At 71.0% G+C, this 55,169-nt stretch carries 55 protein-coding genes, 1 tRNA gene and 1 pseudogene (1 of these 57 running past the window's edge); 41 read left to right on the top strand and 16 right to left on the bottom strand.

Features of this window, described 5'->3' with window-relative positions:
- Both ABZS71_RS26200 and ABZS71_RS26195 read left to right on the top strand, forming a co-directional pair.
- On the top strand, positions 1 to 305 hold the 3' end of the coding sequence (locus ABZS71_RS26200) for an NAD-dependent malic enzyme (RefSeq protein ID WP_355848029.1). 1,117 nt of this gene lie to the left of the window's left edge; 305 of the gene's 1,422 nt are visible here — the last part of the coding sequence; the start codon falls outside the window, past its left edge; the stop codon is at positions 303 to 305.
- A 255-nt stretch (positions 306 to 560) separates the two neighbouring features.
- Complete coding sequence (locus ABZS71_RS26195) at positions 561 to 842, top strand: HU family DNA-binding protein (RefSeq protein ID WP_030835861.1); 282 nt, start codon at positions 561 to 563, stop codon at positions 840 to 842.
- Positions 843 to 938: 96 nt separating this feature from the next.
- Here the strand turns inward: ABZS71_RS26195 and murA are convergent, their stop codons facing one another.
- Positions 939 to 2,282, bottom strand: a complete 1,344-nt coding sequence (murA, locus tag ABZS71_RS26190; protein WP_355848034.1) for a UDP-N-acetylglucosamine 1-carboxyvinyltransferase — start codon at positions 2,280 to 2,282, stop codon at positions 939 to 941.
- A 241-nt stretch (positions 2,283 to 2,523) separates the two neighbouring features.
- Here murA and ABZS71_RS26185 point away from each other — a divergent pair, with 241 nt between their 5' ends.
- The 10 genes from ABZS71_RS26185 (at position 2,524) to ABZS71_RS26140 (ending at position 14,496) form a co-directional block, all read left to right on the top strand.
- Positions 2,524 to 3,111, top strand: coding sequence for a YqgE/AlgH family protein (locus ABZS71_RS26185; RefSeq protein ID WP_355848037.1), 588 nt, complete (start codon positions 2,524 to 2,526; stop codon positions 3,109 to 3,111).
- A 21-nt stretch (positions 3,112 to 3,132) separates the two neighbouring features.
- Positions 3,133 to 3,429, top strand: coding sequence for a DUF3039 domain-containing protein (locus tag ABZS71_RS26180; RefSeq protein WP_355848040.1), 297 nt, complete (start codon positions 3,133 to 3,135; stop codon positions 3,427 to 3,429).
- Between the two features lie 136 nt (positions 3,430 to 3,565).
- Positions 3,566 to 3,976, top strand: coding sequence for a hypothetical protein (locus tag ABZS71_RS26175; protein ID WP_356214034.1), 411 nt, complete (start codon positions 3,566 to 3,568; stop codon positions 3,974 to 3,976).
- 133 nt (positions 3,977 to 4,109) lie between these two features.
- Positions 4,110 to 5,438 (top strand): extracellular solute-binding protein, encoded by a 1,329-nt coding sequence (locus ABZS71_RS26170; RefSeq protein ID WP_356214032.1) that lies wholly within the window; start codon positions 4,110 to 4,112, stop codon positions 5,436 to 5,438.
- The gene (locus ABZS71_RS26165) at positions 5,435 to 6,394 is read left to right on the top strand and encodes a sugar ABC transporter permease (protein WP_356214030.1); all 960 of its coding nucleotides are present in this window, start codon (positions 5,435 to 5,437) and stop codon (positions 6,392 to 6,394) included. Before ABZS71_RS26170 ends, ABZS71_RS26165 begins: the two co-directional genes overlap by 4 nt.
- Complete coding sequence (locus tag ABZS71_RS26160; RefSeq protein WP_356214028.1) at positions 6,391 to 7,260, top strand: carbohydrate ABC transporter permease; 870 nt, start codon at positions 6,391 to 6,393, stop codon at positions 7,258 to 7,260. Before ABZS71_RS26165 ends, ABZS71_RS26160 begins: the two co-directional genes overlap by 4 nt.
- Position 7,261: 1 nt before the next feature.
- Positions 7,262 to 8,926, top strand: coding sequence for a beta-N-acetylhexosaminidase (locus ABZS71_RS26155; protein WP_356214026.1), 1,665 nt, complete (start codon positions 7,262 to 7,264; stop codon positions 8,924 to 8,926).
- A 277-nt stretch (positions 8,927 to 9,203) separates the two neighbouring features.
- On the top strand, positions 9,204 to 10,103 hold the full coding sequence (locus tag ABZS71_RS26150) for an FAD binding domain-containing protein (RefSeq protein ID WP_356214024.1): 900 nt from the start codon (positions 9,204 to 9,206) through the stop codon (positions 10,101 to 10,103).
- Entirely contained in the window at positions 10,100 to 12,178 is a 2,079-nt protein-coding gene (locus ABZS71_RS26145; RefSeq protein ID WP_356214022.1) for a 2Fe-2S iron-sulfur cluster-binding protein, read from the top strand. Before ABZS71_RS26150 ends, ABZS71_RS26145 begins: the two co-directional genes overlap by 4 nt.
- Complete coding sequence (locus ABZS71_RS26140) at positions 12,175 to 14,496, top strand: molybdopterin cofactor-binding domain-containing protein (RefSeq protein WP_356214020.1); 2,322 nt, start codon at positions 12,175 to 12,177, stop codon at positions 14,494 to 14,496. The genes ABZS71_RS26145 and ABZS71_RS26140 overlap by 4 nt, the downstream gene beginning before the upstream one ends.
- Before the next feature lie 230 nt (positions 14,497 to 14,726).
- Here ABZS71_RS26140 and gntA read toward each other — a convergent pair whose 3' ends face one another.
- From gntA to ABZS71_RS26115, 5 genes are all read right to left on the bottom strand, one after another.
- Positions 14,727 to 15,419: a guanitoxin biosynthesis heme-dependent pre-guanitoxin N-hydroxylase GntA gene (gene gntA, locus ABZS71_RS26135; RefSeq protein ID WP_355848067.1), complete on the bottom strand. Its 693-nt coding sequence runs from the start codon at positions 15,417 to 15,419 to the stop codon at positions 14,727 to 14,729.
- A gap of 167 nt (positions 15,420 to 15,586) precedes the next feature.
- A complete protein-coding gene (locus tag ABZS71_RS26130; protein WP_356214018.1) occupies positions 15,587 to 15,955 on the bottom strand; it encodes an ATP-binding protein in 369 nt (122 codons plus the stop codon).
- A 39-nt stretch (positions 15,956 to 15,994) separates the two neighbouring features.
- Positions 15,995 to 16,762, bottom strand: coding sequence for a sulfite exporter TauE/SafE family protein (locus ABZS71_RS26125; protein WP_356214058.1), 768 nt, complete (start codon positions 16,760 to 16,762; stop codon positions 15,995 to 15,997).
- 426 nt (positions 16,763 to 17,188) lie between these two features.
- A tRNA-Cys gene (locus ABZS71_RS26120) sits at positions 17,189 to 17,260 on the bottom strand.
- A 118-nt stretch (positions 17,261 to 17,378) separates the two neighbouring features.
- Entirely contained in the window at positions 17,379 to 18,257 is an 879-nt protein-coding gene (locus ABZS71_RS26115) for an alpha/beta hydrolase (protein WP_355848073.1), read from the bottom strand.
- Positions 18,258 to 18,564: 307 nt separating this feature from the next.
- Between ABZS71_RS26115 and ABZS71_RS26110 the strand changes: the two genes are divergently transcribed.
- The 7 genes from ABZS71_RS26110 (at position 18,565) to ABZS71_RS26080 (ending at position 26,969) form a co-directional block, all read left to right on the top strand.
- The gene (locus ABZS71_RS26110) at positions 18,565 to 19,470 is read left to right on the top strand and encodes a LysR family transcriptional regulator (RefSeq protein WP_355848076.1); all 906 of its coding nucleotides are present in this window, start codon (positions 18,565 to 18,567) and stop codon (positions 19,468 to 19,470) included.
- An 86-nt stretch (positions 19,471 to 19,556) separates the two neighbouring features.
- Entirely contained in the window at positions 19,557 to 20,123 is a 567-nt protein-coding gene (locus tag ABZS71_RS26105; RefSeq protein ID WP_355848079.1) for a cysteine dioxygenase family protein, read from the top strand.
- A 52-nt stretch (positions 20,124 to 20,175) separates the two neighbouring features.
- Positions 20,176 to 21,282, top strand: coding sequence for a putative sulfate exporter family transporter (locus ABZS71_RS26100; protein ID WP_356214016.1), 1,107 nt, complete (start codon positions 20,176 to 20,178; stop codon positions 21,280 to 21,282).
- 103 nt (positions 21,283 to 21,385) lie between these two features.
- Positions 21,386 to 22,852, top strand: coding sequence for an MFS transporter (locus tag ABZS71_RS26095; RefSeq protein WP_355848085.1), 1,467 nt, complete (start codon positions 21,386 to 21,388; stop codon positions 22,850 to 22,852).
- Between the two features lie 213 nt (positions 22,853 to 23,065).
- Positions 23,066 to 24,862, top strand: coding sequence for a DEAD/DEAH box helicase (locus ABZS71_RS26090; protein ID WP_355848088.1), 1,797 nt, complete (start codon positions 23,066 to 23,068; stop codon positions 24,860 to 24,862).
- Between the two features lie 333 nt (positions 24,863 to 25,195).
- Complete coding sequence (locus ABZS71_RS26085) at positions 25,196 to 25,837, top strand: helix-turn-helix domain-containing protein (protein ID WP_356214014.1); 642 nt, start codon at positions 25,196 to 25,198, stop codon at positions 25,835 to 25,837.
- A 346-nt stretch (positions 25,838 to 26,183) separates the two neighbouring features.
- Positions 26,184 to 26,969, top strand: coding sequence for a S16 family serine protease (locus ABZS71_RS26080; RefSeq protein ID WP_356214012.1), 786 nt, complete (start codon positions 26,184 to 26,186; stop codon positions 26,967 to 26,969).
- Here the strand turns inward: ABZS71_RS26080 and ABZS71_RS26075 are convergent.
- From ABZS71_RS26075 to ABZS71_RS26060, 4 genes are all read right to left on the bottom strand, one after another.
- The gene (locus ABZS71_RS26075; protein WP_356214010.1) at positions 26,908 to 28,236 is read right to left on the bottom strand and encodes an MFS transporter; all 1,329 of its coding nucleotides are present in this window, start codon (positions 28,234 to 28,236) and stop codon (positions 26,908 to 26,910) included. The two genes, ABZS71_RS26080 and ABZS71_RS26075, sit on opposite strands and share 62 nt — an antisense overlap.
- Positions 28,237 to 28,250: 14 nt before the next feature.
- Positions 28,251 to 28,466 (bottom strand): hypothetical protein, encoded by a 216-nt coding sequence (locus ABZS71_RS26070; protein WP_356214008.1) that lies wholly within the window; start codon positions 28,464 to 28,466, stop codon positions 28,251 to 28,253.
- Positions 28,467 to 28,489: 23 nt separating this feature from the next.
- Positions 28,490 to 29,086 (bottom strand): helix-turn-helix domain-containing protein, encoded by a 597-nt coding sequence (locus ABZS71_RS26065; protein ID WP_356214006.1) that lies wholly within the window; start codon positions 29,084 to 29,086, stop codon positions 28,490 to 28,492.
- 79 nt (positions 29,087 to 29,165) lie between these two features.
- On the bottom strand, positions 29,166 to 29,633 hold the full coding sequence (locus ABZS71_RS26060; RefSeq protein WP_355848106.1) for an Lrp/AsnC family transcriptional regulator: 468 nt from the start codon (positions 29,631 to 29,633) through the stop codon (positions 29,166 to 29,168).
- Between the two features lie 171 nt (positions 29,634 to 29,804).
- Between ABZS71_RS26060 and hppD the strand changes: the two genes are divergently transcribed.
- On the top strand, positions 29,805 to 30,944 hold the full coding sequence (gene hppD / locus ABZS71_RS26055) for a 4-hydroxyphenylpyruvate dioxygenase (RefSeq protein WP_356214004.1): 1,140 nt from the start codon (positions 29,805 to 29,807) through the stop codon (positions 30,942 to 30,944).
- A 54-nt stretch (positions 30,945 to 30,998) separates the two neighbouring features.
- Here the strand turns inward: hppD and ABZS71_RS26050 are convergent, their stop codons facing one another.
- Positions 30,999 to 31,478 (bottom strand): hypothetical protein, encoded by a 480-nt coding sequence (locus ABZS71_RS26050; RefSeq protein WP_356214002.1) that lies wholly within the window; start codon positions 31,476 to 31,478, stop codon positions 30,999 to 31,001.
- Between the two features lie 147 nt (positions 31,479 to 31,625).
- Between ABZS71_RS26050 and ABZS71_RS26045 the strand changes: the two genes are divergently transcribed.
- The 4 genes from ABZS71_RS26045 to ABZS71_RS26030 all read left to right on the top strand — a co-directional run bounded on the left by ABZS71_RS26045 (position 31,626) and on the right by ABZS71_RS26030 (position 35,870).
- A complete protein-coding gene (locus ABZS71_RS26045) occupies positions 31,626 to 32,621 on the top strand; it encodes a teichoic acid biosynthesis protein C (RefSeq protein ID WP_355848114.1) in 996 nt (331 codons plus the stop codon).
- A gap of 66 nt (positions 32,622 to 32,687) precedes the next feature.
- On the top strand, positions 32,688 to 34,058 hold the full coding sequence (locus tag ABZS71_RS26040) for an FAD-linked oxidase C-terminal domain-containing protein (RefSeq protein ID WP_356214000.1): 1,371 nt from the start codon (positions 32,688 to 32,690) through the stop codon (positions 34,056 to 34,058).
- A 640-nt stretch (positions 34,059 to 34,698) separates the two neighbouring features.
- The gene (locus ABZS71_RS26035) at positions 34,699 to 35,322 is read left to right on the top strand and encodes a hypothetical protein (protein WP_356213999.1); all 624 of its coding nucleotides are present in this window, start codon (positions 34,699 to 34,701) and stop codon (positions 35,320 to 35,322) included.
- On the top strand, positions 35,319 to 35,870 hold the full coding sequence (locus tag ABZS71_RS26030; protein WP_355848144.1) for a flavoprotein: 552 nt from the start codon (positions 35,319 to 35,321) through the stop codon (positions 35,868 to 35,870). The genes ABZS71_RS26035 and ABZS71_RS26030 overlap by 4 nt, the downstream gene beginning before the upstream one ends.
- 106 nt (positions 35,871 to 35,976) lie before the next feature.
- Here ABZS71_RS26030 and ABZS71_RS26025 read toward each other — a convergent pair whose 3' ends face one another.
- Together ABZS71_RS26025 and ABZS71_RS26020 are read right to left on the bottom strand one after the other, a co-directional pair.
- The gene (locus tag ABZS71_RS26025) at positions 35,977 to 37,026 is read right to left on the bottom strand and encodes an NAD(P)-dependent alcohol dehydrogenase (RefSeq protein WP_355857381.1); all 1,050 of its coding nucleotides are present in this window, start codon (positions 37,024 to 37,026) and stop codon (positions 35,977 to 35,979) included.
- 1 nt (position 37,027) lies between these two features.
- A complete protein-coding gene (locus ABZS71_RS26020) occupies positions 37,028 to 37,975 on the bottom strand; it encodes a helix-turn-helix transcriptional regulator (protein WP_355857384.1) in 948 nt (315 codons plus the stop codon).
- A 725-nt stretch (positions 37,976 to 38,700) separates the two neighbouring features.
- On the opposite strand from ABZS71_RS26020, the gene ABZS71_RS26015 reads away from it, so the two are divergent.
- The 7 genes and pseudogenes from ABZS71_RS26015 (at position 38,701) to ABZS71_RS25985 (ending at position 43,799) form a co-directional block, all read left to right on the top strand.
- Positions 38,701 to 39,342, top strand: a complete 642-nt coding sequence (locus tag ABZS71_RS26015; RefSeq protein WP_356213997.1) for a hypothetical protein — start codon at positions 38,701 to 38,703, stop codon at positions 39,340 to 39,342.
- Positions 39,343 to 39,645: 303 nt separating this feature from the next.
- Positions 39,646 to 39,792, top strand: a complete 147-nt coding sequence (locus tag ABZS71_RS26010) for a transposase (RefSeq protein ID WP_356214056.1) — start codon at positions 39,646 to 39,648, stop codon at positions 39,790 to 39,792.
- A 44-nt stretch (positions 39,793 to 39,836) separates the two neighbouring features.
- Positions 39,837 to 40,023 (top strand): annotated as a pseudogene (locus tag ABZS71_RS26005) (IS5/IS1182 family transposase); the annotation flags it as partial.
- A gap of 176 nt (positions 40,024 to 40,199) precedes the next feature.
- Positions 40,200 to 40,604, top strand: a complete 405-nt coding sequence (locus tag ABZS71_RS26000; RefSeq protein ID WP_356214054.1) for an FtsK/SpoIIIE domain-containing protein — start codon at positions 40,200 to 40,202, stop codon at positions 40,602 to 40,604.
- A 119-nt stretch (positions 40,605 to 40,723) separates the two neighbouring features.
- A complete protein-coding gene (locus tag ABZS71_RS25995) occupies positions 40,724 to 42,487 on the top strand; it encodes an RDD family protein (protein WP_356213995.1) in 1,764 nt (587 codons plus the stop codon).
- A 91-nt stretch (positions 42,488 to 42,578) separates the two neighbouring features.
- Positions 42,579 to 43,163: an RDD family protein gene (locus ABZS71_RS25990; protein ID WP_355857393.1), complete on the top strand. Its 585-nt coding sequence runs from the start codon at positions 42,579 to 42,581 to the stop codon at positions 43,161 to 43,163.
- Positions 43,164 to 43,292: 129 nt separating this feature from the next.
- Positions 43,293 to 43,799 carry an RDD family protein gene (locus ABZS71_RS25985; protein WP_355857396.1) on the top strand — a complete coding sequence of 169 codons (507 nt, stop codon included), beginning with the start codon at positions 43,293 to 43,295 and terminating at the stop codon, positions 43,797 to 43,799.
- A 48-nt stretch (positions 43,800 to 43,847) separates the two neighbouring features.
- On the opposite strand, the gene ABZS71_RS25980 is transcribed toward ABZS71_RS25985, so the two are convergent.
- Positions 43,848 to 44,147: a hypothetical protein gene (locus ABZS71_RS25980; protein WP_356213993.1), complete on the bottom strand. Its 300-nt coding sequence runs from the start codon at positions 44,145 to 44,147 to the stop codon at positions 43,848 to 43,850.
- A gap of 318 nt (positions 44,148 to 44,465) precedes the next feature.
- On the opposite strand from ABZS71_RS25980, the gene ABZS71_RS25975 reads away from it, so the two are divergent.
- Together ABZS71_RS25975 and ABZS71_RS25970 are read left to right on the top strand one after the other, a co-directional pair.
- Positions 44,466 to 46,853, top strand: a complete 2,388-nt coding sequence (locus ABZS71_RS25975; protein WP_356213991.1) for an immune inhibitor A domain-containing protein — start codon at positions 44,466 to 44,468, stop codon at positions 46,851 to 46,853.
- Between the two features lie 131 nt (positions 46,854 to 46,984).
- Positions 46,985 to 47,299: a hypothetical protein gene (locus ABZS71_RS25970; protein ID WP_355857405.1), complete on the top strand. Its 315-nt coding sequence runs from the start codon at positions 46,985 to 46,987 to the stop codon at positions 47,297 to 47,299.
- 34 nt (positions 47,300 to 47,333) lie between these two features.
- Here ABZS71_RS25970 and ABZS71_RS25965 read toward each other — a convergent pair whose 3' ends face one another.
- Positions 47,334 to 47,918, bottom strand: coding sequence for an isochorismatase family protein (locus tag ABZS71_RS25965; protein ID WP_355857408.1), 585 nt, complete (start codon positions 47,916 to 47,918; stop codon positions 47,334 to 47,336).
- Positions 47,919 to 48,059: 141 nt separating this feature from the next.
- Entirely contained in the window at positions 48,060 to 49,394 is a 1,335-nt protein-coding gene (locus ABZS71_RS25960) for a nicotinate phosphoribosyltransferase (protein WP_355857414.1), read from the bottom strand.
- Positions 49,395 to 49,450: 56 nt separating this feature from the next.
- Here ABZS71_RS25960 and clpS point away from each other — a divergent pair, with 56 nt between their 5' ends.
- The 8 genes from clpS to ABZS71_RS25920 all read left to right on the top strand — a co-directional run bounded on the left by clpS (position 49,451) and on the right by ABZS71_RS25920 (position 55,071).
- Positions 49,451 to 49,789 (top strand): ATP-dependent Clp protease adapter ClpS, encoded by a 339-nt coding sequence (gene clpS, locus ABZS71_RS25955; protein ID WP_355857417.1) that lies wholly within the window; start codon positions 49,451 to 49,453, stop codon positions 49,787 to 49,789.
- Complete coding sequence (locus ABZS71_RS25950; protein WP_355857420.1) at positions 49,789 to 50,397, top strand: DUF2017 domain-containing protein; 609 nt, start codon at positions 49,789 to 49,791, stop codon at positions 50,395 to 50,397. Before clpS ends, ABZS71_RS25950 begins: the two co-directional genes overlap by 1 nt.
- A gap of 231 nt (positions 50,398 to 50,628) precedes the next feature.
- Complete coding sequence (locus ABZS71_RS25945) at positions 50,629 to 52,053, top strand: amino acid permease (protein WP_356213990.1); 1,425 nt, start codon at positions 50,629 to 50,631, stop codon at positions 52,051 to 52,053.
- Between the two features lie 95 nt (positions 52,054 to 52,148).
- Positions 52,149 to 52,574, top strand: coding sequence for a M67 family metallopeptidase (locus ABZS71_RS25940; RefSeq protein WP_355857426.1), 426 nt, complete (start codon positions 52,149 to 52,151; stop codon positions 52,572 to 52,574).
- Between the two features lie 90 nt (positions 52,575 to 52,664).
- Entirely contained in the window at positions 52,665 to 52,781 is a 117-nt protein-coding gene (locus ABZS71_RS25935; protein WP_355857429.1) for a putative leader peptide, read from the top strand.
- 105 nt (positions 52,782 to 52,886) lie between these two features.
- Positions 52,887 to 53,165, top strand: coding sequence for a MoaD/ThiS family protein (locus ABZS71_RS25930; RefSeq protein WP_355857432.1), 279 nt, complete (start codon positions 52,887 to 52,889; stop codon positions 53,163 to 53,165).
- Positions 53,165 to 54,115: a cysteine synthase gene (locus ABZS71_RS25925; protein ID WP_356213988.1), complete on the top strand. Its 951-nt coding sequence runs from the start codon at positions 53,165 to 53,167 to the stop codon at positions 54,113 to 54,115. Before ABZS71_RS25930 ends, ABZS71_RS25925 begins: the two co-directional genes overlap by 1 nt.
- A gap of 203 nt (positions 54,116 to 54,318) precedes the next feature.
- Complete coding sequence (locus ABZS71_RS25920) at positions 54,319 to 55,071, top strand: MBL fold metallo-hydrolase (protein WP_355857438.1); 753 nt, start codon at positions 54,319 to 54,321, stop codon at positions 55,069 to 55,071.
- Positions 55,072 to 55,169 lie beyond the last annotated feature (98 nt).

Here is a 55,169-nt window from a genome sequence, read left to right as displayed (position 1 = left end):
TGGACCCGGCGATCGCCCGCCAGACCGCCGGGGTGGTCGCCACCGGCCGTTCCGACTTCCCGAACCAGATCAACAACGTACTGGTCTTCCCGGGTGTCTTCCGTGGGCTGCTGGACGCCCAGTCGCGTACGGTGAACACCGAGATGATGCTGGCCGCTGCCGGCGCCCTCGCGGACGTCGTTCATGACGACGAACTGAATGCCAACTACATCATTCCGAGCGTCTTCAACGACAAGGTCGCGGGCGCGGTCGCGGGAGCCGTCCGCGAGGCCGCGAAGCCTGTGACCGGGACCACTGCGGTCTGATCCGGGCACGGCGCGTCGCGGCCCGTGGGGTCCACGGGGCAGCCATAGGGTGGCGGGCAGAAAAACGACCGCCACGGCGCTTTTCGTGTGACTCTCCAGGGTTCCGGATTGGCTTTCCCGCCACAGGTGGGGGCAGGATGCGTTCCGGGCGCGAGGGTCTGAACAGCAGACCCGGGTCCGGGGACTGTCCGAGGGCCCTGGCAGCATCGGCTTCGATCTCACGCCTCATTGGCAAGATGAACACGGGAGTACAACATGAACCGCAGTGAGCTGGTGGCCGCTCTGTCGGAGCGCGCCGAGGTGACCCGCAAGGACGCCGACGCCGTTCTGGCCGCCCTCGCAGAGGTGGTCGGCGAGGTCGTCGCAAAGGGCGACGAGAAGGTCACCATCCCCGGCTTCCTGACCTTCGAGCGCACCCACCGTGCCGCTCGCACCGCGCGCAACCCGCAGACCGGTGAGCCGATCGAGATCCCGGCCGGCTACAGCGTGAAGGTCTCCGCGGGCTCCAAGCTCAAGGAAGCCGCGAAGGGCAAGTAAGACCCCAAACGCGAGGGGTGGCCACCCGGACCGGGTGGCCACCCCTTTTGGCGTTCCTACGCCCCCTGGAGCCGCTCGGCGGCGCCGCGGGGGGCTTCAGACGGCGAGGTCGCCGTTCGGGAGCTCTACCTTGGCGCCCAGCTCCACGAGCTTCGCCATGAAGTTCTCGTAGCCGCGGTTGATCAGGTCGATGCCGTGGACCCGGGAGGTGCCCTGGGCCGCGAGGGCGGCGATCAGGTAGGAGAAGCCGCCGCGGAGGTCGGGGATGACCAGATCGGCGCCCTGGAGCCGGGTGGGGCCTGAGACGACGGCCGAGTGGAGGAAGTTGCGCTGGCCGAAGCGGCAGGCGGAGCCGCCCAGGCATTCGCGGTAGAGCTGGATGTGCGCGCCCATCTGGTTCAGCGCGGAGGTGAAGCCCAGCCGGGACTCGTAGACCGTCTCGTGGACGATGGACAGCCCCGACGCCTGGGTCAGCGCCACGACCAGCGGCTGCTGCCAGTCGGTCTGGAAACCGGGGTGGACGTCGGTCTCCAGGGCGATCGCGTCGAGCTTGCCGCCCGGGTGCCAGAACCGTATGCCCTCGTCGCCGATGTCGAAGGCGCCGCCGACCCTGCGGAAGGTGTTGAGGAAGGTCATCATCTCGCGCTGGCGGGCGCCGCGTACATAGATGCTGCCCTCGGTGGCGAGCGCCGCGCTCGCCCAGGAGGCGGCCTCCAGGCGGTCGGGGAGGGCGCGGTGGTTGTAGCCGCCGAGCTTGTCGACACCGGTGATCCGGATCGTGCGGTCGGTGTCCATCGTGATGATGGCGCCCATCTTCTGCAGGACGCAGATGAGGTCTTCGATCTCCGGCTCGACCGCCGCGTTGGAGAGTTCCGTCACACCCTCGGCGAGCACCGCCGTCAGCAGCACCTGCTCGGTGGAGCCCACCGACGGGTACGGCAGCCGGATCTTCGTGCCCCGCAGCCGGTGGGGAGCCTCCAGGTACTGCCCGTCCGCCCGCTTCTCGATCGTCGCGCCGAACTGGCGCAGCACATCGAAGTGGAAGTCGATCGGCCGGCCGCCGATGTCACAGCCGCCGAGGCCCGGGATGAAGGCGTGGCCGAGGCGGTGCAGCAGCGGACCGCAGAAGAGGATCGGGATCCGCGAGGACCCGGCGTGCGCGTCGATGTCGGCGACGTTGGCGCTCTCCACGTGTGTGGGGTCCAGTACCAGCTCACCGGGCTCCTCGCCGGGGCGCACCGTCACGCCGTGCAGCTGCAGCAGCCCGCGCACCACCCGCACGTCGCGGATGTCGGGGACATTGCGCAGCCGGCTTGGACCACTGCCGAGCAGGGCGGCGACCATGGCCTTCGGCACGAGGTTCTTCGCGCCGCGGACACGGATCTCGCCCTCGAGCGGGGTGCCGCCATGGACGAGCAGGACATCGTTCGAGCGGGTCATCTGGTCTCGCGTTCCTGAGACGGGCAGGGGGCCAAAAGGTAAGAGTAATAGCCTTCGAGACCGCCGCCATAAAGCTCCTGCACCCGCCGTAAGGTCAGAAATCCCTCACAACACGTTCCGTTTCCGGCAGAAAGCCGACAGTCACGTGCGCCGCTCCTGCTGTCGTACGCCCCCGACCTGCTCTCATCCAGGACTCGTCTTCCACTCCCCGTCCGGACCGGATATGCGGGATCATGTGCCCATGACCGAGGTGTCCTCGCTCACAGGACGGCTGCTTGTCGCGACACCGGCGCTTGCTGACCCGAACTTTGACCGCGCGGTGGTGCTGCTCCTCGACCATGACGAGGAGGGCTCGCTCGGCGTGGTGCTCAACCGCCCGACCCCGGTGGGGGTCGGCGACATCCTGGAGTCCTGGGCCGCGCTGGCCGGGGAGCCGGGGGTGGTCTTCCAGGGCGGTCCGGTGTCGCTGGACTCGGCGCTGGGCGTGGCCGTGGTTCCGGGTGAGTCGGGCCGGGCCCCGACCCGGACCGAGGACGGACCACTCGGGTGGCGCAGAGTGCACGGAGCGATCGGGCTGGTCGATCTGGAGGCGCCGCCGGAGCTGCTGGCGGCGGCCGTGGGCAGCTTGCGGATCTTCGCCGGGTACGCGGGGTGGGGGCCCGGCCAGCTGGAGGACGAGCTGTCCGAGGGCGCGTGGTACGTGGTGGAGTCCGAGCCGGGGGATGTCTCCTCGCCCGCCCCGGAGCGGCTGTGGCGCGCGGTGCTGCGGCGCCAGCGCAGTGAGCTCGCGATGGTCGCCACGTATCCGGACGACCCGTCGCTCAACTAGACGTGAGTACCCTAGGGCTGTATGAGCACTCTTGAGCCCGAGCGCGGGGCAGGCACGGGGACCCTCGTTGAGCCGACACCTCAGGTGTCGCACGGTGACGGCGACCACGAGCGCTATGCCCACTATGTACAGAAAGACAAGATCATGGAGAGCGCCCTCTCCGGATCTCCCGTCGTCGCACTCTGCGGCAAGGTCTGGGTCCCGGGTCGCGACCCGAAGAAGTACCCGGTCTGCCCGATGTGCAAGGAGATCTTCGAGGGCATGGGCGCCGGTGGCGACAAGGGCAAGGACGGCAAGGGCGGCGACGGCCAGAAGTAGCCTCCGCGCCGGCCGCCGCCGGAGCCTCGCGTAGACGGTCACGCCCGGCCCGCGATCCCGCCAGGGGACGCGGGCCGGGTGTGCTGTGCCCGTGAACCCGTGTCGCCGGGCGGTGCGTGCCAGTAGGGTCGGCCCCATGAGCGGGCGTGCGGAGAACGGGGCGGCGCGGGCGGTCTGTCTGGTGTTCGGGGCGCGGGAGGTCGACGAGCCCGACGCGGACGGCGCCAGTACATACTGCCAGTTCGAGAAGGACTGGGACGCCCAGTTGGAGCAGTGCGGCCGGCTGGCCGGCGAGCGGGGCTATCAGCCCGCGGGCAGCTGTGTGATCTCGGTGGCGCAGCCGACCCTGCCCAGGCTTCTGGAGTGGGCTGACGACCCCGGCTGTGAGGTCGTCCTGGTCGCGAGCGCCCGCATTCTCGGACGGATCCGGAAGACCTGGCCGGACTGGGGCCAGGTGGTGGAGCGCCTGCGTGTGGCGGGCGCGCGGGTGGAGACGGTTCCGTACGAGGAACCTTCCTACCCTGGCGAGGAGTTGACCCGGCCGTAGAATGAACGTCCTTCTGTCACGGAGTGGTTGAGACCTCTTGTGCCGGATGCTCAAGGTTCCCTAGCCTCACGCATGTTGTGCTGAGTGAAACGCGCGTTGCGTATGCTGCAACGTCCTGTTGCTAAGGGTCTCCATGAAGCCGTTAAAGCTCTCTGTGCTCTCCCGTCGCGCCGCCGCCCCCGCGGTGGCGCTCGTCCTGGCCGGTCTCACCGCCACCGCCTGCGCCCCCTCCACCTCCGACAACGGCGCCAAGGGGGACGACAAGAAGGGCACGCTGCGCGTCTGGCTCTTCCAGGAGGTCAACAACGCGCCCAAGAAGAAGGTGATCGACGAGGCGGTCGCAGGCTTCGAGAAGGAGCACGACGGAGCGCACGTCAAGGTCATCTACATCCCGGTCGACACCCGCGCGCAGAAGATCAAGGCGGCCTTCAACGACCCCAAGAGCGCGCCGGACGTCATCGAGTACGGCAACACCGACACGGCCGGCTACGTCAAGGACGGCGGGCTCGCCGACATCAGCAAGGAGTTCGGGGCCTGGGACGAGGCCACGAACACCGACCCCACCGCCGAGTACTCCGTGACCGTCGGCGGCAAGGTCTACGGCGCGCCGCTCTTCGTCGGCGTCCGGGCGCTGTACTACCGCACGGACGTCTTCAAGGACCTCGGCCTCCGGCCGCCCACCACCCAGGACGAGCTGATCGCGACCGCGAAGAAGATCCGTAGGGAGCGCCCGGATCTGTACGGGCTCGCGGTCGGCGGCGCGTACACCTACGGCGCGATGCCCTTCATCTGGGCCAACGGCGGCGATCTCGCCACGGAGAAGGGCAAGTTCGGCTCCAACCAGTACGAGGCGGCCATCGACAGCGCCGACGCCCAGAAGGGCGTCAAGGCATACACCTCGCTCTTCGGCAACGACAACTGCCCGGCCGCCAAGTGCGCCCAGTGGGGCGGCAACGACACCGTCGAGGCGTTCGCCTCCGGCAAGGCGGCCATGGCGATCGGCGGCGACTTCAACCACCAGGCGATCGAGGCCGGCAAGGCCAAGGGCAAGTACGCGGTCGTACCGCTGCCGGGCGTGAAGAAGGGCGAGGTCGCCCCGGCCTTCGCGGGCGGGAACAACCTCGGTGTGCTCAAGAGCAGCGGCCACCGCACGCTCGCCGTGGATCTGCTGAAGACCCTCGCCGGCAAGAAGACCCAGCGCAGACTCTTCGACACCATGGGCTTCCTGCCCACCTTCACCGATGTGCGCGGGGAGGTCGCGCAGAAGGAGCCGTTCGTCAAGCCCTTCGTCAAGACGCTGTCGGACAGCGCCAAGTTCGTGCCCGCCTCGCCCGGCTGGACATCCATCGACTCCCAGCTCGTCCTGCCCACCATGTTCCAGGAGATCGTGAGCGGCCGTAAGAGCGTGGCCGACGCGACCAAGGACGCCGCGAAGAAGATGGACGAGGCATTCAAACCGTGAGTCCGGGCACCACAAAGCACACCGGGCCGGTCCCGGCCAGGACCGGGGCCGGGCGGGGGGCCGGGCGGGGGGCCGCGGCTCCCTGGCTCTATCTCGCCCCGGCGCTCGTCGTCCTGGGCGGGCTGCTCGTCTACCCCATCTACCAGCTCGGTCTGATCTCCTTCCTGGAGTACACCCAGGCGCAGGTCAGCGGCGGCGAGCCGACCACCTTCCAGGGGTTCGCCAACTACGCCGAGCTGTTCGGCGACAGCCAGTTCTGGGATGTCGCCGTGGCCACGCTCGTCTTCGCCGCCGTCTGCGTCGTATCGACCCTGGCGGTCGGCTGCGCGCTCGCGGTGCTGCTGACGCGCATACGGGCGATCCCGCGGTTCGTGCTGATGCTCGCCGCGCTCGCCGCCTGGGCCACTCCCGCGATCACCGGCTCGACCGTGTGGGTCTTTCTCTTCGACCCCGACTTCGGGCCCGTCAACAAGGTCCTGGTGTGGTGCGGGCTCTCCGGCTTCCAGGACTACTCGTGGACGTACGACCGCTACAGCGCCTTCGCCCTGGTGCTGTGCGAAGTGGTCTGGTGCTCGTTCCCGTTCGTCATGGTCACCGTCTACGCGGGTATCAAGGCCATCCCGGCGGAGGTGCTGGAGGCCGCGGCCCTCGACGGGGCCTCGAACTGGCGGATCTGGCGCGCCGTCATGGCGCCCATGCTGCGACCGATCCTGGTCGTGGTGACCATCCAGTCGATCATCTGGGACTTCAAGGTCTTCACCCAGATCTACGTGATGACGAACGGCGGCGGTATCGCGGGCCAGAACCTCACGCTCAACGTGTACGCGTACCAGAAGGCGTTCGCGTCCTCGCAGTACAGCCTGGGCTCGGCGATCGGCGTGGTGATGCTGGTGATCCTGCTGGCCGTCACCCTCGTCTATCTGCGGCTGCTGCGGCGTCAGGGAGAAGAACGGTGAGCCACTCGCGCGTCTCGCCGCGGGTCCGCCGCCCCTGGCGGCTGGCCGCCGAGATCATCGCCCTGGTCGTCGCGGCGATCGTCGCCTTCCCGCTCTACTGGATGGTGCTCTCCGCCTTCAAACCGGAGGGGGAGATCCAGTCCACCGAGCCCCGGCCATGGACGCTGTCGCCCTCGCTCGACTCCTTCCGCCGCGTCTTCGAACAGCAGGACTTCGGGCGCTACTTCCTCAACAGTCTGTTCGTGGCCGGGGTGGTCGTCGTCGCGTCCGCGCTGATCGCCTTTCTCGCGGCGACCGCGGTCACCCGCTTCCGGTTCCGCTTCCGCACCACCCTGCTCATCATGTTCCTGGTCGCCCAGATGGTGCCGATCGAGGCGCTGACCATCCCGATGTTCTTCCTGATGCGGGATCTCGGCGAGTCGGTGCCGGGGATCGGCCTGAACACCCTGGGCTCGCTGATCCTGCCGCATATCGCCTTCTCGCTGCCGTTCGCGATCTGGATGCTGCGCGGCTTCGTCAAGGCCGTGCCGGAGGCGCTGGAGGAGGCCGCCTACCTCGACGGGGCGAGCCGCTCCCGCTTCCTGTGGCAGATCCTCTTCCCCCTCGTCTTCCCCGGACTTGTCGCGACGAGCGTCTTCTCCTTCATCTCCGCCTGGAACGACTTCCTCTTCGCCAAGTCCTTCATCATCAGCGCGACCGAGAACTCCACGCTCCCGATGGCGCTGCTCGTCTTCTTCAAGGACGAGGGCAACGACTGGGGAGGCATCATGGCCGCGTCCACCGTCATGACCGTCCCCGTCCTGGTCTTCTTCGTACTCGTACAGCGCCGACTGGTCTCCGGTCTCGGCGGCGCGGTGAAGGACTGACGTGACAGATACCGCCGTGGGCCTGATCCCCGCCCCGCGCCGCGTCGAGAAACTCCGGCCGGACGACGCGGGCGTGCCGATCGACGCGCAGCACACCGCACTGGCCGCCGGCCCCGGCACGGAGGGTGTGGCGCGCCTGTTGCGCGCCACCCTCGGCCAGGGACTCGGCCTGCCCCTGCCGGACGGCGAAGTCGGTGACCGGGACACCATCACCCTCCGGATCGACGGCGCCTTGGAGCCCGAGGGCTATCGGCTCACCGTCGCCGACCACCGCGTCGAGATCGTGGGCGGTACGGCCGCAGGCGTCCTGTGGGGTGCGCAGACGCTCCGTCAGCTGCTCGGTCCTGACGCCTTCCGCCGCGCGCCGGTAAGGGGCGCGGACACCAGCTGGAGCCTCCCCGCCCTTGCCGTCGAAGACGGCCCCCGCTTCGCCTGGCGGGGCCTCATGCTGGACGTGGCGCGCCACTTCATGCCCAAGGACGGCGTGTTCGCGTACCTCGACCTGCTCGCCGCGCACAAGCTCAATGTGCTGCATCTGCATCTCACCGACGACCAGGGCTGGCGCATCGAGATCCGCCGCTACCCCAGGCTCACCGAGACCGGCGGCTGGCGCGAGCGCACCAAGCTCGGCCACCGGGCCTCCCCGCTGTGGGACGAGCGGCCGCACGGCGGCTACTACACCCAGGACGACATCCGCGAGATCGTCGCGTACGCCGCCGAGCGGCATATCACCGTCGTCCCGGAGATCGACATCCCCGGACACGCGCAGGCCGCCATCGCCGCGTACCCGGAGCTGGGCAATACGGACGTCATCGACACCGCCTCCCTCGGGGTCTGGACCACCTGGGGCATCAATCCGAACGTACTCTCCCCCACTGACACCACGCTCCGGTTCTTCGAGAACGTGCTGGAGGAAGTCCTGGAGCTGTTCCCCGGCACCTTCGTCCACATCGGCGGCGACGAGTGCCCCAAGGAGCAGTGGAAGGCGTCCCCGGCCGCCCAGGAGCGCATCCGCGCACTGGGGCTCGCGGACGAGGACGAGCTGCAGAGCTGGTTCATCCGTCACTTCGGCCGCTGGCTCGGCGACCGCGGCCGCCGGCTGATCGGCTGGGACGAGATCCTCGAGGGCGGCTCCAGTCGACCAGCCGGCGGCCTCGCGCCCGGCTCCGCCGTCGCCTCCTGGCGCGGCTACGCGGGGGGCACCGCCGCCGCGCGGGCCGGCCACGACGTCGTCATGTGCCCCGAACAGCAGGTCTACTTCGACCACCGGCAGGACCCGGGAGCGGACGAACCGGTCCCCATCGGCTATGTCCGCACCCTGGAGGATGTCTACCGTTTCGAGCCGGTTCCCCCGGAGTTCACCGACGCCGAGGCCGAGCGGGTGCTGGGCGCCCAGGCCAATGTCTGGACCGAGGTGATGGAGGACCGCCGGCGCGTCGACTACCAGACCTTCCCCCGTCTCGCCGCCTTCGCCGAGGCCGTCTGGTCCCCGCTTCCGCCGCCGTCGACACGGGACTTCGCGGAATTCAACGGGCGTATGGAAGCACATTACGCGCGCCTGGACGCGCTGGGCGTGAGCTACCGGCCTCCCGCCGGTCCGCGCCCCTGGCAACGCCGCCCCGGCATCCTCGGACGTCCGATCGAGGGGCCGCCCCCGATCGTGTGAGCCGCCCCGCAAGGTACGCACCCGGGCCGCGCGCCCCTGGGACCGTGTTCGCTCCGGCGCAAGCCCAAGTTCGTACAAGGGTCCCTGAAACGTGGCAATCCACTCCCGACGGAGACGTCGCCAGAAATCCGTACCATCCCCCAGGTCAGGGATGGATCCATGGATCCCGGACCCTCGCGACGGCGGGCTGGGAAGATGTGCCAGAGTTGCCACGTCCGGGCTGTCAGCACGTACCGTACGGCGCAACAGCCGGGACACCGGGGAAGGGGCAGCTGGGTTGACCACGCACGCACCGCAGGCGGCGCACACGGTGACGTTGCCGGGCTCGCTCGATGAGGCCGTGGCGGCACTGGCCGCCATGCCTGCCGCCGTGCCCGTCGCGGGCGGCACCGATCTGATGGCCGCGGTCAACTCCGGCCTGCTGCGGCCCGCCGCGCTCGTCGGCCTCGGCCGGATCAGCGAGATCCGCGGCTGGCGGTATCTCGACGGACACGCCCTGCTCGGCGCCGGGCTCACCCACGCCCGGATGGGCCGCCCCGACTTCGCCGCGCTGATCCCGGCCCTGGCCTTGGCCGCGCGGGCCGCCGGACCGCCGCAGATCCGCAACGCCGGCACCCTCGGCGGCAACATCGTCAGCGCCGCCCCCACCGGCGACGCGCTGCCCGTGCTCGCCGCGCTGGAGGCGACGCTCGTCATCGCCGGGCCCGAGGGCTCGCGCCGTGAGATCCCGGTCAGCCATCTGCTCGCCGGGGTCGAGATGCTGCGCCCGGGGGAACTCGTCGGGTTCATCCGGGTTCCGCTGCTGCACGCCCCGCAGACCTTCCTCAAGGCCACCGGGCGCACCGGCCCCGGCCGGGCCACCGCGTCCGTCGCCCTCGTCCTCGACCCGGCGCGGCGCGGGGTGCGGTGCGCGGTCGGCGCGGTCGCGCCGATGCCGCTGCGGCCCCTGGAGGCCGAGCGCTGGGTCGCCTCGCTCATCGACTGGGACGGCGACCGCGGCCATCTGGATCCGCAGGTCACCACCGCCTTCGGCGAGTACGTCGCCGCCGCGTGCATCCCCGATCCGCCACCTGGCGAGGACGGCACCGAGCCGCTCCCCCTGCCGCCCGCCGCGATCCATCTGAGGCGTACGGTGGCAGCCCTGGCCCGCCGAGCACTGGGGAGGGCACTCGCGTGAGTGAAGAACAGCAGCCGCACCGGCCGGAGCCGGGGAGCGGGTGGCAGCCGATGCCGCACGGCCCGGAGTACGACGCGGAGTCGACGGCCTTCGTCCAGCTGCCGCCCGACTTCGCGTCATACCTGGACCCGGCCGATCCGTCCGGCCGCTGGGACCCGCTCGCGGCGCCCGGCACGGGCTACACCCCGCCGCCGATGACCGGCGCGCACGGGACGGCCGAGGCGCACGACACGCCCGGGGCGCCGTCCCAGGGCGGCCACTGGCAGCCGGCGCCCCATGACCCGGCCACGACCGGGCAGTGGAGCATGCCCGCGGGCGGCTCCGGCGGCTCCGGCGGCTACGGCTACGGGGGCCACCAGGATCCGCACGGCGCCGGACAGTGGCCGGCGCCCGCCGAGGGCCAGGCGCACGCCGGCCATCCGCCCCACACCGGCCACTGGCCGGCTCAGGCCGCCGAGCAGCCGGTCGACGACTGGCCGTTGCCCGCGTCGTCCGACAACGGCGGCGCGCCCGTGTACACCAGCCAGTGGACCATCCCGGTCGCGGGCGACGAGGGCGTGGACGAGACCGCTGAGTACCGGGTCGACGACCACCCCGGCCCCGCGGCCCCTCCGTACGGCGGCCCGGCCGGACCCGCCGACGACCGGCAGGACCCGCAGACGACCGCCCAGTTGCGCATGCCCTTCGCCGACACGCAGCCGCGGCGGCAGGAGCAGCCGGGCCACACCGGCCAGCCGGGCCACACCGGCCAGTGGTCGATTCCGGCCGCCGACGAGGGCGTGGAGGACTCCGGCGAGTACGCGGTCGAGGGCCACCCGGGCCCGGCCGCGCCGCGGGCCGCCTCCGCACCGGCCCCCGCCCGCCGTCGGCTGCGGATGCCCGACGGCGACGCACCGGCCCCGGGCGGGGATCCGGGCCGGCCCGGGCCGGGGCACTCCGGCGAGTACCCGGTGGAGGGTCAGCACACAGGCCTGCACACCCCCCCGCACGGCAGCCCCGGGCGCGGCGCGCAGCCGCCCGCCACCGACGATCCGGGCTGGCACGGCCCGGCCGGCGGGGACTCGGGCGAGTTCCCGGTGGACGGTCAGCACACGGGCCTCCACACCCCGCCGCACGGCAGCCCGGCCCCCGGTCTGCCGCAAGAGGCGGGCTGGCACGGCGAGTTTCCCGGCGATGCTGGGCACGCCCCGCACACCGGCCCCGACGACGGCGCGGGCCACACCGACGCGCCCGCCGCCGAGGACGACGACGTGCCGGACGAGACCCCCGAGCCGTCCGCCGACCATGAACGGGCCGCGGCCGGGGAGGAGTTCTCGGGGGCCGCTGAGGCCCCTGAGGCGTCCGCACCCGTCGACGCCTCGGCGGAGGCACCCGAGGACGCTGACGCCCCCGCTGAGCCCCTTCCCGGCCCCGCTCCCGCCGAAGCCGGTGCGGCGAGCGCCCCCGCTTCGGCGGGCGAGAGCCACAGCGAGCACCCGCTCGCCTCCTACGTGCTGCGCGTCAACGGCGCCGACCGCCCCGTCACCGACGTGTGGATCGGCGAGTCGCTGCTGTACGTCCTGCGGGAGCGCCTCGGCCTCGCCGGGGCCAAGGACGGCTGCTCGCAGGGCGAGTGCGGCGCCTGCTCCGTCCAGGTCGACGGACGGCTCGTCGCCTCCTGCCTGGTGCCCGCCGCCACCGCCGCGGGCTGTGAGGTCCGTACCGTCGAGGGCCTCGCCGTCGACGGACAGCCCTCCGACGTCCAGCGCGCGCTCGCCGAATGCGGCGCGGTGCAGTGCGGTTTCTGCGTGCCCGGACTCGCGATGACCGTGCACGATCTGCTGGAGGGCAACCACGCCCCGACCGCCCAGGAGACCCGCCAGGCGATCTGCGGCAATCTGTGCCGCTGCTCCGGCTACCGCGGGATCCTCGACGCCGTCCGCGAGGTCGTCGAAGGCCGTCAGGCGGCCGGGGAGGAGTCCGGGGACCACCAGGACCCGGCCCGTATTCCACACCAGGCCGGCCCGTACGGGGCCCACGGCACCACCGGCCACGGGAGCGTCAACGGAAGCGGCAGTGGAAGGGCATCGGCATGACCGGAATCGCGGACGGCGCCGGCGCCGTCACCGCCACCCCCGCCGCCGGCACCCCCGTACCACCCCCGCAGCAGATGGGGCTCGGCGTCTCGCTGGCGCCCACCGACGCGGCGGCCAAGGCCTCGGGCACCTTCCCGTACGCGGCCGACCTGTGGGCCGAGGGGCTGCTGTGGGCCGCCGTACTGCGGTCGCCGCATCCGCACGCCCGTATCGTCTCCATCGATACGAGCCCGGCGGTCGGAATGCCGGGCGTACGGGCCGTGGTCACCCATGAGGACGTCCCCGGCGACGCCGCCCACGGCCGCCGGGTCGCGGACCGCCCCGTCTTCGCCAAGGACCTGGTCCGCCACCACGGCGAGCCGATCGCCGCCGTCGCCGCCGACCACCCCGACACGGCCCGGCTGGCCGCTGCCGCCATCGCCGTCGAGTACGAGGTGCTGGAGCCGGTCACCGACCCCGAGCAGGCGTTCGCCGCGGAACCGCTGCACCCCGACGGCAACCTCGTCCGCCACATCCCGCTGAGCTTCGGCGACCCGGACGTGGTCGGCGACGTCGTCGTGGAGGGCCTGTACCGCATCGGCCGCCAGGACCCCGCGCCCATCGGCGCCGAGGCGGGGCTCGCCGTACCGCGCCCCGACGGCGGTGTGGAGATCTATACGGCCTCCACCGACCCGCACGCCGACCGGGACCTGGCCGCCGCCTGCTTCGGCCTGGAGCCGGAGCGGGTCAAGGTCGTCGTCACCGGTGTGCCGGGCGCCATGGGCGAGCGCGAGGACCCGGGCATGCAGCTGCCGCTCGGCCTGCTCGCGCTGCGCACCGGCCACCCCGTCAAGCTCGCCGCGACCCGCGAGGAGTCCTTCCTCGGCCACGCCCACCGCCACCCCACCCTGCTGCGCTACCGCCACCACGCGGACGCCCAGGGCACGCTGGTGAAGGTCGAGGCGCAGATCCTGCTGGACGCCGGCGCGTACGCCGACTCCTCCGCCGACACGCTCGCCGCCGCCGTCTCCTTCGCCTGCGGCCCGTACGTCGTCCCGCACGCCTTCATCGAGGGCTGGGCCGTCCGCACCAACAACCCGCCCTCCGGCCATGTCCGCGGCGAGGGCTCGATGCAGGTGTGCGCCGCCTACGAGGGCCAGATGGACAAGCTGGCGGCCAAGCTCGGCATCGACCCCGTCGAGATCCGGCTGCGCAACGCCATGACGACCGGCGATCTGCTGCCCACGGGACAGACCGTCACCTGCCCGGCCCCGGTCCACGAACTGCTGCGCGCCGTCCGGGACGCACCGCTGCCCGCCCTCCCCACGGACGACCCCGAGGAGGATTGGCTGCTGCCGGGCGGCACCGAGGGCGCGGGCGACCCGGCCGCGGTGCGGCGCGGGGTCGGCTACGCGCTCGGCATGGTCCATATGCTCGGCGCCGAGGGGACCGACGAGGTCTCCACCGCCACCGTCAAGGTCACCGGCCCGGTCGCCACCGTCATCTGCGCGGCCGTGGAGACCGGCCAGGGCTTCACCACCCTGGCCCGCCAGATCGTCCAGGACGTCCTCGGCATCGAGGAGGTCCATGTCGCCCCGGTCGACACCGACCAGCCCCCCGCCGGGCCCGCCTCGCGCGGCCGCCACACCTGGGTGTCGGGCGGGGCGGTCGAGCGCGCCGCGAAGATGGTCCGCACGCAGCTCTTGCAGCCGCTGGCCCATACGTTCGGCATGTCGACCGAGCTGCTGACCATCGCCGACGGCAAGATCACCTCCTACGACGGCGTGCTCAGTACGACGGTCGAGGAGGCCCTGGAGGGCAAGGAGCTCTGGGCCACCGCCCAGTGCCGCCCGCACCCCACCGAACCGCTGGACGAGACCGGCCAGGGCGACGCCTTCGTCGGACTCGCCTACTGCGCCGTGCGCGCCGTCGTGGACGTCGACATCGAGATCGGCGCCGTACGGGTCGTCGACATGACGGTGGCCCAGGACGTCGGCCGGGTGCTCAACCCCCGGCAGCTGCGCACCCGTATCGAAGCGGGCGTCACCCAGGGCATCGGCGCGGCCCTCACCGAGAACCTGCGCACCTCCCGCGGCGTGGTCCGCCACCCCAACCTGACCGGCTACGCCCTGCCGACCGCTCTGGACGTCCCCGACATCCGCATCGTCAAGCTCGTCGAGGAACGTGATGTGGTCGCCCCCTTCGGCGCCAAGGCGGCCAGCGCGATCCCGGTCGTCACCTCCCCGGCGGCGGTGGCGGCGGCCGTCCGGGCGGCGACGGGCCGCCCGGTCAACCGTCTGCCGATCCGCCCCCAGGCGGCGGTCGTCAACCGGGCGTAGGCCCCCCGGACCGGCGCCGGACGGAGGCCCGGTGCGGCCAGAGGTGGGGCTGCGCCGGATCCGGTCAGCCCGGGCTCCGTTCGCTGGGACTCGCCCGCCACGCGCGTCCGATCGCTCGAAGCAGCGCCGGATACACCCCCAGGTACCGGAAGGCTTGATGCCTGCCATGTATACGGCGCCGAGCGGCCCGTACTGGCGCCGCCGGGCCTGGCGAGCGGTGAACGGGAGCCCTAGACGGGAGAGGGTCCCGTCAGGGCGGGCTCCCGGTCGGCTTCGCGGGCGGCGAAGGGGCACTGCCAGTCGTCGGGCTTGGGGCGGCCGGAGTAGCGGCGGGCCTCCGAGAGCTCCTCGTACTCGAGCAGGTTCGGGTTGATGTCACCCTGGAGCTGGATGTCCTGCTTGCGTATCTTTTCAGCCAGCCGGTCCCACATTCCGGCGCCCTTGATGCTGTCGAACTGCCGGTGGGAATTGAAGGCGAGCATCGGGAAGGGAGGCCGACGGCCCCAACGGCGGTGGGTCTCATGCAGGCCGATCACGAAGAAGGGATGGCCGGCCACGCTGAACGCGAACTCCCTGGACCGGGGATCCGACGAGTAGCCCTCGGCCCAGTGATAGGACCGCGCGTCCTGCTCGTGGAGCAGCTGCAACTGTTGCCAGAGCAGCTCCTCGAACCGCAGCTCATCCACCCCGCGAGGTTGCTCGAAGGTCGCGATGAAGCTGGTGAACGTCCGGGCGCTCCAGTCCGCCGATGCCACGAACTCGGCGAGATCGAGTGCCATCAGCCCGGCGGAGTCCTCGCTCCCCATCAGGTCATAGTGCCGATAGGTGATGCCGCCCCGGCGCCAGGCGGAGCGACCCGCCAGGCAGGCGAACCGGTCGCCCAGGATGAACTTCTCGACCTCGTCACGCGCGTCCACTGTCATGGCCAGCCTTCCTTCCAACTACGTGCCTCCTCGCTGGGAGCTCATCTCCTTCATCCATCCGAAAGCGCCCACCCCGCACCTGCGTATCCCGAGCAGGAGAACGTGGAAGGACGCCTGGCTGAATTGTGACGGCCCACGACCGATCGACGAAATTCGACAGGGCGCGGTCAGAGCGCCGGCTCGGCCCACACGGTTTTGCCGATCAGCTGGGGCGCGACGCCCCAGCGGTCGGCCAACCCCTCGACGAGCATCAGTCCGTGCCCCGACTCGCCTGGGTCGTCACCCTCGGTTCGCGGACGGACGGTCGGCAGCCGCTCCACGCGGGGGTCCCTCACCTCGATGCGGAGCCTGTCGTTGGTGACGCTGAGCGTGAGGCGGAAGTTCCGGCCCGGTACGCGTCCGTGCAGTGCGGCGTTCGTGGCCGGCTCGGCGATGACCAGCGCCGCCGTCTCGTGCGGCAGCCCCCAGGAGCGGATGCGTTCGGTCGCGAGGAGTCGTGCGAGGCGGGCGCCCTTGCGGGTGGCGGAGAGCAGCACGGTGTAGTGGGAAACTGGGCGGTCACCTCGGCGCCGGGGTCAGTGGAGCACCAGCTGGACGATGGCGACCGTGCCGACCGCCACGATGAGGGTCCGCAGGACCATGGGGCTGAAGCGGCGGCCCAGCGCGGCTCCTATCTGGCCGCCGAGGGCGGAACCGAGCGCGATCAGGGCGACGGCCGTCCAGTCGAAGTCCGCGACGAAGAGGAAGAAGAGCGCGGCGACGGCGTTGACGACGGCGACGAGGACGTTCTTGGTGGCGTTGAGGCGTTGCAGGGGCTCATCGAGCACCATGCCCATCAGGGACAGGTAGATGATGCCTTGGGCGGCGGCGAAGTAGCCGCCGTAGACACTGGCGAGCATCAGCCCGATGGCCAGCGGCGGACCACCGTCGCGGTGGGCGGCGTGGCCGGCAGATTCGCGGCGGCACCGCACCACTCCGCTGATCCGCGGCTGGAGCACGACCAGGACGAGGGCGAGGCCCACCAGGACCGGCACGATCGTCTCGAATGCCGTGCTGGGCAGGGCCAGCAGCAGTGTGGCACCCGTGAGGCCGCCGAGCAGGGCGCCGACGCTCAGCTTCAGGATGCGTCGGGCCTGGCCGCTGAGCTCCTTGCGGTAGCCGATGGCTCCGCTGATGGAGCCGGGGATCAGGCCGAGCGCGTTGGAGACCGTGGCGGTGACGGGCGGCAGGCCGGTGGCGAGCAGAACGGGAAAGGTGATCAGCGTCCCGGAGCCGACGACGGTGTTGATGGCGCCGGCGCCGGTGCCCGCCGCGAAGACGGCGAGCATGTCCCATGGCGTCACGCTGTCTCTTCCCTTGCGGATCCGGTGCTCATGCGGCCGACGGTAGATCAGGAACGGTTCGGCGCGCAGCGAAGTATCCGGCTGAGGCCGGCCGTCGGGCGTGGGCATCGTCTCGCGCGCTTCGCGCGCAAAGATGGAGCATCGGGCGGCCAGGGCGCGGGGCGCGGGCCGCGTCGCCGTCCGCCGGGCCGGTGGGGGGGCGATGCCGGGCCTGGGCACCCCCTCCCGAAAAACGCTTGATCTGACGCAACTGTCTCATCAAGCGTTTTCTGGGAGGTACCCGGACCGGCGCCGGCCCGGCAGTCGGCGACGGCGCGGCCACCCGCACCCCTCCCCGCCCGCTGCGACGTGAAGACCGGATGACAAAAGCGAGAGCGGGCGGGTGGCCTTATGGCCGCCCGCCCGGATAGCGCGTGCCACCTACGGAGGCCGTGACCGGAATCGAACCGGCGTAACTCGCTTTGCAGGCGAGTCCCTCAACCACTCGGGCACACGGCCAATGTCGTGCGTGTGCTTAGACGATAGGACGGGGGTGGTGCGGCATCAATGGCGCGGCGGGGGCTGCCATATGACTGACACACCGCGTTCATGGTCGGCCGTATTCAGGGCCGTGCGCTCACGGCCGGTTGGGGCGGTGGGCCAGGAAGTCCTCGATCACCGGCCGGAAGAGGTCCGGTTCATCGACCCACGGATAGTGGCCCACCCCGTGCAGCGGCTGTACGCGCCCGTCCGGGAAGGACTCCGCGACGGCCTCCCCGGCCCGCAGCCCGGTCACCGCGTCCCGGTCGCCCGTCACCACCAGCACCGGGCACGGCACCTCGCGCAGCCGCGCCAGCACCGCGCGGCGGCCCGCCTCGTCGACGCCCTGCCAGAAGCCCGCCCGGGGCACCGGGCCCAGCTGCTCGCCCTCGCTCAACGCATGGGCGCGCTGGGGCTCCTCCCAGCGGCCGTACGCCATGGGCGCGGCCTGGAGCAGCAGTCGGCGCACCTCGGCGAGATCGGTGGTGTCCGGCAGCAGCTGCACCGCGACATACGCCTCCTCCCACCAGGGCTCATCGGCGCGGGACTCGAAGATCTCCCGGGCGTCCTCGGGCAGTTCCCCCTGGAGCCGCGCGCCCGGAGCGACCAGGATCAGCTGGCTGAGCCGCTCGGGGTGGGCGGCCGCGTACGCCTGGGCCGTCGCCGCCGCCGCGTCATGGGCGAGCAGCGTGAAGCGCTGGAGGCCCAGATGGCGGCGGAGGGCCTCTACGTCCTCGGCGAGCCCGGGGAACGCGTAGCCGCTCGGGTCGGCGGCCGGCGGGGAGTCCCCGGTGCCGCGGCTGTCGGGGATGATGAGGGTGTGGTGGGCGTCGAGCCCGCCGAGGTCGCCCAGGTACGCGGCGTTCCGCCCGGGGCCGCCGGCCAGAGCGATCAGCGGCGGCCGTGCGGAGCCGTCGCGGGCCTCCAGCACTCGGTAGGCGAGCTCGGTCCCGTCGTACGAGGTGTAGTGCGGCATGCAGTCAGCTTGCCCCAGGATTCCGACTCTGACCGTGTGACGTCGTGCATCGGGTGTGGCGGGTGACTCAAAAGCGATGCGAGGGGTGCGGTTCCGGCACCCCAAATCGCGCTTATGGTTTCCGCGCCGCTTCGGCCTCGTGCCGCCGGGCGGAGGGCGCGTGGCGAGGAGTCGGCCGCCGTCCAGCGGCTGGGGCCGTCGCCGACGTCGCCGACCGGCCGACCTGGTGGATCGCGGGCTTGGCCGTCAGCCGCATCGGGGGGTGGGGGCAAGGGGCGCGGGTTCACGTCCCGCCTATGATGCGACGGTGTTCGACTCCCGGCACATCAGGACGTTCCACGAGGTGGTGCGCGCCGGTTCCTACTCGGCCGCCGCCCGTGTCCTCGGCTATACGCAGCCGGCCATCACCCAGCAGATGAGGGCGCTCGAACGGGCCGTCGGCAGCCCGCTGTTCATCCGGGCCGGCCGCGGGATGCGGCTCACCGAGGCCGGGGAGACCCTCGCCCGCCACGCCGACACCATCCTCGGCAGCATCTCCGCCGCCCAGCAGCAGATGAACGCCATCACCCGGCTGCGCTCGGGCCGGGTGCGGATCTGCGCCTTCCCCAGCGCCAACGCCACCCTCATACCCGAGGCCATGGCCCGGCTCGCGGCCAGCCATCCGGGACTGCGGGTGGAGCTGCTGGAGGGCGAGCCGCCGGAGTCGCTGGGGCGGGTGGTGCGCGGCGAATGCGACATCACCCTCGCCTTCACCTATCCCGGGCTGCGCGAGGAGACCCCCGCCGAGCTGATCGAGATCCCGCTGCTGGAGGACCAGCTGACGGTGCTGCTGCCGACCGGGCATCCGCTGGCCAGACGTCGGGCGGTCAGGCTCGCGGAGCTGAGCGAGGAGCGCTGGATCGCGGGGTGTCTGCGGTGCCGCGCCAACTTCCTGCACGAATGTGCCGAGCAGGGCTTCGCCCCCGACATCGCCTTCACCACGGACGACAATCTGGTGGTGCAGAGCATGGTCGCGGCGGGGCTCGGCGTCGCGATGATGCCGGGTCTGGTGCTCTCCTTCCTGTGCCATCGGAAGGTCACCGGGCGCGCCCTGGACCCCGCCTCGCGCCGCCATGTCTCGGCGTACGTCCTCCGCGAGCATCTGGCGATCCCGGCCACGGCGCGGGTCCTCGAGGAGCTCAAGACGGTGGCCGGGAACAAGGTCGGGTGCTGAGAGCCGGCCGACCATAAGCGGAATTGATGGGCCGGCCAAGAAACCGTCGTTGGACGTGATGGACCGGGCGGCAGGACGCTGCGGCCATGACCACTCCGACCGGTACCACCGCATCCCGCGTCACGCCGCGCCTCGGCGCGTTCGTCGACGGCGTACGCGAGGCCGTCGGCCGGGGCCTGCCGCCCGATGTGACCGCCTATCTGGTGGGCGAGCGGCTCGCGCCGATCCTCGGCGCGGCCGATCTGCTCACTCCCGCGCAGCGGGAGAGCGACCCCGACCGCTACCGCCAGCACATCCTGCACGCCGAGCCCGACGGCAGCTTCGCGGTGGTCGCGCTGGTGTGGCTGCCCGGCCAGCGAACGGCCGTCCATGACCATGTGTCCTGGTGTGTGACCGGCGTCCACGAGGGCGAGGAGCACGAGCGCCGCTATCGGCTCGTCCCCGACGGCCCGGTCTCGCGGCTGGTCGCGGTGGAGGACGTGGTCAATCCGCGGGGCTCGGTGTGCGGCTTCGCGCCGCCCGGCGATATCCACAGGGTGTGGAACGCGTGCGGGTCCACGGCGATCTCGATCCATGTCTACGGGGCGGACATCGCCCGCCTGGGCAGCAGTGTACGGAGGGTCTACGAGGACCCGACGGCGGACGAGCGGTGAGCGGGCCCCGACGGCGCCGCCCGGACCGGGCCGGTTCGGACGCGGTGACAGCATGGCGCTGACCGGGGCGCGGACGCCGGGGAGCGGGCCGGGCGCGGCGCCCGGCCACGCGCTGCCCGCCGCGCCCGGCCACGCGCTGCCCGTCACCCGCGGGAGGCGGACGGCGCCCGCCGCGGCGTACGGGCTCGGGCTCGCCGGGTGCGGGGTCGCGGCCGCCTGGGGCGTCCATCGGCTCGTCCCCGCCGTGCCCATGCTCACCGCCGCCGTCGTGCTGGGCATCGGCGCCGCGCATCTGCCCGGCGTACGCGGGCTCGTACGGGGCGGCTGCCGCGCGGGGCTCACACTCGCCGGGAAGCGGCTGATGCGGCTCGGCATCGTCCTGCTGGGGCTCAGACTCAGCCTGGACGATGTGCTCGGCCTCGGCTGGGCCACGGTGGCGATGGTGGGCTGCGTGGTCGCGGCCACCTTCAGCGGCACCTGGTGGCTCGGCCGCCGGATGGGGCTGCGCGGCGATCAGCCGCTGCTGATCGCCACCGGCTACGCGATCTGCGGCGCGTCCGCGATCGGCGCGGTGAGCGAGGTGTCGGACAGCGAGGAGCGGGACGTGGCCACCTCGGTCGCGCTGGTGACGCTGTGCGGCACGCTCGCCATCGCCGTACTGCCGCTGCTGCAGCACCCCCTGGGGCTCAGCGACGCGCAGTTCGGCCGCTGGGCGGGCGCGAGCGTGCACGACGTGGGCCAGGTCGTGGCGACCGCGCAGACCGCCGGGCCCGCGGCGCTGGGGGAGGCGGTGCTGGTCAAGCTGGTGCGAGTGGCGCTGCTCGCCCCGCTGGTCGCGGCGCTCGCGGTGTCCGTACGGGCGCGGGCGAGGGCGAAAGGAAGGGCACGCGAGGCCAAGCGGCCCCCGCTCGTGCTCCTCTTCGTCGCCGGCTTCCTCGCGATGGTCGCCCTCCGTAGTACGGAGCTGCTGCCCACCGCCGCGCTCGCCGCCGCCGGGACGGCCCAGGAGCTCCTCCTGGCCGCCGCCCTCTTCGGCCTCGGCAGCGCGGTCCACCTCCCCTCCCTCTCCCGCACCGGCCCCCGGGTCGCGGCGCTGGGGCTGTGCGCGTGGGTGGTGATCGCGGGCGTCTCGTACGCGGGCGTCCTGCTGACCACCTGATCCGCCCCAGGCCCGATCCGGGGTCGTCCTAGGACCGACGGCCGAGGTGAGCCCCGACTCGCGACAGGTGTCACCTCGGCTCATGCCGCTTACGCTGACGCCCATGACGACGCTCGACCCGAACGCCCCGGAGCTCGGCCGGCCCGCCCCGGATCCGACCCTCCCCGCCTCCGACACCCTGTTCGGCCGCCGCTACCGCGCCCTGACCCTCGGCATCGTCACCGTCGTCTCCCTCGTCGCCTTCGAGGCCAGCGCGGTCAACACCGCCATGCCGGTCGCGGCCCGCGCGCTCGACGGCGTCGAGCTCTACGCCTACGCCTTCTCCGCCTACTTCACCGCGAGCCTGTTCGCGATGGCGCTGTCGGGGGAGTGGTGCGACCGCAGGGGGCCGCTCGCGCCGCTGTTCGCCGGGATCGTGACGTTCGGCGCCGGTCTGGTGGTGTCCGGTTCCGCACAGCGGATGTGGATGTTCGTGGGCGGACGGGCCGTACAGGGCATCGGCGGCGGGCTGGTGATCGTCGCGCTGTACGTCGTGGTCGGCCGCGCCTATCCGCAGCGGCTGCAACCCGCCGTACTGGCGTCCTTCGCCGCCGCGTGGGTGCTGCCCGTCATCGTCGGCCCGCTCGCCGCCGGGGCCGTCACCGAACAGGCCGGCTGGCGTTGGGTGTTCCTCGCCATCCCGGTGCTGGTGCTGCCGCCGCTCGCGGTGATGCTCCCGGCCCTGCGCAAGCTGCCCCCGGGCGAGCGCTCCCCGGTCATGAACCACCGCCGCATCCTCCTCGCGCTCGCCGTCGCGACCGGCGCCGGGCTGCTCCAGTACGCGGTCCAGGACCCCCGCCCGCTCTCCCTCGCCCCGGCCGCCGCCGGTCTCGCCCTGCTCGTCCCCTGCGTGCTGCGTCTGCTGCCCCGGGGCACCTTCCGCGCCGCGCGCGGGCTGCCCTCCGTCGTACTGCTGCGCGGTATCGCGGGCGGCGCCTTCCTGGGCGCGGAGAGCTTCGTCCCGCTGATGCTGGTCACCCAGCGCGGTCTGTCCGCGACCGCCGCCGGGCTCTCCCTCACCGGCGGCGGCCTCACCTGGGCGCTCGGCTCGTACACCCAGAGCCGCCCCCGGCTGGAGCCGCACCGTGAGCGGCTGATGGGCCTCGGCATGCTCCTGGTGGCCGCCGCCATCGCCCTGGTCCCGCTGGCCCTCACCGACTCCGCCCCGGTCTGGATCGTCGCCGTCGCCTGGGCGATCGGCGGCTACGGCATGGGCCTGACCATCTCCAGCGGCAGCGTCCTGCTGCTCAAGCTCTCCCGCCCCGAGGAGGCGGGCAGCAACTCCGCCTCCCTCCAGGTCTCCGACGCGCTCGGCAACATCACCCTGGTCGGCCTCAGCGGTGTCCTCTTCGTCACCTTCGGCGGTGACTCCCTCGCCGCGGCCGACCACACGGCACCCACCGCCGCCGGCTCCGCCCACCCGGCGGCCTTCGTCGCCGTCTACGCGGCGATGGCGGCGGTGGCCCTGGCGGGCGCCCTCATCACCACCCGCCTGCGGCCCGCTTCGCGCCACCACCACCCCATGCCGTAGGCGCTCCCACCCGTTCGACGGGGCCGCGGACCGCGTCCGGCCGCGCTGCCCTGCCCCGCATCACCTCGCCGTGAGGCGATCCGCTTCGCGGGCCGATGTGAGGTCGGTCCCACCCTCGGGTGGAGTCGGGACGTAACCCCGAAGCGTGAAGGGTGGCACAGGTAGGCTGACGCGGTTCCCGATCGACCCCGCCGAACCAGTCCGACGGAGACCGTGAGTACTACTGCCTCCAGCACCAGCCATCACCTCTCGCCCGCCTTTCCCGGACGGGCTCCCTGGGGTACCGCGAGCAAGCTGCGCGCCTGGCAGCAGGGCGCGTTGGACAAGTACATCCAGGAGCAGCCGCGCGACTTCCTCGCGGTCGCGACCCCCGGCGCCGGGAAGACGACCTTCGCGCTGACCCTCGCCTCCTGGCTGCTCCATCACCATGTGGTCCAGCAGATCACCGTCGTCGCGCCCACCGAGCATCTGAAGAAGCAGTGGGCGGAGGCCGCGGCCCGGATCGGCATCAAGCTGGACCCGGAGTACAGCGCGGGCCCGGTGGGCCGGGACTACCACGGCGTCGCCGTCACCTACGCGGGTGTCGGCGTACGGCCCATGCTGCACCGCAACCGCTGCGAGCAGCGCAAGACCCTCGTCATCCTCGACGAGATCCACCACGCCGGTGACTCCCGCTCCTGGGGCGAGGCGTGTCTGGAGGCGTTCGAGCCCGCGGCCCGCCGGCTCGCGCTCACCGGTACGCCCTTCCGGTCGGACACCAACCCCATCCCCTTCGTCGCCTATGAAGAGGGCAACGACGGCATCCGGCGGTCCTCCGCCGACTACACCTACGGCTACGGCAACGCCCTCGGCGACGGCGTCGTGCGGCCCGTCATCTTCCTGTCCTACAGCGGCAACATGCGCTGGCGCACCAAGGCGGGCGACGAGATCGCGGCGCGGCTCGGCGAGCCGATGACCAAGGACGCCGTCTCGCAGGCGTGGCGTACCGCGCTCGATCCGCGCGGCGACTGGATGCCGAATGTGCTGCGCGCCGCCGACCAGCGGCTCTCCGAGGTCCGCAAGGCCATCCCGGACGCGGGCGCGCTCGTCATCGCCTCCGACCAGGACTCGGCCCGTGCGTACGCCAAGCTGATCCGCGAGATCACCGGCACCAAGGCGACCCTCGTGCTCTCCGACGAGTCCGCCGCCTCCCAGCGGATCGAGGACTTCAGCCACTCCGACGACCGCTGGATGGTGGCCGTCCGCATGGTCTCCGAGGGCGTGGACGTGCCACGGCTCGCGGTCGGGGTGTACGCGACCACGATCTCCACCCCGCTCTTCTTCGCCCAGGCCGTGGGCCGTTTCGTACGGTCGCGGCGGCGCGGTGAGACCGCGTCCGTGTTCCTCCCCACCATCCCGACGCTGCTCGGCTTCGCGGGCGAGATGGAGGTCGAGCGCGACCACGTCCTCGACAAGCCGAAGAAGGAGGGCGAGGAGGAGAACCCGTACGCGGAGGAGGAGAAGCTCCTCGAAGAGGCCGAGAAGCAGCAGGACGAGGACACCGGCGAGCAGGACGCGCTGCCCTTCGAGGCGCTGGAGTCGGACGCGGTCTTCGACCGGGTGCTCTACGACGGCGCCGAGTTCGGTATGCAGGCGCATCCGGGCAGCGACGAGGAGCAGGACTACCTCGGCATCCCCGGGCTCCTCGAACCCGACCAGGTGCAGATGCTGCTCCAGCGGCGCCAGGCCAAGCAGATCGCGCACAGCCGCAAGAAGCCGGACGAGGAGGCCGATCTGCTGGAACTCCCGGCGGAGCGGCGGCCCGTGGTCACTCACAAGGAGCTGCTGGAGCTGCGCAAGCAGCTCAATACGCTGGTGGGGGCGTATGTCCACCAGAGCGGCAAACCGCATGGCGTGATCCACACCGAGCTGCGCCGCGTCTGCGGCGGCCCCCCGAGCGCGGAGGCGACGGCGGGCCAGATCCGTGAGCGGATCAAAAAGGTCCAGGAGTGGGCCACGCGGATGCGCTGACGCCGGCATGAGGTGACGCGGGCCGCGCAACCCCCTTTCGAGGTATTTCATGAACTGGCCGCTCAACTACCCGGCATAGCGGGCGAACCGGGGCGATTCGGGGTACCCCCGAGCCGTTCCCTTTGGCAGGTCCGCTCGGATTCTGGACGGACTCTTCCGCTAAACGGACCGGCTCGCTAGCGTTCGGGCACGCACACGCCCCGTGGCAGCGCCGCCGCGGAGCGCAGCCGGTGCGTGACCACCGCGACCGGCGGCCTCTTCGCGCGCGCCGTCGTCGGGACCGGCGGCGCACCTCCGCGAAGAGCCGCCACTCATCACCGAGGAGGGGGCGTCGTGACCGCGGAGACCTCCCAGACGCTCGACCGGGGACTGCGCGTCCTCAAACTGCTCGCCGACACCGACCACGGGCTGACCGTGACCGAGCTGTCCACCAAGCTCGGCGTCAACCGCACCGTGGTCTACCGGCTGCTGGCCACCCTCGAACAGCACTCCCTCGTCCGCCGGGACCTCGGCGGGCGGGCGCGCGTCGGGCTCGGGGTGCTGCAGCTCGGCCGCCAGGTGCATCCGCTCGTACGGGAGGCGGCACTGCCCGCGCTGCGCGCCCTGGCCGAGGACATCGGCGCGACCGCCCACCTCACCCTGGTCGACGGCACCGAGGCCCTCGCGGTCGCGGTGGTCGAGCCGACCTGGACCGACTACCACGTCGCCTACCGGGCCGGGTTCCGGCATCCGCTGGACCGGGGCGCCGCCGGGCGCGCGATACTCGCCGCCCGCGCGGGCCGCACCGACGATCCGGGGTACGCGCTCACCCACGGCGAGCTGGAGGCGGGCGCGAGCGGTGCGGCCGCCCCGCTGATCGGGGTGACGGGGATAGAGGGCAGCGTCGGCGTGGTCATGCTGTGCGACGCGGTGCCGGAGCGGGTCGGGCCGCGCGTGGTGGACGCGGCGCGGGAGGTCGCGGACGCGCTGCGGTGACGGTACGCGGTGGCGGTGCCCGGTGCCCGGTGGCGGGAGGCGTGGGACCCGCGTGGGCCGGTCGCCCACGCCCGGGCCCCGCGTGGGCCGGTCGCCCACGCCCGGGCCCCGCGTGGAACCGCCGGCCCTACCGCGAGTCCCCGCCGTGGCCCGCCGTGGGCCGGGTGCACGCCCCCGCCGTGAGCGCCGGGGTGCACGGCCCCGTGGTGGTGGCCGCGCCGGGGGCGGCCCGCACCGGGGGCGGCCGGGGGCGGCCCGCACGGGGCGGGCCGCGGCGGAGGCTGGCGCGGCCGCGTGGGCCAGGGTGGCGCTTCAGCCGCCCCGCCGGTCAACTAGATTCACCTCCATGCCTGCCGTCTCCCCCCGCGCCCGGATCCTCGCGGTCTGCTCCGCGGTCGTCGTCGCCCTGTTCGCGGTCGCCGCGTTCGCCCCCCTGCCGTTCACCGTGGCCCAGCCGGGCACGACCGTGAACGTCCTCGGGTCCGACCACGGCAAGCATGTGATCACCATCGCCGGGGCCGGCACCCGCAAGACCACGGGCCAGCTGCGGATGACGACGATCCAGGCGACCGGTCCGGACGCCACCGTCCGGCTCAAGGACGTGATCAGCGGCTGGTTCGCCACCGACCGCGCGGTGATGCCGCGTGACTCGGTCTACGTCGGCGGCACCACCAAGGAGATCGAGCGGCACAACGCCCAGGAGATGGAGAAGTCCCAGTCCACGGCCACCAGCGCCGCCCTCGGCCGGCTGCACCGCTCGCCGCGCGACGTCAAGGTCACCCTGCGCCTCGCGGACGTGGGCGGCCCGAGCGCCGGGCTGCTGTTCTCGCTCGGCATCATCGACAAGCTGGACGGCGACGGCCGCGGCGGTGACCTCACGGGCGGCCGTACGATCGCGGGCACCGGCACGATCGACGCCAAGGGCAGGGTCGGCGCGGTGGGCGGCGTTCCGCTCAAGACGCAGGCCGCCAAGCGGGACGGCGCCACGGTCTTCCTGGTCCCGAAGGCCGAGTGCGCGGACGCCAAGGCCGAACTCCCCAAGGGACTGCGGCTGATCCCCGTGACCACGCTCAAGGGTGCGGTGACGGCTCTGCGGGCGCTGCGCTCGGGCGGGAGCCTGCCGCACTGCTGAGCCCGTCCGCGGTGCCGCGGGGGTCCATGCCCCGCCAGGCGGGGAAGACCAGCGGGCTCAGCGTCGCGAGGAAGTACGCACCGCCCGTCACCAGGAAGGCGACCGTCAGCCCCGCCCCCTCCACCAGACCGCCGGCCACCAGCCCGCCGAGCGGCATCACCACCCACACCCCCGCCGTCAGCGCCCCCGCGACCCGGTTGCGCAGCTCGTCGGGCACGGCCTCGTAGGTGACCGTGGTCAGGATCGGGTTGAGCATGCCCGCCGCGAGCCCGCTGACCGCCATCGTCACGGCCAGCGGCGGCACGCCGGGGACGAACGCGGCGACGACGAAGCGCGGCAGCCCGCACAGCAGAAAGCTCACGCCGAAGACGGTCCGGCGCGGGAAGCGGTCTCCCACCGCCCCGTACAGCAGCGCCCCGGCCAGCGCACCGCCCCCGAACAGCGCCGTCAACAGCCCGAGCTGGACCGATCCGCCCAGGTCGCGCTCGGCGTGGACGGGCAGCAGCACCGATGAGAACCCCTGGTCGAGGCCGTTGGTGACCATGACCATCGCCACGATGGCCAGCAGCAGCCGATGGCGCAGCAGAAAGCCGTACCCCTCGCGCAGCTCGGCGCGGTAGGCGCGGACGGACACCGGTGCGGCGCCCTTGCGCGGCGCGGCGGCGGGCAGCCCGCGCAGCCCCGCCGCGATCAGCAGCGCGGAGCCGGCGAACGTCGCAGCGTCCAGGAGGAGGACGGAGGGCGGGCCGAGCAGCGCGATCAGCACCCCGCCGAGGGCCGCGCCCAGCATCCGCGCCCCGCGCGACGCCCCGTCGTAGAAGCTCGCCGCGCGGCTGAGGGTGGTGCCGGCCCGTTCGGCCAGTGCGGGCACCAGCACCTGGCGGGCGGTCTCGCCCGGCGCGTGCAGCAGCCCGGAGCACGCCATCAGCGCACACAGCTGCCAGAACCGCAGCAGATCGGTGAAGTGCAGCAGCGGAATCGCGGCGACCGCCACCGCGCACAGCGTGTCCGAGGCGATGGAGGTCCGCCGCCGCCCCAGCCGGTCGATGACCGGTCCGCCGACGACGGCGGAGACGATCACCGGGAACGTGGCGCAGAAGGCGACGAGACCGGCCTTGGCCGCGCTGCCGGTGGTCTCCAGCACGAACCAGGGGACGGCGAGAAGGGTGAGTGAATTGCCCGCGATGGAGACGGTGTTGGCGGCGAGGACGAGGACGAGGGGTCTTCGGCCACCGCGGCTGCCACCGCTGGAGTCGGCGAATGCCATGTCAGTGGTTCATATCAGTGGTCGAACCGGGCGGCCAGACCCGATCGGGGCAGCCGTGGCGTCGCCAGCCGCAGCCCGACCTCCACGAGCGTCCAGCCCAGCCGGGTGCGCAGCAGGCGGGTGCGGCGCGTGCCGCGGGTGCGGTGGAGCCGGGGCGCGTCGCCCGCCGCGCGCTGGAGGCGCTCGGCGCGGATGCGATGCAGCCACAGATGGATGTCGTCGCCGTACATAGGTGGTCCCCCCAGGGATTCGGTCAGTCCTCGTCGCGCGGGAAGGCGTGCAGATGGACGCGGAACGGGGCGGAGTTCTCGCTGTTCCGGTCCACCTCCTTCTCGCGGTAGCTCTCGATCACTTCATGCACCTTGTCGCGCATTTCCTGGGCGAGTTCCGGGGTGAGGCGCAGGCTGAAGTCGCTCATGTCCGAGGCGAGGCGCCACCGTGAGGGCCAGTCGTGCATGGTGCCCAGCCAGGTGGACATCTCCTGGGCGTGGATGGTGGCGTTCTCGTGCAGCAGGGTGTTCAGCGCCCCCCGTACGGACGGGTCCGGATGGCGCCGCAGCTCCTCGGCGCCCACCCGCGTACCGCTGTGCGCCGCCTTCCACCACCGCTCCCGCCCCTTGCCCCGCTCCGGATCGTCCTTGACGAACCCATGGGCGGCCAGTTGCCGCAGGTGGTAGCTGGTGGCGCCGCTGGACTCGCCGAGCCGGTCGGCCAGTTGGGACGCGGTGGCCGGTCCGTACTCACGCAGCGCGCCGAGCAGCCGCATCCGCAGCGGATGCGCGAGGCCGCGCAGGGAGCGGGGGTCGAGCACCCGTACGTCGTCGGGCACAGGCTTCTCGTTCTCTGCCATATGCGGCAGCGTAAGCGTGCAAAGACTACGTTGCAACCAGTTCTTTGCAACGGAATCTTTGGATCCGGTGGACGGCTGTTCAGTCCTGCGCCGCCTGCCGCACCAGCGGGATGATCCGCAGCGGGACCGGGTTCTCCATCACGATCGCCGTCGAGGCCCGTACGATCCCCTCGAACCCCACGACCCGGTCGATCACCCGCTGAAGATCGGCGTTCGAGCGCGCGACCAGACGGCACAGCATGTCGCCGTGGCCCGTGGTGGTGTGCAGCTCCAGCACCTCCGGGACGCCCGCCAGATGCGCCCGTACGTCCGTCCCCTGCCCCTGCTTGATCTCCAGCGTCGCGAACGCGGTGACCGGATAGCCCAGCGCCGCCGGGTCCACGTCCGGCCCGAAGCCCCGGATCACCCCCTGCGTCCGCAGCCGGTCCAGCCGCGCCTGCGCCGTGCCGCGCGCGACGCCGAGGCGGCGCGACGCCTCCAGGACGCCGACCCGCGGCTCCTCGGCGAGCAGCTCGATCAGCCGGGCGTCGAGCGCGTCGATTCCCATGGCAGCTCCCTGTCCCTGTCCCTGTACTTGTTGTCCCTGTCCTGTTTCTGTTCCCTGTGACGGTGGTCACTCTGCACAGAATGCGCTGCTCCGACCGCTCCTGGCTATACAGACTGACCAGCATTTCAGCAAACTGTTGCGCACCCTGAGTCATGGAGGGACGCTGCGGACATGACTGAGATCCAGCATCAAGAGGGCACACGGCGGACAGACCCGTTCCCCGTGAAAGGGATGGACGCGGTCGTCTTCGCGGTCGGCAACGCCAAGCAGGCCGCCCACTTCTACGCCACCGCCTTCGGCATGAAGCTCGTCGCCTACTCCGGACCGGAGAACGGCAGCCGGGAGACCGCGAGTTACGTGCTCGTCTCGGGCAGCGCCCGCTTTGTGTTCACCTCCGTCATCAAGCCGGTGAGCCAGTGGGGCCGCTTCCTCGCCGAGCATGTCGCCGCACACGGCGACGGCGTCATCGACCTGGCCATCGAGGTACCGGACGCGCACGCCGCCTACGCCTACGCGCTCGAGCACGGCGCCACCGGCATCGAGGAGCCGCACGACATCAAGGACGAGAACGGCACGGTCGTGCTCGCCTCCATCCGTACGTACGGCGACACCCGCCACACCTTCGTCGAGCGCTCCGGCTACGACGGCCCGTACCTCCCCGGCTACGAGGCCGCCGACCCGATCGTTCCGCCGCCCGCGAAGAGGACGTTCCAGGCCATCGACCACTGCGTCGGCAATGTCGAGCTCGGCCGGATGGACGAGTGGGTGACCTTCTACAACGAGGTCATGGGCTTCACCAACATGAAGGAGTTCGTCGGCGACGACATCGCCACCGAGTACTCCGCGCTCATGTCCAAGGTGGTCGCGGACGGCACCCGGAAGGTGAAGTTCCCGCTGAACGAGCCCGCCCCCGGCAAGAAGAAGTCGCAGATCGACGAGTATCTGGAGTTCTACGGCGGCCCCGGCGTCCAGCACATCGCCCTCGCCACGAACGACATCGTCGAGACGGTACGCACCATGCGCGCGGCCGGCGTCCAGTTCCTCGACGCCCCCGACTCGTACTACGAGACGCTCGGCGAGTGGGTCGGCGACACCCGGGTCCCGATCGAAACCCTCCGCGAGCTCAAGATCCTCGCCGACCGCGACGAGGACGGCTATCTGCTCCAGATCTTCACCAAGCCGGTCCAGGACCGCCCGACCGTCTTCTTCGAGATGATCGAGCGGCACGGCTCGATGGGCTTCGGCAAGGGCAACTTCAAGGCGCTCTTCGAGGCGATCGAACGGGAGCAGGCCAAGCGCGGCAATCTCTGAGACGACGGTGGGCGGGCCGCGGCCGGCCCGCCCCGGCCCCCCGGCCCCCGGCCGTCACATGCCCTTGCGGGCCAGGTGGGTGAGGGCTCGGCCCACCTCCGGGGTGACCTGGTCTGACCGCAGCGGTACCCCCATCGCGGTGGCCAGGTCGCGGGTGTGGACGTCCACGGCCGACTCCACGATCTCCGCGTACTCGGCCGCGGCCACCCGCCCCCGCCGCCACCCGAGCAGCAGCAGACCGGACGCCGCCACCCCGGCGGGCCACCACCGCACCCCCGCGACCGCGTACGGCAGCGCCCACGCCGCCGTCACCGCCGCCGCGTCGACGCGGCGGCGGGCCCGCGCGACCTCCTCGCGGGCCGCGTCGGACAGCGCGAACCACAGACGAGGCCAGCACGAGACCAGGTCCAGCCCGCCCCCGCGTCGGCCCGGGGCTGTCCCTGATCCCGACGGCGCAGTTCGGGCAGATCGGTGCAGAGCCGGGCCAGTTGGGCGGCGCGGTCGGTGGGTCTCGCCATGCCATGTCCTCCCCATGCGCCGTTCCTGCCAGAAAAAGTGAACACCAGCATGGGCGAAGATTCCCACCGTCTACACTCACGGCGATCTGTTCACTCCAACACGGAGTTTTCCCACGGGAGTTGTTGAGTTCGAATGCACACGGAAAAGTACGATGCGGGGCGATTGACCAGGCGTAAGTTCGCCCTCGGTGGGGGCGCTGCCGCCGCCGGAGCACTCGGGGCCTTCGCGGCCCGCCCGGCCGCGGCCGCCGCCGTCGTAGGGGGCCGGTTCGATCTGTCGGTCCCCTCCACGCAGCTGATCCGCGAGAAGACACCGCACAACTCCACCGTGCTGCAGTCCTTCGCGTTCGACGACGTCAATGGGCACCTCTACACGATCCAGTTGATGGAGGGCGGGATCCGGCTCAGCGGGGAGCCCGCCCCCGTCTCCGGCGCCGACCGGGCCGCGCACGGCGACATGTGCGTCACCAAGCTGTCCCTCACCGGCGCCGAGCTGGGCTCGATGTACGTCAAGGGGTTCGGGCACGGCGTGGCGATCGGCTGTGAGCCGGTGGGCACCACCGCGTATCTGTGGACCGAGTCGAACGCCAACCCCGACTCCGGCTACGGCACCGCCATCAGCCGCTTCCCCTTCGCCAACGGCACCGTGCTGTCCAACGGCTCGTCCTCGCTCGCCACCCACCGTCCGGTGCCGGGCTCGACCAGCAACCAGCCCGCCGTCGACATGCTCAACAAGCGGCTGCTGCTGCGCTACCGCCTCGACGGGGCGGTCCGCTACCGGCTGATGAACCTCTCCGACGTCACGGCGGGCGACTACACCGCCGTGTACGACATACCCCAGGCGGGGGTCTCCGCCGACGAGGTCTTCCAGGGGTTCACGGTGCTCGGCGACTACGCGTACCAGATGACGGGCACCGCCTACACCGCCGAGAACGGCACCAATCCGCCCTCCGGCCACGGCAACACCTACGTCTCCTGCCTCGATCTGCGCACCGGCCAGGTCGTCCAGCGCTCCCGCACCGAGGCCGCGTACTCGCTCGACTACCGCGAGCCGGAGGGCATGGCCGTCCAGCTGGCCAGCCCCCGCCGCCTCTGCATGGGCTTCGCCTCGGGCGCCGCCGGAGACCGCAAGCTCAGCGTCTACTACAAGGCGCAGTGACGGCTCGGTAACCCGTCCGCTGCCGCGATCTTCCCTGCCATGCCTCCCGGGTGCGAGTCTGGAAGCATGACGGACCTCATCGAGCTGTTGCGGGAGGGCCTCCCCGAGGAGGCGGTGCTGACCGACCCCGAGGTGACCGGGGCGTACGCACACGACATGGCGAGCTTCTGCGACGCGGGCGCGCCCGCCGTGGTCGTCCTCCCGCGCACCGTCGAGCAGGTCCAGCACGTCTGCCGCACCGCCACCGCGCTGCGCGTCCCGGTCGTCCCCCAGGGCGCCCGCACCGGCCTGTCGGGCGCCGCCAATGCGTCCGACGGCTGCATCGTGCTGTCCCTGGTCAAGATGGACCGGGTCCTGGAGATCAACCCGGTCGACCGGATCGCGGTCGTCGAACCGGGCGTGATCAACGCGACGCTGTCCCGCGCGGTCATGGAGAAGGGCCTCTACTACCCGCCGGACCCCTCCAGCTGGGAGGAGTGCACGATCGGCGGCAACATCGGCACCGCGTCCGGCGGTCTGTGCTGTGTGAAGTACGGCGTCACCGCCGAATACGTCCTCGGCCTCGATGTCGTCCTCGCCGACGGCCGTCTGCTGACCACCGGCCGCCGCACCGCCAAGGGCGTCGCGGGCTACGACCTCACCCGTCTGTTCGTCGGCTCCGAGGGCAGTCTCGGCATCGTCGTCCGCGCGGTTCTCGCCCTCAAACCCGCCCCGCCCGAACAGCTGGTCCTCGCCGCCGAGTTCCCCTCCACCGCCTCCGCCTGCGACGCCATCTGCCGCATCATGGAGCGCGGACACGCCCCCTCGCTGCTGGAACTGATGGACCGTACGAGCGTCCGCGCCGTCAACGCCATGGGCAGCATGGGCCTCCCGGACTCCACCGAAGCCCTCCTGATGGCCGCCTTCGACACTCCGGACCCGGCCCCCGACCTCGCCGCCGTCGCCGAACTCTGCACGGCCGCCGGCGCTACCGAGGTGGTCCCCGCCGAGGACGCCGTCGAATCCGACCTCCTCCTCCAGGCCCGCCGGATGACCCTGCCCGCCCTGGAGGCCGTCAAGGGCGTCACGATGATCGACGACGTCTGCGTCCCCCGCTCCCGCCTCGCCGATATGATCGACGGCACCGCCGCCATCGCCGACAAGTACGCCCTCACCATCGGCGTCGTCGCCCACGCCGGCGACGGCAACACCCACCCCACCGTCTGCTTCGACGCCACCGACCCCGAGGAATCCCGCCGGGCTCGCGAGTCCTTCGACGAGATCATGGCCCTGGGCCTGAAGCTGGGCGGCACCATCACGGGAGAGCACGGGGTGGGCGTCCTGAAGCGCGAATGGCTGGCCCGCGAACTCGGCCCGGTGGGCGTGGAGCTGCAGCAGGGCATCAAGCAGGTCTTCGACCCCCTGGGCCTCCTCAACCCCGGCAAGCTCTTCCAGTAGCGCTTCGTTGGGTCTGGTCTGCCGATCCTGAGCGTCTTCGACGGCGTGTGCCGGTGGTGGCAGGGGCCGGTGGCGGCTCTTGTGGTCCGGGGCTTGGGCCGATGCGGGACGGAGGGTCCCGAGGCCACGCCTGCGGGCACCCCTCCAAAAAATGCTTGATGTGGCGCAACTGTTTCATCAAGCGATTTCGTTGAGGGTGCCTGGTCCGGCGTCGGGCTGTCGGTCGGGAGCGCTGCGGCATCCCCGCCAATGAGTGTCACCGGTCCAAGTGGCGGCTCGCGCTGAAGCAGGACCTGGGCAGGATCGAGGCACACTTCGCTTGATGACTTGCTGCGCTGATGTCATGGACGGCGGCACCTGCGCGCCGTCGTCAAGGGGCCCTTACCGGAAAATGCTGGACCCGGATCAAGCGTTTCTGAGCACGGGCCCCTGCCCTCTCGGTCTCCTACCCATGATGGGGATACCCACGGTGGGTAGGCTCGGAGCACGGGCGCTGATCGATACTTCAGCACGTCAGACCAGGCGCGGGAGCACGAGATGGCCGACTATGTCTCACTTGCGGCACTGCCGCCGCACGTCCTGGAGCGTGAGGACGTGCGCGCGGCGCTCGCCTGTTACGACTTCGGGACCGTGTTCACGCTTGCCCGTAAATGGGGCGGTAGGCGCCCGCATCCTCGTTCACGCCTACATGGCCATGGGATACGCCGATCAGGCCGTCGACGTAGCTCGCACACGGGCGCAGCGACTCGACCGGAAGTCCCTTGAGTACTCGGCCGATTACCAGTCCCTTTACGGCGCCCTCCTCCTTCGGGGCGCGGTCGCCGCGGCCGAGCGAGGTGATCGCGGCTCAGCGACCGAACTACTCGACGAGGCCGAACAGGCCGCCCACATGATCGGACGCGATGCCAACCACCAATGGACGGCGTTCGGCCCGACCAATGTGCTTCTCCACCGGGTCAGCATCTCCACGACCCTCGGCGACGCCGGGGCGGCACTCGCCTACGCGCGCACGATCGACATCGACGGCATCGACGTCCGTGAACGCCAAGCGACTTTCTGGGTGGACGTGGCCAGGGCCTGCGAACAATGGAACAAGTACCCCCAGGCATACGCGGCCCTGCGCACTGCCGAGGAGCTCGCCCCTGAGGAGATCCGCACGCGCCCGACCGTCAGGGCGCTGGTCGGACGGATCCAGCGCCAGGACGTACGCGGGGAGCTGCGAGGACTGTCCGAGCTGGCCCACCGTGTGGGGGCCCGCCCGTGACCACACCACCCTCGCGAACCCTCTACGTCATCGTCTGCGCCGCTGGACCCGCAGCACACGTCGGCAAGCTCATCCGGCAAGCCCATGAGCGGTCGTGGGACCCGCACATCATCACCACACCGACGGGACGAGCCTTTGTGGATGTGGCGGCACTCGAAGCCCAGACCGGACACCCCGTCCGCAGCGAGTACCGAAAGCCTGACGACGGCACCCGCTCAGCACCGCGGGCGGACGCCGTCATCGTCGCCCCCGCCACCTATAACACCGTCAACAAATGGGCGCTGGGCATCAGCGACACCTACGCGCTGGGAATCCTCGCCGAGTCCATCGGGCTGGGCCTCCCCGTGGCCGTGCTGCCGTTCGTCAACTCGGCGCTGGCCGCGCACCCTGCGTACCGGCGCAACGTCGCGGACCTGCGAGCCGCAGGCGTCAGCATCCTGCACGGCACGGGATACGGCCCGGAACCCCACGCTCCGGGCACGGGCGGTGCGCTGCTTGACAGCTTCCCGTGGCATCTGGCGCTCGACGCCGTTGTCCCCAACCGCTGACAGCGCGTCCTGCGCGAAGCCTGCCGCACGCGCGACGCCCCCGCTCCGACGCGGAATCGGTAGCGGGGGCGGGCGGTTCGTGGGGCGAGCGGGATCCTGCCGACGGCTAGCCCTTGAGCGACGCGATGTCGATCACGAAGCGGTAGCGCACATCGCTCGCCACGACACGCTCGTACGCCTCGTTGATCCGGTCGCCGGTGATGACCTCGATCTCGGCGCCGAAGCCGTGCTCCGCGCAGAAGTCGAGCATCTCCTGGGTCTGCCGGATGCCGCCGATCTTCGAGCCCGCCATCGACTTGCGGCCCCCGATCAGCGAGAACTGGTGGAAGGAGCTCGGGTGTTCGGGGCCCCCGACGTGGACCAGCGTGCCGTCGAGCTTCAGCAGCGACAGATAGGCGTCCAGGGGGATGTTGGCGGAGACGGTGTTGATGATGAGGTCGAAGGAGCCGGCCAGCTCGGTGAAGGTCGACTCGTCGCTGGTGGCGTGGAAGTGGTCGGCGCCCAGGCGGAGGCCATCGTCCTTCTTGCGGAGGGACTGGCTGAGGACGGTGACCTCGGCGCCCATCGCATGGGCGATCTTCACACCCATGTGGCCGAGGCCGCCGAGGCCGATGATGGCGACCTTCTTGCCGGGGCCGGCGTTCCAGTGGGCCAGCGGGGAGTAGAGGGTGATGCCCGCGCACAGCAGCGGGGCGGCCACGTCGAGAGAGAGGCCCTCGGGTATGCGCAGGGCGTAGTTCTCGTCGACGACGACATGGGTGCTGTAGCCGCCGTAGGTGGGGGCGCCGTCGTACCCCTTGCCGTTGTACGTGGGGACCTCGCCCTTGAGGCAGTACTGCTCCTCGCCGGCCAGGCAGCTCGAGCACTCACGGCACGAGTCGACGAAGCAGCCCACGCCGACCCGGTCGCCTACGGCGTACTTGGTCACGCCCGGACCGACCTCGGCGACGACACCGGCGATCTCATGGCCGGGCACCATCGGGAAGAGGGCCTCGCCCCACTCCTCGCGCGCCTGGTGGATGTCGGAGTGGCAGATGCCGGCGTAGGCGATCTCGATGAGGATGTCGTGCTCGCGCAGCGCGCGGCGCTCGACGGTGGTCCTTTCCAGCGGGGCCTTCGGAGCGGGGGCCGCGTAGGCAGTGACGCTGGTGCTCATATCAGTGGTCTCCCTGGGAACGGGGGGAACGGGGGGATACGGATGGAGAGGGAGCAGGAGAGGGGGAAGAGGAGGGGGATTCGGGGGACGGGGCCCCCGGTGGACTCGCGGTCCAGCTCGCCAGCAGCCGCAGGGCCGCCTCGGAGGGGGAACCGGGCTCGACCGTATAGATGCACATCGCCTGGTCGGCATCGCCGGGGAAGGTCACGTTCTCATAGGACAGCGTCATGTCCCCGACCACCGGGTGGTGGTAGAGCTTGACGCCGTGTGTCTTCTCCCGCACGTTGTGGTCCGCCCACCACCTGCGGAACTCCGGGCTCTTGATGGTGAGCTCGCCCACGAGCTCGGTCAGCCGCGGATCGTCGGGATGGCGCCCGGCCTCCAGCCGGAGGGAGGCCACCATCTCCGCCGCGTACTTGTCCCACTCGCGGTACAGCTCACGGGCCGCCTCGTCGAGGAACATGAAGCGGGCCATGTTCCGCTCGTGGTACGGAAGCGCGTCGAAGTCGATGATCAGCGCACGGGCCAGCCGGTTGGAGGCCAGCACGTCGCCCCGCCGCCCGATCACGAACGCCGGGGACACCCCCTCCAGCATCCGCAGCATGGTGTGCACCCCGGGCCGTACCCGCTGGGGGCGGGCCGGGCGGCGGCGCACCGCGCGGCGGGGGCGCGGCCGGGCCAGTTCGAAGAGGTACGCGCGCTCGGTGTCGTCCAGCCGCAGCGCACGGGCCACGGCGTCCAGCACCGCCTCCGACACATTGAGGTGGCGGCCCTGTTCGAGGCGCGTGTAGTAGTCGGTGCTGACTCCGGCCAGCTGCGCCAGCTCCTCGCGGCGCAGCCCCGGCACCCGGCGGGGGCTGTCATTGCTCACGGTCGCGCCCGCGTCCCCAGGGCTCAGCCGTGCCCTGCGGCTCCGCAGGAACTCACTGAGCTCGGTGTTGCGGTCCATGGCTTCCAGTATTGGCAATAGAAACGGGGCTCAGCCGTGCCAGAGTAGGTCTGTTGAACCTAGGCCGGGCGGAGCCAGGCGCGCAGTCTCCGCTCGTACGGCCGCGGCGCGCCCGCACACAAGGCTCGCACGGGAGGGTGGTGGCCAGGAGCTATGGGCACGGGCCGCGGGCCTGTCCGATAGACCTTGACCGCGCGCTCCGTGCACTGCGGTTCTTGTACGGCAGACTGCGTACGCCCCACCTCACCGCGAGGCACCGCACAGGCGCAGCGCACTGCCGCCGGCGTCTGAGGCTTTGGGCGGGAGCTGCCACGGGCGAGAGAGCAGGGGCCTTACGCCGGCCCTTCGAATCGGGCGGGCTGTTGCCCTGCCCGCGTTTGCGACCGATTGGCCCCCTGTTCTAAGAGGCTCGCCCCGTGGTGGCTGCCTAAAGCCTCAGGTGCCGTCGGCCCCCAGCTGCGACGCACCAGCCCTCGGCTATGTCAGTGACTTTGGAGCCGTTTCGCGGCGCCTGTCATGACCAATGCCGATAAGTTTTGATCTCACGGCCAGGTGATGAAGTGCGCCGGACGAGTGAAGCCTCAGCGTGGGGCCGCTGCTTGTTCGTGTTTGAGTCATGTAATCAGATTGTCGAGACTTAACGTCAAATGACTCTCCGGAGGAATCAAGTGAACATTGGGAAGAAGGTAGCTTTCCTGGCCGCAGCCGCCGGCACGATGGTGATCATGGGGGCTGGTGGCGCGGCCGCCCATGGAATCGGCGGCTTCCAGAAGAACGACTGTGACGCCGCCACCGGCCCCAACGTCATCGTCGGCGGCCTCGCTCCGACCGGTGATGTCAACGTCGGCAGCAAGTGCACCAACCTGGCCTTCAGCAACGAGTCTTCCAAGGGCTACGGCAAGGAGTCCTCGAAGGGCTACGGCAAGGAGTCCTCGAAGGGCTACGGCAAGGAGTCTTCCAAGGGCTACGGCGACGAGTCCTCGAAGGGCTACGGCGACGAGTCCTCGAAGGGCTACGGCAAGGAGTCTTCCAAGGGCTACGGCGACGAGTCCTCGAAGGGCTACGGCGACGAGTCCTCGAAGGGCTACGGCGACGAGTCTTCCAAGGGCTACGGCGACGAGTCTTCCAAGGGCTACGGCGACGAGTCCTCGAAGGGCTACGGCGACGAGTCCTCCAAGGGCTACGGCGACGAGTCCTCCAAGGACTGCGGCAAGAAGTCCTCGAAGGACTGCGGCAAGGAGTCCTCGAAGGACTACGGCAAGGAGTCCTCGAAGGGCGACGGCAACGAGTCCTCCAAGGACTGCGACAACGATACAAAGCCAAGCCGTGACGGGTCTCGCCAGCACGCGGACACCTGCACCTGCTGAGCGGCGCGGACTTCCGGGGCGACCGGATCGGCCGCCCCGGAGCCTGGGTCAGGTGGCGGTGCCCATGGCTCGCGCCCACCCGCATACCGACGGCCTGACGGCTGGCTGCACCGGCATGGGCACCACCTGGCGGGGCCGGTGGCCGCTGCGGCTCGTGGAGGCCGCGGGATGGTCCGCCTGCTTGCTGCCTGCCCGAAGAAAGCCCCCGCGGCTGGTTGGGGGCTTCTTGCTGCTCGGGCTCGCTGTGGCGAGTTCGGGCGGCGGGCGTCCGGGCGGACCGGCCGCTAGGCGGTTTCGGCGCGGATCGAGCCGTTGCTTCCAGACCGGACGCCGAAGCGGGGTGGCCGATGGCGGAGTCACCGTGAGGTGATCGATGCGATCGCCTGGAAGTTCCAGACCGGATCGCAGTGGGTTACCTGCCGGAGAGGTACCGGGTGTTCACCGCGCTGATGGCCCAGGCCGATGCCGCCGAGGCTCTGGACTGGGCCGTCTCGGTGGACTCCACGGTCGTGCGAACCCACCAGCACGCGGCCGGGGCCCGCAAAAGGGGCCCCGGCCGGCGAGCCGGACGACCACGCCATCGGCCGGTCCCGCGGCGGACTGACCACGAAGATCCATCTCGCAGCAGACGCCCGTTGCCGGCCCCTCGCTTTTGTCCTCACCGCCGGGCAGGCCGGTGACGCGCCCGCCTTCGCCGATGTGATGGCCCGCCTGCGCGTTCCCCCCGGCGGCTGGCCGTCCGCTGCGGCAGATACCGCCCCGTCTCGGGTCCTCGTCCCACACGGGATGGGCTGGTGGTGCGGGTGCACGTGCATCCGGGGCAGACTCCCGGCCCCTACATAGAGGCGGCAGATGCGATGGCGCATGCGTGGCGGATCCATGCGGTGCGGGTCGTCTCACCGCGCCGTGGTGAGGTGCTGGTCACGGTCACCTGGCGCGACCCGCTCACCACAGATGTCGGCTGGCTCGCGCTGGAGCCTATGCGCACGCTGGCGGCGACCGTGGGCCGTACCGAGACCGGACCGGCGTGGACTATTGATCTTCGGCGGGTGCCGCATTGGTTGGTGGTCGGCGCGACCCAAAGCGGAAAGAGCAACTTGCTCGCTGCACGGGTGGCTCGTTTGGCCTCGATGTCCTCGGTCTGTCGTTCGATGGCAGTCTTTCTCTTGGTCGCCTTCTTCCGAGCCCTTCGGTCTTCGTTAATGTCATGCATGGACAGGCGTAGGTATCCGCTCGGTCGCTGTGGTACGTACGTCGCGTAGCCCGAGAGAGGTCCAGGGTGGTTGTGCGGCCTCGCTCGCGCAGTTGCGTGATCACTGGGTCGTCGATGCCGGATACGGCGGACAGGTCAAGAGTGTTGGCCGTGAAGGGAGTTGGGGACATGGGGACGCCTCCTGGTGCTGGGGGTACGGAAATGCCCGGGGTGGGGTACTACCCAGATCCGTCCATCCCTGGCTATATCCGTTACTGGAACGGCGCCGCCTGGGTGCCCGGCACCAGCCGGCCCGCCCCGGCCGAGGGCGAGTCCATGCCCGCGCCACCGCCCGGGATCACCCATACCCAGGTGATCGCCCCGGTGTCGGACGAGACCGGCCCGATGTTCCTGGACGAGGACCCGGCGCCGCCCGCCGGAGAGCAGACCGGCGCGGCCCTGCCCGAGCTGCGGCAGCGCGGTGAGATGGACGTACAAGACACCGGCGGCGTGGGGCCCGAACCGGTGCCGCCCGGCGGGGTCTCCGCGTCCGTGGACTGGAACGATCCGCGGCGGCTGCACGGCATCCGCCCCGAATCCGCCTCGGCCTGGCAGGCCGACGCGTCCCATCAGGCCGGATTCGGAAGCGAACAGGACCGCCGGATCTCCTGGGGCTCGGAGCAGGACGCCCCCGGCGCCGCTGATGGGGCCGGCGCCGGGCAGCGGCCCGGGGTGCCCGACCCGCGGCGCGCCATGGGCGGCCCCGGCGAGGGCGGCCCCGGCGAGGGCGGTGGCCAGGAGGGCGGCCATGACGAGGGCACGTTGACCATGCGCGGGGGCGGGACCGGCGGCGGTACGGACCGTTCGGCCCAGGCCCTGCCGCCCGCCCGCCCGACCCCGGAGCTGCCCTCGGCGCAGGGCGGTGAGGCGGCCGCCCCGCCGGCCGACGGGACGCTCTCGATCCGGGCGGCCGGACGCGGCGACGCCGCCCCCGCGGCGGGCCAGGGCCCGGCGTCCGGCCGTGACGAGGGGACGATGACGATCCGCGCGGTCGGCCGCGGCGGACCGCGGCAGGGAGCCGGAGCGACACCTCCGTCCCAGCCCCAGGGGCCGCAGCAGCAGCCGCAGCGACCCGAGCAGCGACAGCAGCAACAGCAGCAACAGCAACAGCAGCAACAGCAGCAACAGCCGTACCAGCCCCAGCAACAACAGCAACAGCAGCAACAGCCGTACCAGCCCCAGCAACATCCCCAGCAACCACCGCAGCAGCCCCTCGGCGGCATCCCCGCCCAGGGCGGCGGCCCGGCCTGGCAGCAGCAGCCGCACCACCTCGCCCAGCAGCCGCCCCAGCCGACCGCCCCGACCGCCCCGACCGCCCCGCACGGCCCGCGGGGCGGCGCCCCCGAGAGCGTCATCCCCTGGAAGCCGCCGGTCGACAACCCCTTCCTCCTGACCGCCCAGGCCCAGGGGCGGCCCGCCACACTCGGCCGCCGCTTCTGCGCCCGGCTGATCGACACGGTCATGCTGCTCGCCCTCGTCGGCGGCGCCGTGTTCCCCCTGTGGGGCGAGGCGAGCGACCACATCACCGGGAAGGTGGAGACGGCGAAGCGGACGGGCGAGACCGTCACCGTCTACTTCCTGGACGGCACCACCGGCGGCTACCTCGGCATCGTGCTCGGCCTGCTGCTCGTCCTCGGCATCGTCCTGGAGGCCCTGCCGACCGCCAAGTGGGGCCTCACGCTGGGCAAAAGGGTGTGCGGGGTGCGGGTGCTGGACATCGAGGGGCACGACACCCCGACCTTCGGCGCGGCGCTGCGCCGCTGGCTGGTCTACGGCGTGCTGGGGCTGCTGGCCATCGGCGTCGTGAATGTGCTGTGGTGTCTGTTCGACCGCCCATGGCGGCAGTGCTGGCACGACAAGGCGGCGCGCACCTTCGTCGCGACGGCGGGCTGAGCGGGCCGCCGCTGAGGCGGATGGACGATCCGGATCGCCCGAACGGGGCGCGCCGGATGCGGTGGCCCGGTGCCCGGGTTCGACTCGGGCCATGAGCACCGATCAGCCGCCCCCCGGGGCCGACGAGCCCGGGGGCCGGGACAGCGATCCGTTCGCCAAGCACCCGCCGCCGCGCTCGAACGGCTCCCCATACGGTGACCACGGCGCCGGCGTCGGCGCCGATCCGCTCGCGGGCATGCCCCCGCTCGCGCATCTCGGCCGCCGGCTGGTCGCCCGGATCATCGACGGACTGATCATCGGTGTCCCGGTCGGGCTGGTCATGCGCGCGGTCCTGGGCGGTTATGAGCAGATCTACGTCAGCAGCTGGTCGACCACCCTCACGCTCGCGTACACGCTGGTCTACTTCGTCTACGAGGGGCTGATGCTGACGCACTACGGCCAGACCGTCGGCAAGAAGGCGATGAAGATCCGGGTCGCCATGCTGGAGACCGGCCAGCCGCCGGTCGGTCAGCCCGGCTGGCTGCGCGCCGGTACGTACTCCCTCCCCGAGATCGTGCCCTGCTGCGGCTTCCTCTTCTGGGTGGTCAATGTGGCGTGGTGCACCTGGGACCGGCCGTACCGGCAGTGTCTGCACGACAAGGTGGCCAAGACCGTCGTGGTCTCGGCCGTCCCCTGAGGCCCGTCCCCTGAGGCCGCCCCGTGAGGCCGCCCCGTGAGGCCGCCCCCGGGCTCCGCGTCCCGGTTCCCCACCCGGGTTCCCACCCTGAGGTAACGGCCCGCCGAGGGCTGCTGATGTAATCGGGGCATGAGCCCCGAGCAGCTGCCGTCGCCCCCGTACGTCCACCTCGCCGGTATGCCGCCGCTGGCCACCCCCGGTCAGCGCTTTGTCGCCCGGCTCATCGACACCGTCGTCCTCGGCATGATCTGGACGGTGGCGCTCATCGCGACCGGCGCGCTCCAGTACTCGTTGGATCACCCGGGCGAACAGGACATGGGCAAGGTGACCCTCGCGCTGTTGATCACGATGACGCTCTACTTCGGCTACGAGGGCGTCATGCTGGCCCGCAGCGGCCAGACGCTCGGCAAGATGGTGATGCGCATCCGGGTCGCGATGCTGTCCGACGGCAATGTGCCGGCCGGCCAGGGCTGGGTCCGTGCCGCGGTCTACGTCCTGCCGGGGATGCTGATCCCGCTGCTCGTCGGCACGGTCTTCTGGCTGGTCAACTCGGTCTCACTGCTGTGGGACAAGCCGTTTCAGCGGTGCCTGCACGACAAGGCGGCGCGGACCGTCGTGGTGTCGGCCGTGCACTGAGCGTCAGCCGTGCGCTGAGCGCAGGCAGCGTCGGCCGTGCGCTGAACGTCAGCCGTGCAGTGAGTGCTCGCGCGCGGGGGCGTGGGCCCGCGGCCGCTCGGCCGGCCCGGTCCGCGCCATCGGCCGGTTCGCCCGGACCGTACGGCTCGGGCGGGAGGCGCGGGAGGTGCGAGAGGTGCGCGACACCGGCACGGTGACGGCGACGAGGAGCCCGAGCGCGAGACCGGCCACGGTGACGATCCCCACCCCGAGAGCTGACCTGGTCTGGGACAGCAGCAACATGGCGAGTGTCGAGAAAACGACGGTGGCCGAACCGTAGGCGAGCTGTGCAGGAGTCGGACGCGGCATGGCGGGATCCGTCCTCAAGGCTTCGATATGCAGGGGGCATGAGTCGGGCTGATGTGCACCGTCAAAATGACTCTACGGTGCTGAATGCCCGACGGGAACGGAAGTAAGCGTGACCTCACCCACGGCGCCGTTGCATAGGGGGCGCACGGAATCACCGAGTGCTTCAACTGGCAAGATCAACACGCCTGTTGGCGTCCGGTAACCGGAACATCGGGACCGCAGAACGTACTTGTCCCACCAGTCCAAGTCAAGGTCTGTCTTTTCTCCTGACACTCCGGTCAAATGTCCGCACCGGTGTGGAAGGGGAGGACTGAACAAGTGAACAGCCAACGGAGGGCGGCCAGATCGGCCGCGATAGCCACGGTCGTGGCCGCGCTCGGCGCCGCGGCGCTCTCGACGGGGATGGCGCAGGCAGATGCGCCGTCTACGCGTGTGGAGCGCCATGACCCGGCGCCCGCGAAGACCGATGTCGAGCACGACCTCGCGGGACCGTACAGCAAGCAGCAGGAGGCGCAGCGCCAGGAGGCCCTGCGCCAGGTCCTTTCCGGGGACACCAAGGCGACCACGCGCGGCGCGTCGAAGGTGGTGAAGCTCGGCAAGGGCAAGTACGTCGAGCTGGCCCGGGAGAAGACCGACAAGATCTTCACCGTCCTGGTCGAGTTCGGCGACAAGGTCGACGACACCACGATGTACGACCCGGACGGCGACGGCCCCAAACCGCCGGTGAAGAAGTACGGCGGCGACCCGGGCCCGGCGCACAACACCATCGCCCAGCCGGACCGCGCCGACGACAACAGCACCGCCTGGCAGCAGGACTACGACCAGAAGCACTTCCAGGACCTCTACTTCTCCACGGACAAGAAGAAGCAGTCCCTGAAGAAGTACTACGAGAAGCAGTCCTCGGGCCGCTACTCGGTGGACGGCGAGGTCTCCGACTGGGTCAAGGTCGACGCCAACGAGGCCCGCTACGGCTCCAACTACTGCGGCGACACCAACTGCGCCAACGCCTGGGACCTGATCCGCGACGGCGTCAACCAGTGGGCCAAGGACCAGAAGGCAGCCGGCCGCACCGACGCCCAGATCAAGGCGGACCTGGCCAAGTACGACCAGTGGGACCGCTACGACCACGACAACGACGGCAACTTCAACGAGCCCGACGGCTATATCGACCACTTCCAGATCGTCCACGCCGGTGAGGACGAGTCCGCGGGCGGCGGCGCCCAGGGCGAGAGCGCGATCTGGGCGCACCGCTGGTACGCGTACGGCACCGACGCGGGCCGCACCGGCCCCGGTACCAACAGGTCGGGCGGTACGCAGATCGGCGACACCGGCATCTGGGTCGGCGACTACACCATGCAGCCGGAGAACGGCGGTCTCGGTGTGTACGCGCATGAGTACGGCCACGATCTGGGTCTGCCGGACGAGTACGACACCACCGGTAAGGGCGAGTCGTCCGTCGGGTACTGGTCGCTCATGTCCGCGGGCTCCTGGCTCGGCACCGGCAAGGACGCCATCGGCGATTTGCCGGGCGACATGAACGCCTGGGACAAGCTCCAGCTGGGGTGGCTGAACTACGACACGGCCAAGGCCGGGAAGAAGTCCACGCACACCCTCGGGGTCGCCGAGTACAACACCGAGAACAAGCAGGCGCTGGTCGTGCAGCTGCCCGACAAGCCCGTCACCACCGAGGTGGTGAAGCCCGCCGAGGGCGCCAAGCAGTGGTGGAGCGGGATGGGTGACGATCTGAAGAACACCCTGACCCGGTCCGCGGACCTCACCGGCAGGTCCACGGCGAGCCTGGACCTGCAGGGCTGGTGGGACATCGAGGAGAACTTCGACTACCTCTACACCGAGGTCTCCACGGACGGCGGCGCCAACTGGACGCCCATCGACGGCACGGCGGACGGCAAGGCCATCCCGCGCGACGCGGGCGACAAGCCCGCGCTGACCGGCACGTCGGGCGCGTACCAGAGGCTCTCCTTCCCGCTGGACGCCTACGCGGGCAAGAAGATCGACCTCCGCTTCCGCTACCAGACCGACGGCGGTGTCGCGCAGAAGGGCTTCACGGCCGACGCGATCACGCTGACGGCGGACGGCGCGCCAGTCGTCACGGACGGCGCCGAGGGTGACGACAACGGCTGGACCACCAACGGCTTCTCGCGCATCGGCGCGTCCTTCACCAAGGACTACCCGCAGTACTACCTCGCGGAGAACCGCCAGTACGTGTCGTACGACACGACCCTGCGGACCGGCCCGTACAACTTCGGCTGGCTCTCCACCCGGCCCAACTGGGTCGAGCACTTCCCGTACCAGAACGGTCTGCTGATCTGGCAGTGGGACACCTCGCAGCCGGACAACAACGTCGGCGTCCACCCGGGTGCCGGCCAGATCCTGCCGGTCGACGCGCACGCCACCCCGGAGAAGTGGGCGGACGGCACGCTGATGCGCAACCGCATCCAGGCGTACGACTCGCCCTTCAGCTGGTACCCGACGGACGGCTTCACCCTTCACAAGAACGGCGTGGCCGCCAAGATCCGGGCAAAGCTGGGCAACCCGGTGTTCGACGACCACAAGGGCACGTACTGGGACAAGACCAATCCGACGGGCAGCGTGCAGGTTGCTGACACCAACACCCGGATCAAGATCCTTAAGGAGCTTCCGGGTGGCTCGACGATGACCGTCCAGGTCGGTCCGTCCGCCCCCTAGATCAACAAACCCCGCGTTGTCGCAGGTCAGAGCGGTAGCGGCCGTCGCCCCCTAGCGGGCGGCGGCCGTTCGCGTTTAGATGCCCCTACGACCTTCTTATTGACACGACGTCTCACGGGGGACATGAACGCATGGCCGACGGAGGATTCACCAAGCTGCCCGGCGGCAGCGTGGTGGTCGCAATCACGCTGCCCCGCCCGCTGGGCGAGGGCGGCGTCCGCGTCCTGGTACACGCCGCGAACCGCCAGCGCGCCCTGACCAGGCTGCGCAATCTGGGGCTCCGCGCCGTCTATCTGCGCGGCAACAGCGCGCCGCCGACGCCCGACGAGGTGACGGCGGTGCTGCACCACCCCGACGGGCTGGTCTGGCGCACCGTGCCGTACGGCCGAGGGGAGCTCTGGCACCCCATCGCCGCCCTCCTCAGGCCCCCGGCCCCGGCCTCCTAGAGACGTCCCCGGGCGCCGCCCGGCGCCCTCGCCCTCAGACGACCGGTTTGGCGGTCAGCTCCACGCCCGCCGCCCGCAGCTCCTCCAGGGCCCGCCCGGTGGTGGCCTCGGAGACGCCCGCGGTCAGATCCAGCAGGACGTGCGTCGCGAACCCCTCGCGGCGCGCGTCCAGCGCCGTGGCCCGCACACAGTGGTCGGTGGCGATGCCGACCACGTCCACCTCGGTCACCTCCCGCTCGCGCAGCCACCGCGCGAGCGGGACGCCGTTCTCGTCGGCGCCCTCGAAGCCGCTGTAGGCCCCCGTGTACGCGCCCTTGTCGAAGACCGCGTCGATCGCGCCGGAGGCGACGGCGGGCGCGAAATTGGGGTGGAAGCCGACGCCCTCGGTGCCCGCGACACAGTGGACGGGCCAGGTGTGCTCGTAGTCCGGGTGGTCGGAGAAGTGATCGCCCGGGTCGATGTGGTGATCACGGGTGGCGACGATATGGCGGTAACCGGCCGTCGCCTCCCCGATGAGATCGGTGACGGCGGCGGCGACGTCCGCTCCGCCGGTCACCGCAAGGGATCCGCCCTCGCAGAAGTCGTTCTGGATGTCGACGACGATCAGTGCCCGGTGCATGACACGTGCCTTTCGCCTGGGGACAGACGGGACCGGGAAACGACTCGGCCCGGAGCGGATGATGTGGTATCGGTTACTGCTGTCACCGAGGGTAGACACTTGGCGCCGTTCGCGGCAGTGGGCATGGGCCGTACGCGGCGCTCAGGCCCGCAGGTACTCGGTGGGGATGACCGGCTCACCGCGCGAGAGCTGGGTCGCCGACAGCGGCAGCCCCGCCCGCGCCGCCGCGTGCCGGTCCCGCGCCGCGTCCAGCGGCTCACGGGCCACGATCTCGCCGCCGCGCACCAGCTCCACCAGCAGCTGCCGCCCGGCGAGCTCCGGCGGGATCTCGCCGGTGCCGACCACCTCGGCCTCGGCCACCCCGTCCGCGTCCACCCGCCGCGCGGCCCATTTGCGGCCGCCGACCGAGGTCTTCGCCCCCATGGACTTCTTGGCCACCGGGAGCAGCGGCGCGTCCGGGTCGTCCGAGCCGGCCCGCGCGACCAGCTTGTAGACCATCGAGCAGGTCGGGTGCCCGCTGCCGGTCACCAGCTGGGTGCCCACCCCGTACGCGTCCACGGGGGCGGCGGCGAGCGAGGCGATCGCGTACTCGTCGAGATCGCTGGTGACCACGATCTTGGTGTCCTTGGCGCCCAGATCGTCCAGCTGCTGGCGCACCCGGTGGGCGAGCAGCAGCAGATCGCCGGAGTCGATCCGTACGGCGCCGAGCTTCGGCCCCGCCACCTCCACGGCGCTGCGCACGGCCTCGGCGACGTCGTAGGTGTCCACCAGCAGGGTGGTGTCGCTGCCGAGCGCCTCGACCTGCGCGGTGAAGGCGTCGCGCTCGTTGTCGTGCAGCAGGGTGAAGGCGTGGGCGCTGGTGCCGACGGTGGGGATGTTGTAGCGGAATCCGGCCGCGAGCTCGGAGGTGGTCGCGAAGCCGCCGACGTACGCGGCGCGGGCGGCGGCGACGGCGGACAGCTCATGGGTGCGCCGCGCGCCCATCTCCATCAGCGGCCGGTCGCCGGCGGCGACCGACATCCGGGACGCGGCGGCGGCCACCGCGGAGTCGTGGTTGAGGATGGAGAGGACCACGGTCTCCAGCAGCACCGCCTCGGCGAAGGTGCCCTCCACCCGCATGACCGGTGAGCCGGGGAAGTACACCTCACCCTCGGGATAGCCCCAGATGTCGCCGCGGAACCGGTAGTCGGCGAGCCAGTGCAGCGTCGGTTCGTCCACGATCCGGTGGCGTGCGAGGAAGTCCAGCACCCGGCCGTCGAAGCGGAAGTTCTCGACGGCGTCCAGGACCCGGCCGGTGCCCGCGACGACGCCGTAGCGGCGGCCTTCGGGGAGCCGGCGGGTGAAGACCTCGAAGACCGAGCGGCGGTCGGCGGTGCCGGCCCGCAGCGCGGCCTGCAGCATGGTGAGTTCGTACCGGTCGGTGAACAGCGCTGTCGACGGCACGTCCACCGGCAGTCCCAAGTCCGCAGTGTCCATAGTCGATGATGCTACCTTCCTTACTCGTCAGAGTGACGAGATATGGGTGCCGGTTTATGCGACGGCCCCTGCCGGGTGGCAGCATTGGGGGTGTGAGCGTCAGCCCCGTGGAGATCGAACGTCCAGAGTCCCGAGAGGCACCGATGGAGGTGCCCGAGCCGGACGTTCCCTGGGTGACGGTCGTGCACAACGACCCCGTCAACCTCATGAGCTACGTGACATACGTCTTTCAGAGCTATTTCGGATACTCCAAGGACAAGGCGCACCGACTGATGCTGGATGTCCATCACAAAGGCCGCGCGATCGTCTCGAGCGGCAGCCGCGAGGAGATGGAGCGCGACGTGCAGGCCATGCACGGCTATGGCCTGTGGGCGACCCTCCAGCAGGAGCGCTGATGTCGGGACACTTTGAGCCGCTGCCCGACGGCGGTGCCTCCGTCGCCCTGGACGAGGTCGAGATCTCCATTCTGCGCAGCCTGGCCGTCCAGCTCGCGGAGCTGATCGGCCCCGGCGACCAGCCGGCCCAGGGAGGCGATCCGCTGGACGCGCTGTTCGCCGAGGGGCCCAGCAAGCCGCCCGCCGACCCGGCGCTGGCCCGGCTCTTCCCCGATGCCTACGCCGGACCGGACCAGGAGCTCGGGCCCGAGGAGGAGAAGGAGGCGCGCGCCGCCTCGGCGGAGTTCCGCCGCTACACCGAGAACGACCTGCGGGCCCGCAAGCGCGAGGAGGCCCTGGCGATGGTGCGCGACCTCGACGCCCTGACCGCCGGCTCCCTCCCCAAGGACCCGGCCGTCCTGGAGCTGGCGCCGCAGAAGGCCCGGCAGTGGCTCACCGCCCTCAACGATCTGCGGCTGGCCATCGGGACCCGGCTGGAGGTCACCGACGAGGACGACGGCGGTGAGCTGCTGCGGCTGCCGGACACCGATCCGCGCAAGCCGATGGTGATGGCGTACTTCTGGCTCGGCGGGCTCCAGGAGACCCTCGTCGAGGCCCTTATGCCGTAATCGCCGGGTTGATGCCCTGACCACCGAGCGTGGCGATCACTGAGTGTTCGTTTAGAGGATGCTCAACTCCGGATAACGATCGCATCACCGCGCCAGTTCGTTTTGTCATGCCGGATAACGTTTGTCCGGTTCTTCCTATGGCGTACCCCACACGCGACCGAGTGGATCAGCGTTGTGGCCGTGATAAATCTTCACGATCGCCAGCCGCCACAGGGAGAAAGGCGCAGCAACATGACCTCAGCGGCTCCGGAAGAGGGCTACGAGCGAGGACTGGGCAGTCGCCAGGTCCAGATGATCGCCATCGGCGGCGCCATCGGCGTCGGCCTGTTCATGGGCGCCGGCGCGAATATCGCCAAGGCGGGGCCCAGCATCATCCTGATGTACGCCCTCGCCGGCGTCATCATCTTCTTCATCATGCGAGCGCTCGGAGAGCTGCTCCTGTACCGCCCGGTCTCGGGGTCCTTCGCGGAGTACGCCCGTGAGTTCCTCGGCCCGTTCTTCGGCTATGTCACCGGCTGGACGTACTGGCTGATGTGGGTGGTGACCGGCATGGCCGAGCTCACCGCCGCCGCCATCTACGTCCACTTCTGGTTCCCGTCGATCCGGCAGTGGGTCAGCGCCCTGGTCTTCCTCGTGGTGCTGTTCGGGGTCAATCTGATCTCGGTGAAGATCTTCGGCGAGGTCGAGTTCTGGTTCTCGATGGTCAAGGTCACCGCGATCATCGGCATGATCGTGATCGGTCTGGGCGTGCTCACCCTCGGCTTCTCCGGCGCCGGTGACACCGCCTCCGCCTCCAACCTCTGGTCGCACGGCGGCGTCTTCCCGAACGGCATCGGCGACAGCCTGATGACCCTCCAGGGTGTGATGTTCGCCTACCTCGCCGTCGAGCTGGTCGGCGTCACCGCGGGCGAGTCCGAGGACCCCGAGAAGACCCTGCCCAAGGCGATCAACACCCTGCCCTGGCGCATCCTCATCTTCTATGTGGGCGCCCTGCTGGTGCTGCTGGCGGTCGTCAAGTGGACCGAGTTCTCCGCGGGCGAGAGCCCCTTCGTGCACGCCTTCTCGAAGATCGGCATCCCGTTCGCGGCCGGCATCGTCAACTTCGTCGTCCTCACCGCGGCCCTGTCCTCCTGCAACTCCGGTATGTACTCCACCGGCCGGATGCTGCGCGACCTGGCCGCCAACAGCGAGGCCCCGAAGGCCTTCGGCAAGCTCAACTCCCGTAAGACCCCGGCCGTCGGCATCACCCTGTCCGTGCTGCTGATGGGCATCGGCGTCGTCCTCAACTACCTCGTCCCGGAGAAGGCGTTCGGGTACGTCACCTCGGTCGCCACGGCCGCGGGGATCTGGGCCTGGATGATGATCCTCGTCAGCCACATCCAGTACCGCCGCGCGGTGACCGCGGGACGGCTGCCCGCCTCGTCCTTCCCGGCCCCCGGCGGCTCCGCCTTCAGCTGGGTCGCGCTGATCTTCCTCTTCCTGGTGACCGGCATGATCGCGTACGACAAGGACGCCCGGGTGTCCCTCTACGTCGGCGCGGGCTGGGCCGTCTGTCTGACGATCGGCTGGTTCATCCTCAAGAGCCGCGGCGGGACCCCGCAGGTGACGGGCGCCGGGGCCGGCACCGAGGACGAGCGGGAGTACGCCGGCAAGTAAGCGGGCCTCATGGGGAGCCTTCCGCCCCTTGGGCGCGATGTCTCAGTAGGCGGGCTCCGGACCACTGTCCGGAGCCCGCCTCCTATTCTGTGGCCATGCTGACCATCACCCAGGCCCTCCACGACCAGATCGTCGCGCACGCCCGCGCCGACCACCCCGACGAGGCTTGCGGCGTGATCGCGGGCCCGGCCGGAAGCGGCCGCCCCGAGCGGTTCATCCCGATGCTGAACGCGGCCCGCTCGCCCACGTTCTACGAATTCGACTCGGGCGATCTGCTCAAGCTCTACCGCGAGATGGACGACCGGGACGAGGAGCCCGTCGTCATCTACCACTCGCACACCGCGACCGAGGCCTACCCCTCCCGTACCGACATCTCCTACGCCAACGAGCCCGGTGCGCACTATGTCCTGGTCTCCACGGCCGAGTGCGGCAATGACGAGGGGCCCGTGCAGTTCCGGTCCTTCCGGATCGTGGAGGGCGAGATCACCGAGGAAGAGGTCGAGGTCGTCCAGGCGTACTGAGTGCCCTCGCATCTCACTTCTTGGTCGCTACCCGTCCGTATGACGGGACGACCTTCCGGGGCCCCGAGCGGGAATCGATACGATGACTCCATGGTTTTCGATGATGTGAGCGACAAGACGCCGGGCATGCTGCTCGTGGCGCGGCTCCACGTCGACCTGTGCCGGCTCGCCAGCGCGATGTGTCCGCGTCGCGCCGTGGCCGCCTGACCGCGGCACCCCGCTCGCGCCCGGCGCCGTCGTGCGCACCGAGACTGCCCTCCCGGAGCCCGTCCGGGACTGCCTTCCACCCCGTACTCCGACAGGAGCCCAGACATGGCCATCGAGGTCCGCATCCCGACCATCCTCCGCACCTACACCGACGGCCAGAAGGCCGTCGAGGGCAGCGGGGCCACGCTCGCCGAGCTCTTCACCGACCTCGAGTCCCGGCACACCGGCATCCAGGAGCGTCTGATCGACGGCGGCGAGCTGCGGCGCTTCGTCAACGTCTACCTGAATGACGAGGACGTCCGCTTCCTGGACGGCATCTCCACCAAGCTCTCGGACGGCGACAGCGTGACCATCCTCCCCGCCGTCGCCGGCGGAATGCGCTGATGCGGTACGACAGCCCCCTGGCCGCGGTCGGCCATACGCCGCTCGTCCGGCTGCCGCGCCTCTCGCCCTCCCCGGATGTACGGATATGGGCGAAGCTGGAGGACCGCAACCCGACCGGTTCGATCAAGGACCGCCCCGCGCTCCATATGATCGAACAGGCCGAGAAGGCCGGCCGGTTGACCCCCGGCTGCACCATCCTCGAACCCACCTCCGGCAACACCGGCATCTCGCTCGCGATGGCGGCCAAGCTCAAGGGCTACCGCATCGTGTGCGTCATGCCGGAGAACACCAGCGAGGAGCGGCGCCAGCTGCTCGCCATGTGGGGCGCGGAGATCATCTCCTCGCCCGCCGCGGGGGGCTCCAACACGGCCGTCCGGGTGGCCAAGGAGCTCAGCGCCGAGCACCCCGACTGGGTGATGCTCTACCAGTACGGAAACCCGGACAACGCGGGCGCCCATTACGCCACCACCGGCCCCGAGATCCTCGCCGACCTCCCCTCCATCACCCACTTCGTCGCCGGTCTCGGCACCACCGGCACCCTGATGGGCGTCGGCCGCTTCCTGCGCGAAAACAAGCCGGACATCCAGATCGTCGCCGCCGAGCCGCGCTACGACGACGTCGTCTACGGGCTGCGCAACCTCGACGAGGGCTTCGTCCCCGAGCTGTACGACGAGTCCGTCCTGACCACCCGCTTCTCCGTCGGCTCCGAGGACGCGGTGGCCCGCACCCGGGAACTCCTCGCCGAGGAGGGCATCTTCGCGGGCGTCTCGACCGGCGCGGCGCTGCACGCCGCGATCGGGGTCGCCCGTAAGGCGGTAAAGGCCGGCCAGAGCGCCGATGTGGTCTTCATCGTCGCCGACGGTGGCTGGAAGTACCTCTCCACCGGCGTCTACACCGCGGCCACCACCGAGGAGGCGATCGAGACGCTGCACGGCCAGCTCTGGGCGTAGCGGCCGCCGCGGGGGGCGTGGAACGGGCGCCGAACGGACGCGGAACGGGCGCTGACCGGCTCCGTCCTGGTGATTCCGCCCACAACGCGGGCCCGTGGAGGAGCCGCCTGGGCCCCGGCGCCTTACGCTCGTGGGCACCGCATGACCCCCCGCACCCGCCCATGGCCCTCGGCATGGGGACCCCTCAAGGAGGTTCCTGCTTCATGAAGCTCACCGTCGTCGGATGCTCAGGGTCGTTCCCGTCCGCGGAATCGGCCTGTTCGAGCTACCTCGTAGAGGCCGACGGCTTCCGGCTGCTCCTCGACATGGGCAACGGCGCCCTTGGCGAGCTGCAGCGCCACTGCGGTCTCTACGACCTCGACGCCGTGCTGCTCTCCCATCTCCACCCCGATCACTTCATTGACATGTGCGGATACTTCGTCGCGCGCTACTACCGGCACGACGGAGGCCGCGCCGAGGCGATCCCGGTCTACGGCCCCGAGGACACCGAGCGGCGGCTCGTCCAGGCGTACGACGACGTGCCCGACGAGAAGTCCATGCGCGAGGTCTTCGACTTCCGCACCCTGACCCCCGGGAGCTTTGAGCTCGGCCCCTTCACGATCCGCGTCGAGCGGCTCTGCCACCCGGTGGAGGCGTTCGGCTTCCGTATCGAGCACGACGGCCACTCGCTGGTCTACTCCGGCGACACGGGCCCCTGCGAGGCCCTGGTGGACCTGGCCCGCGGCGGCGACCTCTTCCTCTGCGAGGCGGCCTTCACCCATGGCAAGGAAGACATCCCGGAGCTGCATCTCAACGGCCGCCAGGCGGGCGAACACGCGCTCCGGGCGGGCGTCGGAGCGCTGGTGCTGACCCATATCCCGCCGTGGACGGACCCCCAGATCAACCAGCGCGACGCCCAGCAGGTCTTCGGCGGCCCGGTGGAACTGGCCAAGGCGGGCGCGGTCTACGAGGTCTAGCGGCAACGCCGTTCAGTTAGGGCGGGGCTGGGGGTGTCAAGGGCCGCTCGTGAGCATGGCGATGCTGATGGTGGCTTTGTACGTGGTGCGGTCGATGG

Source organism: Streptomyces sp. NPDC005393, from assembly GCF_040606675.1.
In the GTDB taxonomy this organism is placed as follows: Bacteria; Actinomycetota; Actinomycetes; order Streptomycetales; family Streptomycetaceae; genus Streptomyces.
The sequence above is the reverse complement of the archived record's forward strand: the minus strand, read 5'-3'. Positions and strand labels throughout refer to the sequence as shown.

What these genes read in the sequence shown, in the direction of transcription:
- ABZS71_RS26185 (WP_355848037.1), top strand. Translation starts at nt 2,524, where the DNA reads ATGACCGAGGTGTCCTCGCTCACAGGACGGCTGCTTGTCGCGACACCG.
- ABZS71_RS26140 (WP_356214020.1), top strand. Translation starts at nt 12,175, where the DNA reads ATGACCGGAATCGCGGACGGCGCCGGCGCCGTCACCGCCACCCCCGCC.
- ABZS71_RS26020 (WP_355857384.1), bottom strand. Translation starts at nt 37,975, where the DNA reads ATGGACCGCAACACCGAGCTCAGTGAGTTCCTGCGGAGCCGCAGGGCA.
- ABZS71_RS26105 (WP_355848079.1), top strand. Translation starts at nt 19,557, where the DNA reads ATGACCACTCCGACCGGTACCACCGCATCCCGCGTCACGCCGCGCCTC.
- ABZS71_RS26100 (WP_356214016.1), top strand. Translation starts at nt 20,176, where the DNA reads ATGGCGCTGACCGGGGCGCGGACGCCGGGGAGCGGGCCGGGCGCGGCG.
- ABZS71_RS26075 (WP_356214010.1), bottom strand. Translation starts at nt 28,236, where the DNA reads ATGGCATTCGCCGACTCCAGCGGTGGCAGCCGCGGTGGCCGAAGACCC.
- ABZS71_RS25935 (WP_355857429.1), top strand. Translation starts at nt 52,665, where the DNA reads ATGGTTTTCGATGATGTGAGCGACAAGACGCCGGGCATGCTGCTCGTG.
- ABZS71_RS25960 (WP_355857414.1), bottom strand. Translation starts at nt 49,394, where the DNA reads ATGGACACTGCGGACTTGGGACTGCCGGTGGACGTGCCGTCGACAGCG.
- ABZS71_RS26095 (WP_355848085.1), top strand. Translation starts at nt 21,386, where the DNA reads ATGACGACGCTCGACCCGAACGCCCCGGAGCTCGGCCGGCCCGCCCCG.
- ABZS71_RS26170 (WP_356214032.1), top strand. Translation starts at nt 4,110, where the DNA reads ATGAAGCCGTTAAAGCTCTCTGTGCTCTCCCGTCGCGCCGCCGCCCCC.
- ABZS71_RS25950 (WP_355857420.1), top strand. Translation starts at nt 49,789, where the DNA reads ATGTCGGGACACTTTGAGCCGCTGCCCGACGGCGGTGCCTCCGTCGCC.
- ABZS71_RS26195 (WP_030835861.1), top strand. Translation starts at nt 561, where the DNA reads ATGAACCGCAGTGAGCTGGTGGCCGCTCTGTCGGAGCGCGCCGAGGTG.
- ABZS71_RS26015 (WP_356213997.1), top strand. Translation starts at nt 38,701, where the DNA reads ATGGGGGCTGGTGGCGCGGCCGCCCATGGAATCGGCGGCTTCCAGAAG.
- ABZS71_RS25940 (WP_355857426.1), top strand. Translation starts at nt 52,149, where the DNA reads ATGCTGACCATCACCCAGGCCCTCCACGACCAGATCGTCGCGCACGCC.
- ABZS71_RS26065 (WP_356214006.1), bottom strand. Translation starts at nt 29,086, where the DNA reads ATGGCAGAGAACGAGAAGCCTGTGCCCGACGACGTACGGGTGCTCGAC.
- clpS (WP_355857417.1), top strand. Translation starts at nt 49,451, where the DNA reads ATGCGACGGCCCCTGCCGGGTGGCAGCATTGGGGGTGTGAGCGTCAGC.
- gntA (WP_355848067.1), bottom strand. Translation starts at nt 15,419, where the DNA reads ATGACAGTGGACGCGCGTGACGAGGTCGAGAAGTTCATCCTGGGCGAC.
- murA (WP_355848034.1), bottom strand. Translation starts at nt 2,282, where the DNA reads ATGACCCGCTCGAACGATGTCCTGCTCGTCCATGGCGGCACCCCGCTC.
- ABZS71_RS26050 (WP_356214002.1), bottom strand. Translation starts at nt 31,478, where the DNA reads ATGGGGAGGACATGGCATGGCGAGACCCACCGACCGCGCCGCCCAACT.
- ABZS71_RS26060 (WP_355848106.1), bottom strand. Translation starts at nt 29,633, where the DNA reads ATGGGAATCGACGCGCTCGACGCCCGGCTGATCGAGCTGCTCGCCGAG.
- ABZS71_RS26115 (WP_355848073.1), bottom strand. Translation starts at nt 18,257, where the DNA reads ATGCCGCACTACACCTCGTACGACGGGACCGAGCTCGCCTACCGAGTG.
- hppD (WP_356214004.1), top strand. Translation starts at nt 29,805, where the DNA reads ATGACTGAGATCCAGCATCAAGAGGGCACACGGCGGACAGACCCGTTC.
- ABZS71_RS25925 (WP_356213988.1), top strand. Translation starts at nt 53,165, where the DNA reads ATGCGGTACGACAGCCCCCTGGCCGCGGTCGGCCATACGCCGCTCGTC.
- ABZS71_RS25965 (WP_355857408.1), bottom strand. Translation starts at nt 47,918, where the DNA reads ATGCACCGGGCACTGATCGTCGTCGACATCCAGAACGACTTCTGCGAG.
- ABZS71_RS25980 (WP_356213993.1), bottom strand. Translation starts at nt 44,147, where the DNA reads ATGCCGCGTCCGACTCCTGCACAGCTCGCCTACGGTTCGGCCACCGTC.
- ABZS71_RS26070 (WP_356214008.1), bottom strand. Translation starts at nt 28,466, where the DNA reads ATGTACGGCGACGACATCCATCTGTGGCTGCATCGCATCCGCGCCGAG.
- ABZS71_RS25985 (WP_355857396.1), top strand. Translation starts at nt 43,293, where the DNA reads ATGAGCCCCGAGCAGCTGCCGTCGCCCCCGTACGTCCACCTCGCCGGT.
- ABZS71_RS25920 (WP_355857438.1), top strand. Translation starts at nt 54,319, where the DNA reads ATGAAGCTCACCGTCGTCGGATGCTCAGGGTCGTTCCCGTCCGCGGAA.
- ABZS71_RS25990 (WP_355857393.1), top strand. Translation starts at nt 42,579, where the DNA reads ATGAGCACCGATCAGCCGCCCCCCGGGGCCGACGAGCCCGGGGGCCGG.
- ABZS71_RS25930 (WP_355857432.1), top strand. Translation starts at nt 52,887, where the DNA reads ATGGCCATCGAGGTCCGCATCCCGACCATCCTCCGCACCTACACCGAC.
- ABZS71_RS26040 (WP_356214000.1), top strand. Translation starts at nt 32,688, where the DNA reads ATGACGGACCTCATCGAGCTGTTGCGGGAGGGCCTCCCCGAGGAGGCG.
- ABZS71_RS26080 (WP_356214012.1), top strand. Translation starts at nt 26,184, where the DNA reads ATGCCTGCCGTCTCCCCCCGCGCCCGGATCCTCGCGGTCTGCTCCGCG.
- ABZS71_RS25970 (WP_355857405.1), top strand. Translation starts at nt 46,985, where the DNA reads ATGGCCGACGGAGGATTCACCAAGCTGCCCGGCGGCAGCGTGGTGGTC.
- ABZS71_RS25945 (WP_356213990.1), top strand. Translation starts at nt 50,629, where the DNA reads ATGACCTCAGCGGCTCCGGAAGAGGGCTACGAGCGAGGACTGGGCAGT.
- ABZS71_RS26180 (WP_355848040.1), top strand. Translation starts at nt 3,133, where the DNA reads ATGAGCACTCTTGAGCCCGAGCGCGGGGCAGGCACGGGGACCCTCGTT.
- ABZS71_RS26000 (WP_356214054.1), top strand. Translation starts at nt 40,200, where the DNA reads ATGGCGCATGCGTGGCGGATCCATGCGGTGCGGGTCGTCTCACCGCGC.
- ABZS71_RS26025 (WP_355857381.1), bottom strand. Translation starts at nt 37,026, where the DNA reads ATGAGCACCAGCGTCACTGCCTACGCGGCCCCCGCTCCGAAGGCCCCG.
- ABZS71_RS25995 (WP_356213995.1), top strand. Translation starts at nt 40,724, where the DNA reads ATGGGGACGCCTCCTGGTGCTGGGGGTACGGAAATGCCCGGGGTGGGG.
- ABZS71_RS26175 (WP_356214034.1), top strand. Translation starts at nt 3,566, where the DNA reads ATGAGCGGGCGTGCGGAGAACGGGGCGGCGCGGGCGGTCTGTCTGGTG.